Here is a 57,671-nt window from a genome sequence, read left to right as displayed (position 1 = left end):
ATTGACGACAACATCACCAGCCCGAAATTCGACCGCAACAAAATCCTGATCAACACGCATCCTGAACATCGCGATGTCTGGATTTGGCTGATTCCTTTCGGCGACAACCGCTGCTCCATCGGCGTTGTCGGCACGCCCGACAAACTGGTCGGCGAATCAGAAGCCGTGTTGAAAAAATTTGTGTACGAATGCCCGATGCTGGCGGAAATTTTGGATAAAGCCGTTTGGGAAAACGACTTTCCGTTCCGCTCTATCCAAGGCTACTCTGCCAACGTAAAAACCTTATACGGCAAACATTTCGCACTTTTGGGCAACGCCGCCGAATTCCTCGACCCAGTCTTCTCCTCCGGCGTGACCATTGCCCTGCACTCTGCCAAACTGGCTGCCGATTTGTTGGGCAAACAGCTCAAAGGCGAAGCCGTCGATTGGCAAACCGAATTTGCCGACCAACTGATGATCGGCGTGAACGCGTTCCGTACTTATGTAAACGGTTGGTACGATTTCCGCTTCCAAAATGCCATCTACGCGCCTAACCGCAGTCCTGAAATCAGCCGTATGATTTCGTCTATTCTGGCAGGCTACGCTTGGGACACGAACAATCCATTCGTGGAAAAATCCGAGCAACGCTTGTCCACACTTGCCGCATTGGTGGGCGATTTGAAGGTAGAATAAGGACGAATGCCTTTCAGACGACCTAGACTGAAAACAGAACAGGCCGTCTGAAACTTCATCCACACCATTAAATATTTTGACCGATAGATAAAACCTTATGCGATTTATCCCTTTGCTTGCCGCACTGCTGCTTTCCGCATGCGCGACCTCGCTCCCCCATCCGCAAACGCTGCCGCCGCTTTCCAAAGAAGGCCAATGGTTCAAACTTGAGCAGACCAATGCGGCGGGGCAAACCGTTCAAACCAATCTCTTGGCAGTCGAACCTCATTCAGACGGCATTCGCTTTGTCCAAACCGATGCACTGGGGGCACCGGTATCTCGTCAATCGGTCAACACCAAAGGCTGGAAAAATGACGGCTTTGTGATGCCCAATGCCTCTTCGCGCCGACTGTTTGCCGCCTTGTTGCCGCTTTTGGCCGCCGAACACGCCGCCACGCTTTACCCTGAAGCACGCCAACAAAACGCCTCCCATCAAGGCTTCTGCCCTGACGGCAAAGGTGCGGTGTTCAGCTACCGCGAGCGTGATTTGTGGTGTGTCGCCCACCATTCCGAACAATTCCTCATCGGCTTCCCCGACCAAACTTTCTGGACGGTCAGCCCGATTGCAGAAGACTAATTCATGAATACTCCTGTTTATCTCAGCCGTCCGGCACTGACCAGCGCATTGGGCAGCGGCTTGCAAGTTCATGCCGATTCCTTACTCACGCCGTCTGAAAACACACCCCTGACTTTTTCAGACCAATGGGTAAAAGGCAAAACGCATGCTTTTGGTGCAGTCAAAGAAACCCTGATGCCTCTGCCCGATAGCATTCCTGAAGCGCATCGCAGCCGCAACAACCAGCTTATCCTGCACGCGCTTTCGCAAATAGACGGACTGATTCAGACGGCCATTGCCCGTTACGGCAAAGAAAGGGTTGCTGTCGTTACCGGTACGTCCACCAGTGGCGCAGATGAAAATATCCCTTTGTTCCAACACGTTGTCCAAGGTGGTGAGTGGACGGATGTTTCGTTCAAACAGCTGCAACACACCATGGCTTCGCCCTCCGAATTTATTGCCCAAGTTTACGGTCTGGACGGCTTGCGCTATACCGTCTCCACCGCCTGCACTTCCGGCGCACGCGCCCTTATCAGCGCAGCCCGGCTGCTTCGTGCCGGATTGTGTGATGCCGTGATTTGCGGCGGCGCGGATACGCTTTCACCGCTGACGATTAATGGTTTTGCCTCTTTGGAAGTGCTTTCAGACGGCATCGCCAAGCCTTTTTCCGCCAACCGCAACGGCATTAATATCGGTGAAGCGGCCGCATTTTTCGTGATGACGCGTGATGCGGATTTTGACGGCGAAATGCAGTTGCTCGGCTACGGCGCAAGCAGCGATGCTTACCATATGTCTTCGCCCCGCCCCGATGGTTTGGGTGCAGCCCAATCTTTTCAGGCTGCTTTGGATAAAGCCGGCTTGAAAGCGGAAGAGATCGGCTGGATCAATCTGCACGGCACCGGCACGCAGCACAACGACAGCATGGAAAGCCGAGCCGTTGCCGAAGTGTTTGGCAGCCACACCCTTTGCACGTCAACCAAGCCGTCTACCGGTCATACCTTGGGTGCAGCCGGTGCGATTGAAGCCGCATTTGCTTGGTTGATGGTCAACCGCCAATACAATCCGGAAGGCAAACTGCCGCCGCAACAATGGGACAACGTACCCGATTCCGAGCTGCCCAACATCGCTTTGACCGACGAAAACAGCCGCTGGCCGTCTGAAAAACGCATTGCCGCCAGCTCATCATTTGCCTTCGGCGGCAGCAATGCTGTTTTGATTATCGGATAAGTCCTTATATTTAGGCTGTCTTTTCAGACGGCCTTTTTCTTTTCCGCAACTTAAAAAACAATAACATCAAAACAACAACCAAATCCGCCGAAATATGCCATAATAGGCTTAGCACGTTTCTTCTCGCGATGTGCCCGAAAAGAAAAACTTAACCTACATAGAGAATAATCCCATGACTAAATCCACCATTATCTATACCTACACCGACGAAGCTCCTGCATTGGCCACTCAATCCCTGTTGCCAATCGTGCAGGCGTTTACCCGCCATGCCGATATTGATGTCAAAACCAGCGACATCTCTCTCTCCGGCCGTATTTTGGCGGCGTTTCCCGAATACCTGACCGAAGCGCAACGCGTACCTGATGCGCTTGCCGAATTGGGCGAACTGGTGAAACAACCCGATGCAAACGTGATCAAACTGCCGAACATCAGCGCATCCGTACCTCAACTGACGGCCGCGATTAAAGAATTGCAGTCTAAAGGCTTTGCCGTTCCCGACTATCCTGCCGACCCTCAAACCGATGAAGAAAAAGCCGTACGCGAACGCTACGACCGCATCAAAGGCAGCGCGGTAAACCCTGTCCTGCGTGAAGGCAACTCTGACCGCCGCGCGCCTAAAGCAGTGAAAAACTTTGCGAAAAAACATCCGCACAGCATGGGCGCATGGACCAAAGATTCCAAAACCCACGTTGCCACCATGCAAAGCGGCGACTTTTTCCATAACGAACAATCCGTTACCGTACCTGAAGCGACTTCCGTATCCATCGTGTTCACCGACAAACAAGGCAACAAAAAAGAGCTGCGCGAGCCTGTTGCCCTGAAAGCCGGCGAAATCATCGACGCGACCGTAATGAGCAAAAAAGCCCTGCTCGCCTTCCTTGCCGAACAAGTGAAAGACGCAAAAGCTAAAGGCGTATTGTTCTCGCTGCACATGAAAGCCACCATGATGAAAGTGTCCGACCCGATTATCTTCGGACACGCCGTCAAAGTATTCTTCGCGCCTGTTTTTGAAAAATTTGGCGACAAACTGGCTGCCGCAGGCGTCAACGTCAACAACGGCTTCGGCAACCTGCTTGCCAATCTGGACAAACTGGATGCTGACACCCGCGCCGCCGTTGAAGCTGAAATCGCTGCCGTTTACGCTGCCAACCCTGATTTGGCCATGGTTGATTCCGACAAAGGCATTACCAACCTGCACGTTCCTAGCGATGTCATCGTCGATGCTTCTATGCCTGCGATGATTCGTAACTCCGGCCGTATGTGGGACAAAGACGGCAAAGCACAAGACACCAAAGCCGTCATTCCAGACAGCAGCTACGCCGGTGTTTACCAAGCAACCATCGATTTCTGCCGCGAACACGGCGCATTTGACCCGACAACCATGGGTACCGTTCCTAACGTCGGTCTGATGGCGCAAGCAGCCGAAGAATACGGTTCACACAACAAAACCTTCGAAATCGAAGCTGACGGCCAAGTCCAAGTCATCGATGCAGCAGGTAATGTCCTGATGCAACACGACGTTGAAGCCGGCGACATCTGGCGTATGTGCCAAACCAAAGACGCTCCGGTTAAAGACTGGGTACAACTCGCTGTTAACCGCGCCCGTCTGAGCAACACGCCAGCCGTATTCTGGCTCGACGAAAACCGTCCGCACGACAAGAGCCTGCTCGCCAAGGTTAAAGCTTACCTTGCCGAACTGGATACCAACGGCCTCGACATCCGCGTCCTCGCTCCTGAAGAAGCTGCTAAATTCAGCTTGGGTCGTCTGAAAAACGGCGAAGACACCATCTCCGTAACCGGTAACGTCCTGCGCGACTACCTGACCGACTTGTTCCCAATTTTGGAACTGGGTACCAGCGCGAAAATGCTATCTATCGTTCCATTGATGAATGGCGGCGGTATGTTTGAAACCGGCGCGGGCGGTTCTGCACCGAAACATGTTCAACAATTCCTCGAAGAAAACCACTTACGTTGGGACTCTTTAGGCGAATTCCTCGCACTCGCCGTATCGTTTGAACATCTGGCGCAAAAAACCGGCAACGCCAAAGCCCAAGTCCTCGCCGACACTTTGGATGCAGCCACCGAAAAACTGCTGTTGAACGACAAATCGCCTAAACGCAAAGCTGGCGAACTCGACAACCGCGGCAGCCATTTCTACCTCACCCTCTACTGGGCGCAAGAATTGGCAGCGCAAGACAAAGATGCCGAACTGAAAGCCGTATTTGCGCCGTTGGCAGCCGCTTTGACTGCCGACGAAGCCAAAATCGTTGAAGAACTCTCTGCCGTACAAGGCAAAGCGGTCGACATCGGCGGCTACTACGCAGCCAATCCTGAAAAAGCCGCACAAGCGATGCGTCCAAGCGCAACCTTTAATCAGGCCTTGTCAGCCTTATAATTAAAGCAATAAAAGGCCGTCTGAACTTTCAGACGGCCTCAACCTTATGGAAACACAATGAAAAAAACCATTCTTTCTCTTACTCTCCTCATCAGCACTCCGGCTTTGTGGGCATTTTCCCCTGCCGAATTGGCACAAACCCTGCAAAAACCGCAAAACGTGCAAGGCAATTTTGTCCAACAACGCCAGCTCAAATCCCTCAGCAAACCCATGACCACCAGCGGCAGCTTTACCCTTGTCCCACAAAAAGGCCTGCTCTGGAAAATGCAAAAACCATTTGAAACCACCCTGCGCGTGCGTTCAGACGGCATCATGCAATGGAACGGCAGCCAATGGGTCAACCCAAATGCCAGCAAACTCAACGGCCAAAGCCGCCAAATCAAACTCTTCCTCGACCTTTTGGGCGGCAATACCCAAGGTTTGGAAAAACAATTTGATTTGAAATTAAACGGCAACGAGAAAAAATGGACGTTGACCCTGACTCCGAAAACCGCCATTACCCGCCAAATCTTCAACCGTATCGAAATCAACGGCGATACGCTGGTGCGTAAAATCGAATTGGACGAAAAGCAAGGCGACAAAACCATCATGCAGTTCAACCAAATCCAAACCGATAAAGCTCTGGATAGCTTCAGCCGTACCGCCCTCTAAATTGTCTATCCCAACAAAAGGCCGTCTGAAAATAGATTTCAGACGGCCTTTTATATTAATCGGCTGAAGGCTGCTGCCCTTTTCTTTCCGCCTTTCTGGCTTCACGAATGGCTTTGAGTTCGGCCTCTTTCTGTCTGGCTTTTTTCAGCCAAGCCTCCCATTGATTTGGCGTTTCCAACGTGATTCTGCCGATTTTGCCTTCGCGGAAATCAGTCAGGATATTTTCAGCGGCTTTTTGGTAATTGACTCGTCCACCACTCAAAACCGCACCGCGTTTTTTGGCAATCCACTCCAGCCAAGAAGTATCATCCCAATGGCTGCTTGGATCTTTGTCGGCTTGATAGCGCTCTTGCAACAAAGCCAGATAATGGCGGCGGAGGTAATCCAAAAGTTCAAGCGCCACTTCTTCTTCGTCCAGCGCGTTGCGTCCAACTGCACCGCCGGCCGCAAGGTTGTAGCCGCCTTCTTCGACGATAATTTTTGGCCACAACATACCCGGGGTATCGTAAAGCCAGAAATCGTCGGCAAGGAAAAGGCGCTGTTCGGCTTTGGTAATACCGGGTTCGTTACCGGTTTTGGCAGATTTTTTGCCGATCATGCCGTTAATCAAGGTGGATTTGCCGACATTGGGAATGCCGCAAATCAGGACACGCAGCGGCTTCTCGATACCTTGGCGATGCGGAATCATGGCGCGGCAGGCTTGGGTAATTTTGCCATGCGCGCCGGTTTCGGAAGAATCAAGCGCAATGGCGCGGGTATCTTGGCGGCTGTTGTAGTGTTCGAGCCAAACTTTGGTGCGCTCGGGATCGGCAAGGTCTTGCTTGTTTAAGATTTTGAGTTTAGGCTTGCCTTTGGACAACTGGGCAAGCAAAGGGTTTTCGCTGGAAGCAGGCATACGCGCGTCCAACATCTCAATCACCATATCAACGCTTTTAATGCGTTCGGCAATGGCTTTTTTTGCCTTGTTCATGTGGCCGGGAAACCATTGGATAGCCATGTCTTTTTATTCTTTCTATTCGTATCTGAGGCCGTCTGAAAAATCATTGTTTTTCAGACGGCCTCGGTATTGGGATAATCGGTCAATCAGGATTTAGAGGTTGCCATGTTCATAGCTGTAATAACCTGCCTCATCCATACATTGCTCAAACGTCTTGGATGTATTTCCACGTTTTGTTCCATTTTGAACTTGTGATTTGCAGGTATTGATTTGGCGGGAAACTTCAGCTTCGCTCGCGCCGGTGCGGTGCCAACGGTAAGCAGTGACAGGCTCTGTTGCACAGGCGGTTAAGATAAGCAGGGATAATGCGGTCAGACTGATTTTTTTCATGGTTTCTTCCTTTGAGGCCGTCTGAAACGGCAAGTTAGCGTCCTGCCAAGCTTTGTGCCTGACGATGGCGGACAAGGAGTTCGTAACGGCCTTTGAGGCGTTCGGCCAGTTTTTCCACAACATAAACGGAGCGGTGCTGACCGCCGGTACAACCGATGGCAATCGTTACATAACTGCGGCTCTCTTGTTGCAGGCGCGGCAACCAGCGGCTAATAAAATGGTCGATGTCATCAACCATTTCTTGAGCCAACGGCTGCTGGCCCAAATAATCTTGAATAGGCTTATCCATGCCGGTAAAGGGGCGTAATTCCGGATCGTAATACGGATTGGGCAGGCTGCGCATATCAAACATAAAGTCGGCATTGTTGGGGACGCCATATTTGAAACCAAAGGATTCAAGAATGACCAGCAAACCGACACGTTCAATATTGAGCCATTGTTGTACGGCATAACGCAGCTGCTGCGCATTCATTTTGGACGTATCGATGCAATATGCGATGTCTCTAAGTGGGAAGAGCCACTCGCGTTCTTTTTGCAGGCTTTCCAACAAGGTCAGATTATGGCCGGACAAAGGGTGTCCGCGGCGGGTTTCTGAGAAGCGGCGAACCAACACACCCTCTTCCGCTTCAATAAAGAGGACTTCGACTTGATGCCCTTCATGACGCAAATATTGGATTTGCTCTTGCGCTTCCTGAATATTGATACCGGAACGGATGTCAACGCTGACACCGAGTTTGGTTTCATCGGCACGTTCGATATGGAGCGAGACCAACGACGGAAGCATTTCCAAAGGAAGGTTATCGACACAGTAATAGCCCAAATCTTCAAGCTGCTTGAGGGCTACGGATTTTCCTGAGCCGGATAAGCCGCTAATCAGGACGATTTTCATGGTTTTGTTCGTTTTCTTTGAGTTGTGTTTGATGGCGTTCGAGGAATTCTTTGGTGCTGTCTTTACCGCGCAATTGAAGGATGTAATTGCGCACTGCAGCTTCAACCAATACTGCTAAGTTTCGACCGATTGCAACAGGCAGGGTAACGGAACGGATGCTGACGTTGAGGATAGACTCTGTTTCGGTACGGATACTCAATCGATCGAGTTGTTTCATGTATCCGTCGTCGGCCGGAACCAAATTAATAATCAGCTGGAGGATTTTTTTCGGACGGATAGAGGTCTCGCCAAAAATATGGCGGATATTGAGTATGCCCAAGCCACGTACTTCGAGGAAATCACGCAGCATCGGCGGGCAACGGCCTTCCAACATTTCCGGGCCAGTACGGAAGAGCTCGACCGCATCATCGGCAATCAGGCTGTGGCCGCGCGAAATCAGCTCCAATGCCAATTCGCTCTTACCCAAGCCGGATTGTCCGGTAATGAGTACGCCCACTTCAAATACATCCAAAAATACGCCGTGCTTGATGGTGGAAGTTGCCAATGTCCGTTGCAGATAAATCCGCAAAACGTCCATCAGGTGCGGGCTTTCCTGTTTAGAAGTCAGTAAGGGGATACTGTTGGTATGGCAATAATCGCGCAATTTGGGCGAAACCGGCAAGCCGTTGGCGACGATAACCAAAGACATGGGGATGTCGAAAAGCTCTCCGAAATCGTAGTTGAGCTCGCCCGACTCCAAGCGGCGCAAATATTCGGCTTCAGCTACGCCGACAACTTGAATTTGGTTGGGATGGATAAAGTTTAAGTGGCCGACCAAGGCCAAGACGGGTTTATCGGCTTCGACACCGATACGGTTGTCCGCGCCAGAATTGCCGGCAGCCCAAGCAAGTTCGAGTTTGTGCTGATTGTCGGAAAACAGGCGGCGGACGGATATGCTGGGCATGAATTACTCTTCGGTCAGAAGTGTGCGTACTTCTTCGGCAGAAGTTGCGGCCATCAATGCTTCACGGACGGCTTTTTGAGAGAATCTGCCGGCCAGTTTGGACAAGACTTCCAAATGTTCGCCGGTAGCGTTTTCAGGCACAAGCAGGATGAAAATCAGGGAAACGGGTTTACCGTCAGGCGCATCAAAGGCAACCGGCTCTTTGGTGCGGATAAACGCACCGGTGGCTTTTTTCACGCATGCGTGACGACCGTGAGGAATCGCCACCCCCTGCCCCAAACCGGTCGAACCAAGCTTTTCACGGGCAAACAGGCAGTCGAACACGTTGGTATTCGGTAATTCTGCTTCATTCTCCAGCAGCTGTGCAGCCTCTTCAAACAGACGCTTTTTGCTGCTGACTTCCAAATCCAAAACGATATGGGACAAAGGTAAAATTTCGCCGATCAGGCTCATGTGTATCTCTTTTAAATGTCGCAAAACAATGGGATTGTACCGATTGTCGGTGCAAATCTCAATCCTGAAGGCGTAATTTACACTCGCCCTGCTAACATTTTCCATGTTGTTTTTGATATTTTTTAACGAGCTAAAAATAATCCAACTGTTTGCTTATATTGAATTTAAAGTAAAAATCCTATTACCGGGTAAACTATGATTCAAATGAAAAGGGGTATGTCCGGCATACCCCTTTTCCCTTTCTTTTCAGACGGCCTCAACCTAATTTTTTTAAAATAGTTTGGAAACCAAAAACAACCAGAAATAATGGCAGACCAATCCGCAAAACCACGCTAAGCCGATGCGGTTGTTGGCCAAAAACGTTTGGAAGCACAACTGGCGGTCGCGCGTACGGATGGCGGCATACTGCTGATACTGCCAATAAACGGTTATCGGCAATACCAGCCAATAAGGCCAAGTTGCGCCGATTTTAATACCTAATACCGCCATCAATACGGTAAACCAAAAATGGCAAAGCATAGAGGCGGTAATATCGTGATGGCCAAATGTAATTGCCGAAGTTTTGATGCCGATTTTCAAATCGTCTTCTTTATCCGCCATGGCATAAATCGTGTCGTAAGCCAGCGTCCATAAGGCATTGGCGGTAAACATCAGCCACGCTTCGGGAGGCACTCGGCCTTGCACGGCGGCAAAGGCCATGGGAATGCCGAACGAAAATGCCAGTCCCAAATAAAACTGCGGCAACGGGAAAAAGCGTTTGGTAAAGGGATATGTGACGGCCAGGAACAAGGCCGGAAGGCTCATCAGCCAAGTAAATCGGTTGAGCGGCACCAGACACAAGGCCGCCATCAGGCACAGCATGACGGTCAAAAGCAGCGCTTCGGTTTTGGAAACCAAACCTTTGGCAAACGGGCGGTTTTTGGTGCGCTCTACTGCGCCGTCAAAATTGCGGTCGGCAAAGTCATTCACGACGCAACCTGCGCTGCGCATTAAAAACGTGCCTGCGGTAAAAGCAATAAAAATATCCGCATCGGGAACGCCTTTAGACGCAATCCATAATGCCCAATAAGTCGGCCACAGCAAAAGTAGTGTGCCAATGGGTTTGTCGATGCGCATCAGTTTGGCGTATATCACCATCCGTCCGACAGCGTAACGCGGTAAAAATTGTAGGAAAAAGCGCCGTATGTTCATTGGTGTAATGTGTCGTTGTATATGTATTGATGCTGAAGGAAAGGCATTTTAGAGCCTTAGCTCTTATTATAATTTATTGCCGTCTGAAATCAAACGAATCTTAACGATTTAATTTGTTGTATTATAACAGAATTATGACAAATATCAGCAATCGGTTTTCTTTTCAGGCAGCCTTAGCGGTATAAATCCATTAATTTCAATAAGAAATATTCTGTTAATTCCAATATTTCGCCGTTCCAATCGAAATACGAACGGCGCGCGGTAACAGGCCGTCTGAAAGACGGATACTCAGCATCTTCAAAACGAAGAAACTCAAAATCCGAACGTTTCAACGGCAATGTACCGTCAAACAGGCGCTCGCCCAAAGGCTGCGTGCCGCAATCCAATAATTCTGTCCATAGACGGCTATCCGGCCGGCACGCGCTTCTGGCTTGTATCACTGTTTCGCCGTCCAGTTTGAGCAAAACATCGCGCACAAAGATTTCGTCTCCGTTTTCTGCCCCCTTAGTCAAACCCAAATACACCGGCTCGACTGAAAAATCCTTACCTGAAGCGCGCAAAGCGGCAGTTAGCGAAGAAACGGTCAGCAGATGTTCGGCCTTAGACGACAAAAGACTTGAAGCTTCAGCATGTGAACAAAGCGTGCCACGCGGTATATCAAGCTCCATCTGACACCTCTGTTTTGGCCAACTCCTGCCATTTGGCTTCGGGAAACTCATCTTTCAGACGGCCTTTAAGATATTCCAAGGTATCTCCGGCAACGGTTTCATCTTTGCTATCGTGAATATGGTTGAAAATCAGGCTATGCAAGCTGATGCCGTATTGTTTGAGCGCGGCGAAACTGAGTAAAGTGTGGTTGATACTGCCGAGCCGTCCGCTGGTAACGAGGATGACGGGATAAGCCTGTTGCTGAATATAATCAATGGTTAATAGGTTTTCCGTCAGCGGAACCATCAATCCGCCCGCACCTTCGACCAATACGATTTCGTATTGTGCCGCCAATTCTTGCGTGGCGGTGCGGATTTTGTCCAAGTCCAAAGCCCTACCATCCAGACGGGCGGCGAGATGGGGCGAGGCGGGGTAGCTGAAGATTTCGGGCATGGTCAGCCCTTGTTTGTCGGCTTCCTGTATGGGTATGCCCATGATTTTGCGGTGGACGGCGATGTCGTCGGCGATGTTTTGACAACCGGTTTGCACGGGCTTTTGCGTAATCACGCTTTTGCCCTGCTGCAACAATTGTTTTGCCAATACGCCGGTGGCGACGGTTTTGCCGATGTCCGTGTCTATGCCGCTGACGAAGTAAACGCCTTTCATTTGCTGTGTTCCTTCAAGATTTGTACGGTTTTGTCGGCAATTTCGGTCAAGAGGCCGTCTGAAATGATGTAAGGCGGCATGAGGTACACCAGCCTGCCGAATGGGCGCACCCAAATGCCCTGCGCCACGCAGTCCGCTTGAAAACGCGCCATATCCACGCCTTTTTCCAGCTCGATCACGCCAATGGCACCCAAAACACGCACGTCTTTCACGCCGCGAATGTCCCATGCGGTTTTCAGACGGCCTTTTAAGATGCTTTCGATGCGGCGGATATTTGCCTGCCAATCTTGGGACAAAAGCAGTTTGACCGAAGCGCAGGCAACGGCACACGCCAGCGGGTTTGCCATAAACGTCGGCCCGTGCATAAACACGCCCGCTTCGCCGCGAGAAATTATTTCGGTAACTTTTTGCGAAGTGATTGCCGCCGCCAGCGTCATATAGCCGCCGCTCAAGCCTTTGCCGATACACATAATATCCGGCATGACCTCCGCATGTTCGCAGGCAAACATCTTGCCCGTGCGCCCAAATCCTGTGGCGATTTCGTCAAAAATCAACACGATATCAAATTCGTCACACAAATCACGCAATCCGCGAAGATACTGCGGATGATAGAAATACATGCCGCCCGCGCCCTGCACGACCGGCTCTAAAATAAAGGCAGAGATATCCACATGATGTGCTTCAAACAAAGCGCGGACAGGCTGCAAATCCGCCTTATCCCATTCATTGTCGAAACGGCTTTTCGGATTATCGACAAAATAACGCTGCGGCAATGCGCTGCCGAAAATATGGTGCATCCCCGTTTCGGGATCGCAGACGGACATCGCGTTCCAAGTATCGCCGTGATACCCGCGCCGTACTGTCGCAATATTCTGCTTCGCCGTCAAACCCCGCGCCTGCTGGTACTGCACCGCCATCTTCAGCGCGACTTCTACCGAAACCGAACCCGAATCCGCATAAAAAATACGGTCCAGCCCCTGCGGCAAAATCCCGACCAATAACTTGCCCAGTTCTACCGCCGGCTCATGCGTCAAACCGCCGAACATCACATGCGACATTTGCTTAATCTGCGCCTCAACCGCCTGATTCAAAACAGGATGATTGTAGCCGTGTATCGCACACCACCAAGACGACATCCCGTCAATCAACCGTGTGCCGTCCACCAATTCAATATGCACGCCCTCCGCTCGGCGCACCGGATAAACAGGCAACGGATCGGTCATGGATGTATAGGGATGGAGCAGGTGGGCGCGGTCGAAATCGAGCAGGGAGGAATGTTCGGACATGTTTAAAACAATGGTTTGATCAGTTTCATTATTATATAACATATTTCCTATTTCAGACGGCACGTCTTCCGTACTGCATCAACGCCAATCCGCCCACTGCCGCCAAACAGCCGGCAACCAAAGAAACATGCAATGCCTCACCCAAAAACCAAGCGGAACATAAAATGCCGAATACCGGCACCAAAGTAATGTACGCCGCCGCGCTGCCGGCACCCAAAGTCTTTACGCCTTCAAAATACCACGCATAGCTCAAGACCGTTGCGCCGACAGACAGGCCAATCAAAGCAAACCAGCCCCTGCCGTCCATTTCGGCAAGCATACCAAACGGCAGGCCGTCTGAAATCAGCGCAGGCGGCAGCAACATCATTGCACCCAGCCAAGCGGTAGCCACGGTGACCGTCAGCGCATCAATCCCCTGCAACACCGCCCTGCCTATCATCGTATAAGTAACCAAGCAGCAAAGGCTGCAAAACACCAGCACTTCGCCCCACCCTATGCCTCCGCCCGACAAAAATGCCGCAATCTCGCCATGCGTGACCGCCCATACCGAGCCTGCCACTGCCAACAACATACCCGACACAATCTTGCCGTTGAGCTTCTCGCCAAATAGCAAAGCCGCAAAAAACATCGTCAATACAGGATTGAACGTGACCAACACCGTCGCCCTTGAAGCAGGAATCCGCTGCAAACCCAGCATGGACAACACAGTGAAACCAAATACGCCGAATGCCGCCGCCAGCGCCAATCCAAGCCATTGCTTATGCGACAAAACCGCCAAAGTACGCAATCGATACCGTGCAAACAGCCAGCCCAAAAGTAAGATTGCCGCCGTCAAAAAGCGCAGCATACCGCCCGTTAAAGGCGGCAGCGCCTGTCCCAGCATCCGCCCCATCGGCCAAGATGCGCCCCAAAACGCCGCCATGCCCAATAATTTTAGATGAATTGCTAAATGTTTCATGGTGATGGATAACTTGAATAATCGGTTTAGAAAGCGTACAAGATCGGTTTGGAAGGATAAATTTCCTTAGCTGCCGATACTTGATAGAGCTTGCGCGGATAAAATACTACGCTGAATCATTACGGAAACAAAGGCCGTCTGAAAGACTGAAACCCAGCTTTTTCAGACGGCCTTTACTGCTCAATCAATAAGGCTTACAACTCAATGCCTTTAAGTTTCGCCACGGTATTAATGTCTTTATCGCCGCGACCGGACAGGTTGACCAGAATCACTTGGTCTTTGCCCATTTTCGGCGCATTGGCGACTGCCCAAGCAACGGCATGGCTAGATTCCAGCGCAGGAATAATACCCTCGAAACGGCAGAGCAAGTCAAAGGCTTCGAGTGCTTCGTCGTCTTTGGCTACGGTGTATTCTACGCGATTGATGTCGTTCAAATGGCTGTGTTCCGGGCCGATGCCTGGGTAGTCCAAGCCTGCAGAAACGGAGTGCGTACCCAAGACTTGACCGTTTTCGTCCTGCATCAAATAGCTGCGGAAACCGTGCAATACGCCGATAGGGGCTTTGCTGGTAATCGGTGCGGCGTGGTCGGGGGTATCCACGCCCAAACCGCCTGCTTCTACGCCGACCAAACGTACGTTTTCTTCTTCGATATAGGGATGGAACAAACCGATGGCGTTCGAGCCGCCGCCCACGCAGGCAACGGCAACATCAGGTTGGCGGCCGATGGCTTCCAACATTTGTTCTTTGGCTTCATTGCCGATCACGCATTGGAAATCGCGTACCATTTCCGGATACGGCGCAGGGCCTGCGGCAGTGCCGATGATGTAGAACGTATCATCCACACGCGCCACCCATTCGCGCATGGCTTCGTTCATCGCGTCTTTCAGCGTGCGGCTGCCGCTGTCAACGCTGACCACGTTCGCACCCAATAATTTCATGCGAAACACGTTCGGCATTTGACGTTGGATGTCGTCCGCGCCCATGTACACGTCGCAAGTCATGCCGAAGCGTGCGGCAACAGTTGCCGAAGCCACGCCGTGCTGACCCGCGCCGGTTTCGGCAATCACGCGTTTTTTGCCCATGCGGCGGGCGAGCAGAGCCTGACCGATGGTGTTGTTGACTTTGTGTGCGCCGGTGTGGTTCAAATCTTCACGCTTCAGCCAGATTTGTGCGCCACCCAAATGCTCGGATAATCGCGTGGCATGGTAAACAGGGCTGGGACGGCCGACATAGTGTTTCAAATCATGGCGGAACTCTTCCCAAAATGAAGGATCTTCTTTCGCTGCTTTATAGGCTTCTGCCAATTCTTGCAAAGCAGGAATCAGGGTTTCGGAAACGTACAGGCCGCCGTGTTCGCCGAAAAAGCCGTTCTCGTCGGGAGCGTGATAATTTTTCATGGGATTTTTCCTTGTTCGTTTTATGGTTTCAGACGGCCTGATTCAATACAAGGCCGTCTGAAAGTAAAAATTGTCAGCAATTATAGCCGTTTTCCATTCATCTTGTCGGCAACTAATTGAATAATAATATCAGCAGACAAAATAGGAACAACAGCGTACAGCTCGATGTTGCAATCAATGCCGTACCCAACGGCGGCGCGATATATTTTTCTTCGTTTTTGTTTCTCAGGCATAGTTTCAATGTCAACATCCCCAGCCACAGTGCCAGCAACCAACAACCTAGAAAGTTAAGCACAAGCAAAGCAATAATCAACTCATTGGTATTTATAGTGCTTATATTCAAAAATATCCAATTAAGGCCGTTAACAGACATAATGACTGCAGATATTTGTATCACATACAAAAGCGTTCCGCCCAGCAATACCTTTATATGCCATTGTTTGGCCTTCAGCCACACTGAGACGACATTTAAAAGCCACCACAAAGCCATAAACGCCATTAAAGAGATTTCATAACGATCCATCGCCTTACTCCTGAAAAACAGTCAATCCAGCCATTTCAAAAAAAGCCCGATACGCCGCTGCCTTTTTCGCCAAACTCAAAGGATAGGCACGCGAAGTCGAAGGCAGGCGCGTCAGAGTCAAATCACGCCCCGCATAGGGGAACGGTACTGTTTCGCCGGTCTTCGGCATTTTCATACCGCTGCCCTGAATCTCCAACAAAACTTCAGTTGCCTTGCCGCCGGTGGTGCAAAGATGGCGGCACTCGGGCATTTGCGCCAATACTGCCGCCAAATCGACGGTTTCTATCACTTTTAAAAACTTATCCGAAGCATTGCCATGTTCGCGTATTGCCTTTAATACGGTCGGACAGGATGCAATCCCCTTTTCACTCAAAAACGCTTTGATTTTATCGGCATCAAACGCCTTTTCGCCCTGCTTTTGAAAATGTGCCGCATCACCAAAAAATACCAACCCATACACACGCCACATATCGTTTTGAAAATTCGGATAATGAAACTGCATCGCGTGTTTCTCTTCTTTAGGCGGAAACGTCCCCATCATCATGACCGTTGCCTGCGGCGGCAACAAGGCTGCGAAAGGGTGAGACTCGACGATTGGCTCTTGCATATTTGTATTCCGGTTGTTTTTCATTCAAACAAAATTTCCGACGGCCTTTACTGCCTGAATAAACGCCGCCATTTTCTCCCTGCTCTTAATCCCGCCGGAGATTTCCACGCCGCCGGACACGTCCACCGCCGCCGCGCCACTGATTTTTACCGCTTCGGCAACGTTTTCCGCCGTCAATCCGCCGGCAAGTATCCACGGTTTGCCGATATTGCCATGCAACATGGTCCAGTCGAAACTTTGTCCCGTACCGCCGTATTCGGTCGGATGATAAGCATCAAACAGCAAAGCGCGGGCATTCGGGAATTTGGCACAGGCCGTCTGAATATCGGCAGCGGACTGTACGCGCACAGCCTTCAAATACGGGCGGTCAAACCGACGGCAAAAATCATCGTCTTCATCGCCGTGAAACTGAATCACATCTATCGGCACCTGACGCAAAATCTCGCGGATGGTTTGCTCGTTTTCATTCACAAACAAGGCCACCACCGATACAAACGGCGGCAGATTTTTCACAACCGCCTGAGCCTGCTCAATACTCACTGCCCGTTTACTCTTGGCGTAAAACACCAGCCCGATAGCATCCGCGCCCAATTCGGCCGCAGCCAGCGCGTCTTCAGGTCGGGTAATACCACAAATTTTGGTGCGTATGGTGTTCATGGCGATAGCCTTTTTAAACAGTTGGGTCGGATATTATATAAGTTTAAGGCCGTCTGAACATGAAATATCAGGTTCAGACGGCCTTAAACTTTAAAACAACCATCAGCCGATAATATTGGCGGCTGTCAGTTGCGCAGCATCTTCATTATAGAAACGTGCGAACTCTGTGCTGCTTTAGGCTCTGCTTGATATACAGAACATCATACCGATTATTACTAATAACTTTGTAATTATTTTCCTCTTTTCTATTTGCCTATTATTTAATCAAATTTATTTTATCCTTTATTATCAATGAGTAAAATAAACTATCCACAATTGGATTCACACAAAATTTGGATAATGCCCGTCAATAAAAAATATTAAGGCTGTCTGAAAAGTCTTTCAGACGGCCTTTTAGCCTTTTTACTCAAACGGTTTCTTCTGCCAATAAAACTTATCCTTTTTCAGACGGCCTTGAAATATATCGTCCTGTCCCAAAGCAAACACCAACGCGCCAGACAAATCCGTTCTCAATAAAGTAATACCATGCGCGCGGACACGATTTTGTACGGCAACGGTCGGATGTTTGTAGGCATTGGCATAGCCGCTAGATGCCACGGCATATTGTGGCGAAACCGTATGCAAAAAGCTGCCTGACGAAGCCGTGCTGCTGCCGTGATGTCCCAACACCAACACTTGGCTATACAGCGCATTGCCGTATTTCTCAATCAAACCGGCCTCACCTTTCACGCCCAAATCGCCGGTTATCAACAAGGCTTTGCCGTTTGCTACGACACGCAATACGCAGCTTTGGTCGTTATCTTCCTTGCCTGCATTTTCAGACGGCCTGAGTAACTCGAAATCTACGCCGTCCCATTGCCATTTGTCTTCTTGGCAAAACTCTGCATTCGGATAAAACTCAGGTTGTCCGGCAAGCAATTTATCGGTACCGACAGCCGCTACACTTTGAAAACCGCCGTCATGGTCAATATCATGGTGCGACAAAATCAGGCTGTCCAAACGGCGCACGCCCATAGCGTTCAAACTCGGCACAATACCTGTTTGCGCCACTTGCTCCGTTCCCGTATCAAACAAAAGATTGCGGTTACGCGTTTGTATCAACACCGACAAACCTTGCCCTGCATCCATCACGGTAACTCTTGCCACCCCCTCCTCCAACTTGGCAGGACGGTAAAACACAAAACCCAATAAAACCAGACATGCCCAAGGTTTCAAGCCCATACCTTTAGGCAACAATAACAGCAAAGCCGCCATCATCGCCAATACCAGCAAAGGCACGGGCGCCGCTGCGACGGCAAATTCAGGCGATGCCGTAGCCAGCCATACCAAACCGCGTAAAGTATATTCCGCCAAAAATGCCGCTACCAACTGGACAAGTTCAAACGGGAAAACCGAACCCAGCAAAGCCAACGGCGTCAACACCCAAGAAAACCAAGGAATAGCCAGCGCATTAACCAACGGACTGAGCAAAGGTAACGACGCAAACAAATAGCCCAGCAATACCACCGACAATACCGTTGCCGCCCATTGCCCCCGTACAGCCAAACGCCAGCCCGACTCTTTCAGACGGCCTGATGAAGCCCAAATCAAAGCAGCAACCAAGCCGAAAGACAACCAAGTTCCCACGCCCAATACAGCCAACGGGTCCAACAGCAAAACAACGGCCAAAGCCTGCCACCACGCCGTCCAGCCCGAGCCGCCACTGCCGCGCCACCATGTCCACGCAAACGCAGCCAACATCAACACACTGCGTTGCGTCGGTACAGAAAAACCGGCCAAAAGCGCATAAAACAAAGCACCGGCAACACCACCGGCCAATATCCACACACGCGGTTTCGCCGGAATCCACGGCAAATAACGGAAAATTCGCTTAATCAGCCAGGCAAACAATACCGCCACCATCGTCACATGCAAGCCCGAAATACTGACCAAGTGCGTCAGTCCCAAAGGGCGGAATGCCTGCCACAAAGGCGGCCTCAACGCCGATTGCTCGCCAATACTCAAAGCACGCATCAGCCCTATGCCGTCTGAAAACTCAGGATATTTGTCCCCTGTTCTCTGCCAACTCCGGCTTACCGCATCACGCATATTAGCCAAACCGAAACCGCCACCTTGCCGCACGAATTTCCTGTCGCGCCCCAAAGTACCCATGCCATCGATGCCATTGGCCAAAGCCCAGGTTTCACGGTTCAAACCACGCACATTCACTTCACCGATCACCGGCTTTACCCGCGCCGATACAGACCACCGACTGCCCACCGTCCAATCGCGCCGCTGATAATCCGACAACATCAAATCAAAAGCCTGCCCACGCTCATCCCAAGCCCTTGCCGCAAACTGCACGCGCCGACCATCATCACGCGGCATATCCGCCACTTCAACCGTCAAAACTTTAGCCGCCACCTCCCCTACAGGCCATTGACCGGCCAACACCAGCCCGGTCCGCCACACACCAAACGCCATGCCCACGCAAACAGCTAGCACCAACCAAGCCACAGCAAATCTTCGACACAACGCAAGCGCGCCAATGATTACAGACAACCAAACCCACCATGGCGGCACAACCGGCAAAACAAACGAAAGCACTACACCCACCACCCAAGCAGGCAACACAAACCGCCACGCCATGAACGCTTCCCTTAAATTATGATTATTAGATATGTAATAATAAATGCTTTTAGTATATTATGACAAATACCAACCAGCGTTAACTGATAAAAAGAGAGGTTCAAATCATTTCAAAACCAATAGACGCAAAAAAGCGCAATCTGAAACAGATTGCGCTTTTTTATAAACTGGCACGCCCACGGGGAATCGAACCCCGGTTACCGCCGTGAAAGGGCGATGTCCTAACCGCTAGACGATGGGCGCGGAGATTTTCTGTGGCGCACCCGGAGCGATTCGAACGCCCGACCCTCTGGTTCGTAGCCAGATACTCTATCCAACTGAGCTACGGGTGCATCAAGAAAGATTTGAATTATAAAGAGAGGCCTATTTACTGTCAAGCGTTTTATTTGGAAAACTTGCAGACAGCGTGTAAAATGCGCATTTGCTATTGAATTTACAGAGAATAAAATGTCAGATTTCGTACGCTGGCCGCTCTTATCCGAAGCATTTTCCCGTTTGGGGCGGCCTGTGGTCGTGGTGGATTTGGAGACGACCGGTGGAAATTTCTATCAAGACAGGATAACGGAAGTCGCCCTTGTTCGTTTTGAGCAAGGACGCGCCACACATTACGAGCAATTGGTCAATCCTTGCCGCAGCATTCCCGAATTCGTTGCCAGACTGACCGGGATTCATGATGAAACGGTGAAAAACGCGCCTGTCTTTGCCGATATTGCAGGCGATTTGTTGCCGCTGTTGCAAGGTGCAGTGGTTGTTGCCCACAACAGCCGCTTTGACTATACCTTCCTGCGTCACGAGTTTGCCCGTATCCATACTGACTTTGCCGCACCCTCTCTCTGTACGGTTCAACTGTCTCGTCGCCTGTATCCTGAATTTTACAAACACAGTCTCGACAGCATTATCGAACGCACCGGCATTCGGACGGCCAACCGCCACCGTGCCATGACCGATGTTGCCGCATTGTGTGATTATCTCGAATTAAGTCTAGCAGAAAAAAATCATCAACAATGGGACGAACACGTCCGTGTATTGATGAATCCGAAAATGTTGCCCACTTGGCTGCCTGATTCGCTTGCCCAACAGCTCTATGCCCTGCCCGACAGTTACGGTGTATTGGTTTGGTTTGACCATTTCAGCAAAGCCCAATCCATTGAAGCACACGAACGCGCATACAGTGAAACCGCTACCCTGCTGCACAGCAAAAAACTGCCACCGCACATCAAAGCTGCGGCCTCCATCCGTTTTATTCCGGCAGTCGGACAGCTTCATACATTATGGCTCAAAGCACAGACCATGCAGGAATACCAACTGATGCCGTCTGAAAAGTCCACATCGTTTTCTACCGTCCGCTTTATCGCGGACGAACACGGCAGCCTTCAAGCACGCATTGTCTTGTTAAACAGCGGCACCAGAAACTGGCGTCCATACGGTTTGTTTGCCCACAAAAAAGCAGCCAAACGCGCCTTGACACAATGGTCGCAAGAACACAGGCTCTGCCCAGATTCGCTCAACATTTTGCCGACCAGCTACGCAAAGGGAGAACCCTGCCCAGTTGAGGCCGTCGGAAAATGCAATGGCAACTGTCGCCATCCAAACGGCATCAAACATCAAAATCAACGCATTACCGAACTTGCCGCCCTGCTCCCCGTAACCGATTGGGGCAAAGCGCACGAAATTGAAATTACCGAAACCGATCCCCTGACCGGAAACAGCATTACCCTGCTCTGCGCCGGCGGCGCGTTGGCATTGCCTGATGGAAGCTGGTATTTCGACAGCAGCCTGCCTCTCGTGATTAAAAACAAATTCAGGCAAGACAAAGAAAATATCCGTTTGATTGCTTAAAACAAGGCCGTCTGAAAACCAAATCTTCAGACGGCCTATTGTGAATAACTTTCCGCTTTATTCCCAAAATAAAAATCTGCCTAAAATTTAATCAGAACTTATTTTTATAATAGCAATCAAATACTAAACCAATTTATACACAAGCTGTTCACACAATTTTCAATGAAAGCTGTGTATACCCAGCCCAACGAGTGAACCATGAACAACCCTGAAATCATCTTCTTTGACATCGACGACACCCTCTACCGCAAATACACGGATACCTTACGTCCTTCGGTTGCCCAAGCCATGCGCGAATTGAAAGCCAAAGGCATTTTGACTGCCATTGCCACCGGTCGTCCAGAAGCCGCCATTCCCGCCAAAGTCAAAGCCTTGATTCAAGAATGCGGTATCGACATGCTCGTTACCATCAACGGCCAATATATTTCCTTTCGCGGCAAACCCCTGCAAAGCTACCCGTTGGACATTGCCGACATCGAAACCGCCATCAACCTGCTTGAACAACATAAAATAGACTACGCATTCGTCAACAACCAAGAAATTGCCGTTTCCTCACATTCGCCGCGCGTTGTCGAAGGTTTATCGCATATCCTGCCCAACTTCCTGACTGACAAAGAATATTTCCGCAAACAACCTGTTTATCAAATGTTGGTCTTTGTGGATAAGGGAGAAGAAAAAATCCTGCACCCACTGACCCAGCAACACGGCTTCAAATCCGTCCGCTGGCATGAATATGCTGTGGATCTGCTGCGCAAAGAAGGTTCAAAAGCACGAGGCATTGCTCACGCAGTAGAAAAACTGGGGATTGATATGAACAAAGTGATGGCATTCGGCGACAGCTTCAACGACTTGGAAATGCTGTCAACCGTCGGCTTTGGCGTTGCCATGGGCAATGGCGAAGAAGCTGCTAAAGCTGCTGCACAATTCGTCTGCCCAAGTGTCGATGAAGACGGCGTATTGCGCGGCTTGCAAGACTTGGGCGTAATTTAAAACATCAAATCAAAAGGCCGTCTGAACATTTTTTCAGACGGCCTTGTTCTATCAATAAACTTCCTGCCTACTTCGGCAATACCAAAAAGCTAATCAATAATTCTTTAAATACGAATCCAAACACACCCAAGCCCAAAACCAAGAAGAGCATGGCAATGCCGAATTTGCCGGCTTTGGATTCTTTACCCAAGTTCCAAACGATAAAGCCCAAAAAGATAATCAGGCCGGTGAGGAGGATTTTCATTGCCCACGAGGCGAATTCTGCTTCAGACATTATTTTTTCCTTTTATTCTTAAGATGTGTGTTTAATTGCTTTCAGACGGCCTATTAAAATTTAAGGCCGTCTGAAATTTGTTTTTAGATTATTTGTTCAATGCTTGTTGCAAATCATCAATCAAATCGTCGATGTGTTCCAAACCGACAGAGAGGCGGATCAAGCCCGGGCGGATATTGGCGGCGAGTTTTTCTTCAGGCTGCATCCGGCCGTGCGTGGTTGTCCACGGATGGGTGATGGTCGAGCGCACATCGCCGAGGTTGGCAGTACGGGAGAAAAGCTCCACGCCGTCCACGACTTTCCATGCGGCTTCTTGGTCGGCGACTTCAAAGCCGATGACGATGCCGCCACCGTTTTGTTGCTTGCGGATAAGCTCTGCCTGCGGATGGTCGGGCAAACCGGTGTAGTACACGGCTTGGACTTGCGGCTGCTCTTTCAACCATTGTGCGATTTTCAGCGCATTGTCAAACTGTTTTTCCATACGCAGCGACAGGGTTTCCACGCCGCTTAACAACTGCCATGCATTAAACGGAGACATCGCCAGCCCGCAAGAGTTGCAATACATGGCAACTTGCGTCATCAATTCTTCCGAACCGGCCAATACGCCGCCCATCACGCGGCCGTGGCCGTCGATGGCTTTGGTTGCAGAAGAAACGGAAATATCCGCACCGTGTTTCAAAGGCTGCGAACCGACGGGCGACAAGAGGCTGTTGTCCACCACCAAAAGCGCGCCGATGCTGTGCGCCAGTTCAGCCAGCGCTTCCAAATCGGCAACTTCGCCCAATGGGTTGGACGGAGTTTCTAAAAACAGCAATTTGGTATTGTCTTTAACCGCGGCTTTCCACTCATTTACATCGGTTGGCGATACATGGCTGACTTCGATGCCGAACTTGGTAACGATGTTGTTGATGAAACCGACGGTCGTGCCGAACAGGCTGCGGCTGGAAACAACGTGGTCGCCTGCTTGCAAGAAGGTAAAAAACGCCGCCTGAATTGCAGACATACCGGTCGAAGTGGCTACCGCGCGCTCTGCGCCTTCCAATGCGGCAATGCGTTTTTCAAAAGCGGCAGTAGTCGGATTGGCTGTACGGGTATAGGTAAAGCCTTTAATTTTTTTGGAAAACAAATCTGCCGCATGTTGCGCGCTTTCCCACATGAAGCTGCTGGTCAAAAACAGCGCCTGATTGTGTTCGCGATATTCGGTCTGCTCTTTGCCGCCCCGGATGGCCAGCGTTTGCGGATGAAGTTTTTTGTTCATTTATTTTCCAATCTACTGTGTATTCCAATGGACGGAACAATATTTTCCGTCTGTTTAACTTGTTAACATTTTGCGCCGATTTCTACCATCTTTCAAGCCGAAGGCCGTGTTTCGGGCCGTCTGAAAAAACAGGAAAACCGTTTTTACTGATAAAGACGGCCATCGTGTTTCAACCAGCCGTCAGTATGCCGACCTGACGGGTCATGGTGCGTCCAATGGATAACGCCGCCCTGCTCCGACCATTCATATTCGCCGTAAAACGCTACTTTATCACCTTTTTTCAAGCCTTTGATTTTATCGGCCAAATCGATATTGTGTGCCACTAAAAGCGTTTGACCGCTGGAAAGCTTCAAGATAAAGCGTTGGTGGCGCGTGCCTTTGTTGTCATCCGGCAGGGTTTTCCATACCGTGCCCTCGCCCTCAACCTGAATATCGCTTTGTTCGTTTTCAAACGCCTGTTTCAAAACCGCTTCGGCTGATTCCTTGTCCGAACCGATTTGCTGCTGAGCCGTATCGGCATTCTTTTTGCCCGCATTATTTTGTTTTTGAACGGCTTCTATTTTCTGCTGATTCTGCGATTGTACCGACTGCTTGTTTTGCATTTTGTTATAGGCAAATACGGCAACCAAAGCAATCAGCAATACAATGATTTTATTTTTATTCATAACAATCTCAAAAAAAATGCCCGATTCTGCATCGGGCATATCAACTATTTAGAAAGGATATTTATCACGAAAACGTGAGCCGCCATTATACATGCTTCGCAAAATTTTAAGGGAAATTTATGCCAAGGGCCGTCTGAGACTTTTCAGACGGCCCGGATGCTCAGCGGCGGTATTTCATTTCAGTCTTCATATCGTCCAAAATACGTTTGACGTTGTGTTCCAACACATCCTCCACCAAGCCCGGCGCCTGCTCGTTCAGCATTTGCTGCAACTGATAAGTGAACAAGGCCATTTGTTTTTGTACGGCAATCCGAATCATGCCGTTGACCGCATCGGCCACATGGGGGCGCAAACGCTTAATCAGACGCTCGGTCAAATCTTTTTCAGAAACGCAGAATACTTCTCGGCGACCAATCGCTTGCGGGTTCAATACATTGATATGGACATTGATGGCCGGTTCTTGTTCAAGGCCGTCTGAAACTGCCTCTTCAGCCGCTTGCGCATCATCATTTTCCGGTTTTTCAGTTTCTTCCACTTCAGGCGCATCAAAATTTACGGCACCTGATTTCGGATTCAGTCTGACAGTGCGCGTCGATTCGATATGACGCTCTGAAGCCGCAGCCTGCAATGCCGATTGCGCGCTCAACCAGTTATCCTGCAAAACCACCATCGCATCGGTTTCCACTGCTTCTCCCTCGTCTGCGAGGGCAGTATTGTGTTCCAACTGCCAGCGGTACAAATATTCTTCCAATACTTTTTCACGATTGTCCGCATCTAATTTATATTCTTTTTTAGACGCGGTTTTGGGCGCAACATCGACAGCGTCGTCCGATTTTTTGACCAATGGCGCATGAGTCGGCGCGGTATTGAATTGTCGTGCCTGACGCAATCTTTCCAGGCGTTTTTCCCAATTCAGGTCTTCTTCCTCGAGGGCTGTGGGGTCAAGACGGTTGTTTTCCATAATAATCTCGTTTTTTCATTTTTATTGTGAACCGCATTCAAACCTAAAATCACTTGAAATACGGCCGATGGTTGGACATTTCCGGCAAGCCGGCGCAAGCGTCACATTTTAATATTAATTCGCTATATAATCACTATTTTATTTAATACTCAAGGATACATCATGAGCAGCATCGAACAACGCCTCGAATACTTGGAAGAAGCCAACGACGTTTTGCGTATGCAAAACCACGTCCTCGCCACCGCCCTCAAAGGCCTCATCCGTTCCCTGCCCTCCGACATGGCCAACGATGCCGTAGAATCCATCCAGCTTGCCTTTGAAGACGCGTTGGCAGAATTAAGCTACGAAGACAGTCCGCACACCGACCTCTTCCATGACGTAACCTACGCATTTTTCCGAGAAAAAGACCACTGATTTCGGCTAGTTTGTTCACAAAATTATGCTAAACTAAGATTTTATCCGTTAACATTTTATTAAGAAAGCACATATCATGAACATGAAAAAATGGCTGGCCACTGCCCTCGCTTGTTCCGCCCTTGCCCTGACTGCCTGCGGCGGTCAAAGCAACAATGCCTCTGCTCCTGCCGATAAAGTGTACCGTGTCGGCTCTAACGCCGAGTTTGCCCCATTTGAATCTTTGGATTCTGCTGGCAAAGTAGAAGGTTTTGACGTAGATTTGATGAATGCCATGGCAAAAGCCGGCAACTTCAAAGTCGAATTCAAACACCAGCCATGGGAAAGCCTCTTCCCTTCTCTGAACAACGGCGATGTGGACATCGTTATGTCCGGCGTAACCATCACTGACGACCGCAAACAAAGCATGCTCTTCAGCGACCCATACTTTGAAATCACCCAAGTCGTCCTCGTTCCAAAAGGCAAAAAAGTGGCCTCTTCCGAAGACCTGAAAAACATGGCCAAAGTCGGCGTGGTAACCGGCTACACAGGCGACTTCTCCGTTTCCAAACTCTTGGGCAACGACAATCCGAAAATCGCCCGCTTTGAAAGCGTTCCCCTGATTATCAAAGAATTGGAAAACGGCGGTCTGGATTCCGTAGTCAGCGACAGCGCGGTCATTGCCAACTATGTGAAAAACAACCCGACTAAAGGCTTGGATTTCATTTCCCTGCCTGACTTCACCATCGAAAACTACGGTATCGCTGCACGCAAAGGCGACGAAGCAACCATCAAAATGTTGAACGATGCGCTGAAAAAAGTACGCGAAAGTGGCGAATACGACAAAATTTACGCCAAATACTTTGCTAAAGAAGGAGAAAAAACCGAAGCAGCCAAATAATCTGGTTTGACCTCCTAAACTAAAGGCCGTCTGAAAACTTTTCAGACGGCCTTTAATCTGGTTAACGCCATTAAACGCAAGTATCCCCTATAATCAGCTTGTTTTTATCTTTCAAATGAAAGACACGCCATGATCAAACCCATCATCCTCAGCCTCGCTGCCGCAACCGCTTTGGCCGCCTGCTCCGCTTCTGAAAAACCAGAATCTCCTAACGTCGGCGCAGCCAATCCGGCTTCCGAGTTCTGCGTCAAACAAGGCGGCAAATCCGAAATCAAAAAAGATAAAGACGGTAGCGAATACGGCGTGTGCCACTTGCCTGATGGTAAAGTCGTTGAAGAATGGGAATATTTCCGTCAACACAACAAATAATTGCCCAATCATATAAAAGGCCGTCTGAACCCAAGTTTCAGACGGCCTTTTATTTAAACAGCGATTATTTTACTTCCAATTTGGTCACGCCGCCCATATACGGTTGCAACGCAGCAGGAACATTAATGCTGCCGTCGGCATTTTGATGGTTTTCCAAAACCGCCACCAAAGTACGGCCGACTGCCAAGCCTGAGCCGTTCAAAGTATGTACCAAACGGTTTTTACCGTTTTCATCTTTGAAACGCGTCTTCATGCGGCGAGCTTGGAAATCTTCGCAGTTGGAGCAGCTGGAAATCTCACGATAAGTATTTTGCGCCGGAACCCAAACTTCCAAGTCGTAGGTTTTGGTCGCGCCGAAGCCCATATCGCCGGTGCACAAAGTGATCACGCGGTATGGCAGTTCCAACGCTTTCAAAATATTTTCAGCATGACCGACCATTTCTTCCAGCGCTTCGTATGATTTTTCCGGATGAACGATTTGCACCATTTCCACTTTGTCAAATTGGTGTTGGCGAATCAAACCGCGCACATCTTTGCCGTATGCGCCCGCTTCGGAGCGGAAACATGGGGAATGCGCAGTCAATTTCAACGGCAAATCGCTGCCGGCTACGATGCTGTCGGCAACAGTATTGGTCAGCGTCACCTCGGCGGTCGGAATCAGATATTGCTTTTTCTTGCTCTCATCACCGCCGCGGGTAACGTGGAACAAATCTTCTGCAAATTTAGGCAGTTGACCCGTGCCCTGCAAAGTGGTGTCATCCACGATATAAGGCGTGTAATACTCGGTATAGCCGTGTTTCAGTGTGTGCGTGTCCAGCATGAACTGAGCCAAAGCGCGATGCAGACGGGCGATTTGGCCTTTCATCACGGTAAAGCGCGCGCCGGAAAGTTTCGCACCGCCTTCAAAATCCAAGCCCAAAGGCTCGCCCAAATCAACATGGTCTTTGATTTCAAAGTCAAATTCGCGCGGTGTGCCGACTTTGCGGACTTCAACGTTTTCAGTTTCATCTTTACCGACAGGCACGCTTTCGTGCGGCAGGTTCGGAATGCTCAGCAGCCAAGCATCCAATTCTTTCTGAACGGCATCCAAATCAGCGGTAGCCTGCTCCAAATCCGCCTTGATTTGGGCAACCTGATCCATCGCAGCTTGAGCTTCTTCGTGTTTGCCTTGACCTTTCAACGCACCGATTTGTTTGGAAATACTGTTTCGTGAAGCCTGCAACTCTTCTGTTTTCACTTGAACGGCTTTGCGTTGCTCTTCCAAAGCGTTGAAACGCGCGGTATCAAACTCATAACCGCGTGCGGCCAAACGTTCGGCAACTGCGGCGGTATTGCTGCGGAGCAATTGGATGTCTAACATTGTTTTCTCTCGTTAAGATTCAGAATGGCATTATTGTAAACCAATTTAAAGATATTTTCACAGCAACACATGTCAGTGCCCCCTGCAGCTAATCAATTATAGAAAAATCATTTCGCATAGCTCATCCACACTTAATACTTTCAAATAGTTAAACTTGAATTGCATAATCTGCATATGCCATAATTCCTTAATATTCATTAACAACACAGGTACAAAATCCATTCAAGCGATATCGCCCAACAAAACAAGTAAATTGTAAAACCAGTTATAACCTACTATGTTGCCGAAAATCCATTTTCAGCAGACAAATTTGTCTTACTACACAACCTAACTGTTATCACATTAAAATAAAGCAGCAATTCAAAAGGGATATATATGGCTACCTATTTCATTTCACGTCATCAAGGTGCAATTGAATGGATAAAGCAACAGCCGCAATGGCAAATAGATGTCTTTACAACACATCTGGATACAGCGCAAATTCAAGCAGGCGATGTGGTTCTAGGAACCCTACCCTTACACTTAGCGGCAGAAGTATGCAAACGCGGCGCAAAATTTTATTTTTTAATTTTGCCGCAAGATTACGACGAACGCGGTAGCGAACATACTGCTGCGGCCATGTCTGTAGCAGGCGCAACGTTACAACGATTTGAAGTCACAAAAATTACCGAATAAATCCCCAAACCATTCAAAAACATCCACTTGAATACACAAGATATTATTTTAAAATTACCATACTATTACTTGGAGGAGTCTTCCATGTCCAAAACCATCATTGCCCTAAGCACTGCCGAACAACTTGCCTCTACCATTCCCGATTGGCAACAATACAATATTCAATCAGAAAACGTGCCTGATCACTTATCCCGTTTTCAGACGGCCGACTGCATTTTGTGCTTACCGGATACTCCCGCGTCATTCTTAGTAGCTGCATGGAAGCGTTTCCCCAAAAGCCGTCTTTTTATCGCACAAGACCCTCAACAATGGTTGGACGGACAAACACGACAATCTATCGATCTTAAACACGCGTTGTCCTCTTTCGTACAACCCGAAAAAAAACAACAGGACGCAGCCTCTCCCTCTACCAAAAAACAAACCAATCAGCCAAACAATCCGTCTGAAGGTATGAAGGACGGTGCACTGCTATTTGAAATTTTCAAAATTACCTCATGGGGCTTAGACAGCAAAGACAACCAAGAAAAAGTAAAAGAGCTCCTTTACCTCGCTGCGCAACGCAGTAAAGAATTGGCAAGTCGCGCCCAACAATGTAAACAACAGGGAGAACGTGCCCGTCTGCTGGCTCAAGAATTAGAAACCCTGTTCAAAAAAGGCGACCAGACATCCCTAAAGGCTTGGTTTGATGAGCAACAAACTCACCAAAAATTAAGCCAACGCATCAAAGATCACTTATCCTTCACACTGAGCAAACTCAACAAGCGAAAAGACAAGAAAAAAAATTTCGTCCACACACAAGACTGTGCAGTACAAACGCCCCAATTTAGCAAACACCACCCCAACAGCCTGCGCCACCTTCCTGTAAATGCCGACTGGGAAATCGTCATTGACGAAACAGGCAAAGAGTTTGAACATGCAGAAAGTTTATCCATAAACGACCACAGCTTAGGCCGATACGTTGCACTGGTCATTCCGAAAGGAAAAGCCAAACTGGACAAACTGCCAGCAACATTCCACGCAGCGGAAGAAAAACCCGAACTGCTGGATAAAGTCATCAACAACATTCTCTCGCAACCGGTAGGCGTACTGGGTATCACAGCCAAAGATCCGCTTTCCTTCAACCGCCCGCGCTGGTTTAGCGGTGTGTACCGTCTGTTGCAACTTACTTTACGCCTATTACCCCTGCCTAACGAAGGCGACAAAAAAGTGAGTGTATTTATTGAACAACGCGGCGACTTCAACTCCGCGACCGATTTACAGATTTTAAAACATTTACTGCAAAGCGAATTACAAAGCATAGATGAAACACGTTTCAGCCAACTGACTTTATCTCTAGAAATCGTCCCAAAAGGCGAACATCCCTATCTTGCCCATGTAGATGCACTGGCACACTGCTGGGGTGGCTCCTCTGCCAAAAAACGTCTGACCAATGCCAAATTCAAAGGGCATTGTTTCCTTACGCCCGAGAGCGGCGAATTAGAACGCATCTACGCCGCACTGGATGGCAAGACAGCCTTGTCGTCGCAAGAGTGGTTCAAAGCAGTCTGCTGCCTGTCAGACGAACCAGAACACAGCCTATTGCGAGAAGCCATGCAACAACTCGGTTCACGTTGCAAAACGCAGCCTGAAATTTGGCAAAACTATTTACAAACAGTCCGCCTCCGCCTGAACGAAAAAGATTACCGTCCACAAGACCTGGACGAAATCTTAGGTTGGCTGCAAACCTACGCCCCGGCAGAAAACAAACTGCCGCCACTATTACAACTACGTTTTCAAGCAGCCCGGCTTGCGGCCGACAACCACCAAGGCAGGATGCGCATGGAAGCCGTGCAAAACCTGCTTGACCTCGGCAACGCCCTGAAGCAGGAAGCCGCTCCGGAAGTCGCGCAGGTATATAACCGCCTGGCCGTAGCCGCCACCAACATATACGAATTCGACTACGCCAAACAAATTTTAGAACACGCGCTCACCCTGTCTGAAATGGCTGTCGGACGACAACAATACGGCAGGTTGCAATCAGGTATGGGGCAGGTATACGCCTTTTTGGGAGAACACCAAACCGCCGCATCCTTCTTCGACCAAGCGGTCGAAACATTTAAAAAATTATCCGATCCGGCCGCAGCGCAAAAAGACATTTGTCAAACCAGCCTGTACCAACTGCACAATGCATTGGACGCAGGAGAAGAATGGGAAAATATACAGCCGCTTGCCACATCCGTTTTCGGAAACGACTTAGACAAAGCCGCCAAAAAATTCTCAGTCAGCCCGGATGACCGTTTTACCCACCATACATTATTGCGCCTGTTTGCCGCCTATCCGCAGCAAACCGCATCCGCACAAAAAACCTATTTAAACAACGAAGCAAACTGGCAGAGCGACACAGGACACCCATGGCAGCTTATCCAGCTATGGCGCGGCTGGCTGGCACACTTTGCAGGCAACGACTATATCGCCTCAGAAGCCTTTAACCTTGCCCTAAATGAAGAATCAGACGGCCTGACCCTGAAATGGATTGCACTGGTAACAGCCGTTTTGGCAGAAAGGCTCGGCTTAGGCAAATCCTGCCCTTACCCCATTGCCGCCGAAGCCGCCTGCCTGCAAGCACAGCTTCCCCAAGCACCTCATGCAGCCCTGCAAGTCCTGCAACAAAGCGAAGCCGAGACAGAAAAGCTACTTGCCGCATTAAAAGCCTGTTTACCGTTTAACTTCAAATAAAAGAAACATACCGGCGCGGCAAACCTTTTTCAGGCCGTCTGAAACCCTCAAGCAAAGCGAAACCATATGTCACAGATCCAACACTACTTTATCATCCTCTCCGAACACAATATCGCCGAATACCGCGCCTGCCTACACCTGCAGCCCCAAAACGTCCACCTCATCGTCACCGACTGGGTGGCCGGAAAAAACGCGCATATCCGTTTCAAAAACACACTGGAGCAAAGCGAGCAATTTCACGGCAAAATCCATGAACTCGGTTTTCAAAGCGGCGGCAAGCTCTTCGGCGAACGAACCAAAGAAATCCAAAGTTGGCTGCAAACCGTCTTCAAAGCCTACTGCGCCGAACACCGCATTGCCAAAAACGCCATACTCAACATCACAGGCGGCACAAAAATCCTGTCCCAAATGCTTGCCGCCCAGACCGGCATATGGCAGGAGATGCACTACCAAGCCTTCCAACGCAGCAGCAACCAAATCCACATAGACCGCCTCAATCCCGACAACCTGGCATTTCTGGACGAAATCGTCCTACACAACCGATTTTCCCTGCGCGACGGCTTGAAACTCTATGCCGACGAAATCGGCGAACATAGCCCCAACCCCATTATCAAGCATCCCGACAGCCTGCCCCTTGCCCAAATGCGTTTTGCCGCCCAAAACATGAAGCAGCCTGAAAACGGCAATCTGTTCCCCGCCGTTATGCCCGTATTGGAAAACGCATGGACACAAAAATATCCCAAAGACCAAAAAGAAATCCTGCTTGAATGGCAAGCGTTCGGGCTTGCACAACCCGACGAGCTCAAACCCTTTCTTGAAAGGCTGATCAACCTGATTGACCCACAAGACCAAATCCGCCTAGACGAAAAAGGACTGATCCTACCCATCAAATACAAAAAAAACAAAACCCAAACTCACTATTGGAAAAAATGGATAAGCGGCGACTGGTTTGAACAACTCATTTACACATGGTTGAAAGAAAACGGCGTGAAAGACGAAGAACTGGAGACAGGTTTGCAACTGATACAAGGAGAAAGTAAGGGCAACGAAACCGACATTTTGCTGTTCCGTAAAAACCAACTGATTTTTTGCGAGCTCAAATCCGATTTAAGCTCCGAAAGCAAGCTGGCAGACCCACTAAGGCAAGTGATCGACCAAAGCCTCAACATGGGCAAAGTGCGCCGCGTCCTGATTTTGTCGCCCGTCATTAAAAACAATGCAAAGCCGCAGCAATGGACGGCATTCGAGCGCAACTGCGCCGCCAAAAATATCCAAATCATCATCGCCGTCAACAAAGAATCGCTGAAAATCCTGACAAACTGACATCAAAATCCCCTTAACACTTTACTGTCGTCTGAAACAGCTAAAAAGCATTGTCGAATACAGAGTACAAAGCTATAATCTGCATCACAAGTTTTCCGACGGATAACGAAAAGTCTGTCTTTCGGCTGCTCTTTTCAGTTAATATTTCGTTAATTAATGTCTTTGTTTGTTAAGAGAAAATGCTAACATTTCTTAACCGTGCAGAGCTTTGAAAATAATGGGATTTTTTAATTGAGTGCAGTCGGAAGACTTGCCCCACTAATCGGGGATTAAGACCTAGCTCTTTCAGCCAGAACCCACTCTTCTCTTACGTCGGAAGACTTGCCCCACTAATCGGGGATTAAGACTTTGATAGCATTTGCAGATGGTCGTTTGTTGAAGTCGGAAGACTTGCCCCACTAATCGGGGATTAAGACAAAGTCTCTGCTATAGAAGCAGCAGATTTGAACAGGTCGGAAGACTTGCCCCACTAATCGGGGATTAAGACATGGTTTGATGGTTATTTGCCCAATTTCTCGGCGTCGGAAGACTTGCCCCACTAATCGGGGATTAAGACGCCAGTCGGCTGGCTCGCATGGTCTTGCGGATACGTCGGAAGACTTGCCCCACTAATCGGGGATTAAGACTTATGCCTTAATCTACATACTTCTCTAACCAAGGGTCGGAAGACTTGCCCCACTAATCGGGGATTAAGACCGTTTGTCGTCACCATAAAATTTTCCATTCCAAGTCGGAAGACTTGCCCCACTAATCGGGGATTAAGACGTCTTCAAAGCGTTCTTTGTAGCATACTTTACCGCGTCGGAAGACTTGCCCCACTAATCGGGGATTAAGACTTCTTCAAAAACTTGTGTTTCAATATTTGAGTTATGTCGGAAGACTTGCCCCACTAATCGGGGATTAAGACTAACATTTGTTTTTGTTTCTCTAAGAATGATTGCGTCGGAAGACTTGCCCCACTAATCGGGGATTAAGACAGTAGTCTCTTCATTGCTTACTCACCTTCGTATTGTCGGAAGACTTGCCCCACTAATCGGGGATTAAGACTCATTGCTGATAAAGAATGGCTCAAAAACAATGCGTCGGAAGACTTGCCCCACTAATCGGGGATTAAGACTTGTCAGCCGTTTTCTTAACCCACTTCTTCATCAAGTCGGAAGACTTGCCCCATCTAATTTTGATGGCTTTTCAGACGGCCTTACTTTAAGGCCGTCTGAAAATATCCGCTGTCTTACCCTTTTCATTGGGACAAAAATAAAACGGCCTTGACGGTTTGCTCCGTCAAGGCCGTTTTATTGTATCCGGCGTATCTTTACAGTGTCCGAATAATGCGGTACTGCCCGTTGCCGAATACCGTTTCTTTTCCCAAATGCAACCATTGCCCGATATACAGCATTTGTGCGAAAGCGGGGGAAAGGTCGGTCAATTGCCATGTTCCGATGATGCCGCTCAACGGCGTAGTTTGCTTTTGACGGTTGGAAAAGCGGCGGTGTTCGTGCCATAAAAGCTGCGGAGACTGTCCTTGTCCTGCGGCTTGTACGGTCAGCTCGGCCGTGTCGGCGTTGTTTTGCCAATAAAGCCGGGCAAGCGTCAGATAGCGGCGCATAAGTTGGCGCAGAAAAATTGCCTGAGTCATTTCGTTCTCGCGCAAAATCCTGCCTTTTTGCTGGATACGCAAGGGGGTGAGCAGCTGTATACGCGCCTGCGCAGGATAGTATTCGGGTAGCTTGATGCTGTTATGATGTTGCCCGATGAGGCCACCGCGCCCTGCAATCATCAGAAAACTGCCGTCCGCCTGTTGCACGGCGATGCTTGTTAATTCTCCTTTGCCGGTATTGTTTACACCCAGCCCTTTGGCAAAGGCTTGGGCAAATACGGCGCCAATCAAGGGCAGGCTGTGCCGTGCCTGTCCAAACAGTACCAAATCAAACGAATAATCGGCACCGGCGGGAAAATGCGTGGGCGCGAATAACGGCGTTTCGACCACATAAGGCGGCGGCGGATTTTGGCGCACGCTGCTGGGTAAATCGGCACGGGGCGCCGGCTCGAAAATTTGCGCATACGGACAGCCTGAAAGATGCGGCGTTTGGTCTATGGGGCAGGTGCAGGCGGCTGCCAAAAGTGCATGCCCGAATACACCGCGCAGGGTCGAAGCCGCATAAGGGGGAAGCTGTAAATTTTGTGTCAGCGTAAAGGTTAACCGATAGCGGGCTATGGGCAATTCCGAGGGAAGGTCAAGCGGATTCATGACGGATATGTGAATAAAAAATGGCATGATACGGCGTTTCTGCCGGCCTGAAAATACAAAATGCAGCGAATTGAATCCACGTGCGCCTTTTAAATAAGAAAATCCCTGCTTGAATAAGGAAATTTCCTGATACTGATCATCCGCCCCGCCCTGATTGGAAAGACAATCAAATTGCTGTGGCGTATGATGTTTTCATTCTCTCCCGATATTTATCCCCTAAAAAATCCTCATGATTTCAACTTGGCCGCTATGACTTTCAGGCCGTCTGAAACACTCTTCTCCTTTATTAATCCCCGCATTTTTCTCATTTCACAACGCTCAAAAAAATACAAATTTGTAGTGTTCGCTTTTAGTTCTTCATCCGCATAGAATTCATTTTGTGGTTACGGCAGGGAAAAAAATTACGGTTTGAACCCGATTTTCCTCGCCCAATGAAATTGACAAATTCAACCATGAAGTCAGCGCTGCAAATTTGTATATGTGGCACTCAAACAGATAATTTCAGACAATGGCTTCATTCACAAACAACACGGAACAGGAGAAAGAATATGACTTAGCGGCTTTTATCAGATTGTGATTGCGTTTTAGCGTTGATCAGATGTCGAAGGTTTCGGAGACTTTTATCCTCGGCCAAATGGGGATTGCCATGATTTGATCCGGCTCTGCGAACGCATTGTTTTAAATGGTTTATAAGGAGAACAAAATGGGATTTTTTGAGGATATTTTTGACTTGGTAGGCGAAGGCATCGACTGTGTAATGGACGGAGTCATTGCAGTAGGCGAGTTTGCCGAAGAGCATCCGGTTGCCACATCGCTGGCGGTGAACGTAGCCACGAGCGGTATGGCGGCATGGTCGAATGCAGGAACGATTGCCACTGTACTGGGCGGCACAGGCGTACTGGGAAATACGGCCACAACCGGCGTTGCCATCAGCTCGCTGTCCGGTGCTGCGGCAACCAATGCCTCGCTGGCCGCACTGGGTGGCGGCGCACTTTCAGTCGGCGGCGGCGGCATGGCGCTGGGTACAGCCGTTGTTGCAGGAACAGGGGCTGCGGTTGGCAGTGCGGCAGGAGGAATAATCGCCCATACGTTGACTTCACCGCGCGAATAATCCTGAAACCCCAAAAGACAACTCAAGAAAAGGAGAAAACATGAGCATCAAAACACCAAAAGACAACTCAAGAAACGGAGAAAACATGAGCATTAAAATACCAACCTTACCCTTCGGCAAAATGAATAATGTGATCCCCATGAACACGGGCGGCAGATTGCTGGGCTTTGCACAAGCCACCAACTTAATCGGAGCGATTGCCGAGTCCTACAACAGAACGCTGGACTACCGTACCGATATCAAACGGTTGGAAATGGAAGAATTGCGGATTGAAGAGCAAGCCCGACTCGCGCACGATGCCATAGACAAGAATTTCAAGCTGCAAATGGCGCATTTGTCAAACCGCAGGGGAGAAGCAATGGCGTGTTACGAGGCCGTGCACCGCGAGCTCTCATCTATTCACGACCAACGACAGACCGTGATGAAAATGGCAGAGGAAACACAAAAGGCTGCCCTTCGCCCTGAAACGTCACTCGAGGAGAAACGCCTGCAGCATGAGGCGGCATTACAGTACTTGAGTTGTTCAATAGAGTTGGGCCAACATGCAGGCAGACAATTAGAACAAGCCAAACAAAATTTGCCGCTCGTGGACCTTCAAAAAATTGCAATCTAAGGAGAAAAGCATGATTTGGGTATTACCAGTTTTAGCTGCCGTGGGTGTAGGTGCGTGGATTTATAACTCCGTCACCGAAGAAGAACAACAAGCTCAGCGCGATTGGCACAAAAAAAGCAAATCGGTAGAAAAAACCGTATCGAAACGCCGAAAAGAGATTGAGCGACACATCCGACAAGCGCAAAGCAGCTACAATTTTCATTACTTGGTGGAAATGCACTACTCATCAGTGCAAATTGCCAATGCTGCCTACAAGCTTTTGGACGATGCCCGAATCAGCCTGAGGTCCATCAGCACCATGCTCAACAACGTCAAACAGCAAAAATTGAGCCTGGAGCGCGATTTGGCTTTTGCCAAAGGGCAAAAAAACCGTGCAGCCATTATCCGGATCATCGAAGAGCTGAAACAAATCAATGCCTACCGCCGTGCCTTGTTTGAAGAAAAAGACAAACAAAAAGCCGAAAAAGACAATTTATATCAAGAGGTCAAACGGCTAAACCAGCAAACCGGCGAATTAAAGCAACACATTCGCCTACGTTGCGGCAACAAAGGGCAGACTTGGTTTTTGAATTTGGAACAGCGCAAAAAACAACGGAGTGCATAGCCATGACCACCCTCTACCTAGACCGCAAAAACCTTTCCCTGCGTGCAGACAGCAGCGCTTTGGTATGCTATGAAAATGATAAAAGAGTAGCGACCGTCCCGCTGAAAATCTTACAGCGCGTCTGCATCCGCGGGGATTTAACGCTATCGGCCAAGGTTTTAGGCAAACTGGGAGAGACCGGCATCGGCGTACTCATATTGAGCGGACGGCAAAAACGCCCTGCCCTCATGTTGCCCAACTGGAAACTGGACGGACAAAGGCGCATGGCACAATATGCCCTGTCGCAAGATAAAAGCGCAAGCCTTACCGCCGCCAGAAACACAGTCGCCGCCAAACTATCTGCCCAACTGCAACATTTGCAGCAAATGGCATTTTCAGACGGCCTGAACGCAGATTGCTTGAAAGAGCACAGCCAAGCCCTGTCCAATCTTATCGACACCCTTGCAAACATCAGCGACATCCCCGGCTTACGTGGCATAGAAAGAGCGGCCGCGGCACGCTATTTTGGCGCATGGGCGGCAATACTGCCCCAAAACTGGCAATTTTCAGGGCGAAACAAACGTCCGCCGCGCGGCCCGGTCAACGCCACCCTATCCCTCGCCTACACCCTGCTGCACTTCGACATCGTCAAACACCTCTACCTCAGCGGCTTGGATCCCTTTATCGGCTACTACCACCAGCCTGAACACGGCCGCGAATCGCTTGCCTGCGATTTATTGGAACACCTGCGCGGCCAATGCGATGCCTGGGTACTTTCCCTGTTTCATCAACAAACCCTGACACCTGCCGACTTTTCCACCACCGCGCAAGGCTGCATGATGAACAAAAACGCACGGCTCAAATTTTATCCGGCATACGAACAAACAGCGAAACAATGGAGAAAACACATCCACCGGCTCTGCACCGATTATTTAGCCGCCCTCGCCCAATACAGCGGCAAGCCGGAAATCCAATTAAGCGAACTCATTACATTGGAGTAAAAATGCGCCACATTATCGCCTACGACATCTCAGACCCGCGCCGCCTGCAAAAAGCACACCGCTATCTAATCCAGCACGCCATCCCCCTGCAAAATAGCATATTCCTGCACATCGGCAGCCGTGAACAAGCCCGGCAATGCTTTGAAGAACTATGCCGAATGCTCCATCCCAAACAGGATGACTTGCGCTTCTACCCACTGGCCAACAGCAGCATCATCCATACTTTGGGGCAAACCGCCCTGCCCGAAGGCATCATATTGGGCAACTTCGGCACACTGTAAACACCAACCTGCTTATATACCGCCTGCCGACTGATGAAAAACAAAATACAAATAAAGGATGGACAACCCGATATTTTTAAGCCTCAACCCGACAGCAGAGCCTGATTTTCAGACGGCCCCATCCGGCATTCCCAGCCTGCTTTGTACCAAAAACTAAAAACCGATCAAAAAACAAAAATAGCCTTGATGCAATATCAAGGCTATTTTGCTGTTTGCCGCAAGAGGGACAGGATAAACCATCCAACCGTTTCAGACGGCCTTGCTTTTAGGCCGTCTGAAAAACACTCGTCCCCAACGTTAGCAGGGCAAGTCTTCCGACGCATTGCGGCGCACGAATGAGAAACGAAAACGGGTCTTAATCCCCGATTAGTGGGGCAAGTCTTCCGACGCGGACTTGGCGCAGGATATGCGCAACATCGTGGCGTCTTAATCCCCGATTAGTGGGGCAAGTCTTCCGACGGTCGCTTGGACACTAAATTGGAAGTATCCAGTGTGTCTTAATCCCCGATTAGTAGGGCAAGTCTTCCGACTAAAAAAGCATTTTACCAAGCATTCCGTAATCTGTCTTAATCCCCGATTAGTGGGGCAAGTCTTCCGACATTGCGATGGTCATCATTTGCCTGCTCTTCGTAGCGTCTTAATCCCCGATTAGTGGGGCAAGTCTTCCGACGATTAACTCACCTCTGGGCCGCGAAACTGTGGCACGGTCTTAATCCCCGATTAGTGGGGCAAGTCTTCCGACCAAAGTGATTCCTGCAGTAGCACCTAAACCTTGGGTCTTAATCCCCGATTAGTGGGGCAAGTCTTCCGACCATCCAACTGGGTGAAAACTGGTTGCAAGTAGGCTGTCTTAATCCCCGATTAGTGGGGCAAGTCTTCCGACTTATCAATGGTGCACTACAAGGTAGGACATCTTACCGTCTTAATCCCCGATTAGTGGGGCAAGTCTTCCGACCAAATCGACGCGTATTGCTTCGACTGTGTACGTCGTCTTAATCCCCGATTAGTGGGGCAAGTCTTCCGACGCAGCAGCTCAACGCGCCCAAAACTTCCTTCAGGTCTTAATCCCCGATTAGTGGGACAAGTCTTCCGACGGTACAACGTGTGGAGTCTGTAAAGGCTGGTAAGTCTTAATCCCCGATTAGTGGGGCAAGTCTTCCGACAGGAAAATGGTACCTTTATGTAGATGTCTTGCCAGGTCTTAATCCCCGATTAGTGGGGCAAGTCTTCCGACTGTGCTGTTTGCATGACACGTGTAGTCGTCCAACGTCTTAATCCCCGATTAGTGGGGCAAGTCTTCCGACCCGAAGGAGGCAGCTAAAGTTTTAGCTTTCTCGGTCTTAATCCCCGATTAGTGGGGCAAGTCTTCCGACACACTCTCGTCAAGGAAGTAGAACGTCTCGAAGAGTCTTAATCCCCGATTAGTGGGGCAAGTCTTCCGACTTATCCTGATTTTGAATATGACTCTACTGTGGTGTCTTAATCCCCGATTAGTGGGGCAAGTCTTCCGACCTTCGTCGTCAACCAATACGTCTTGCTTGCGGTCTTAATCCCCGATTAGTGGGGCAAGTCTTCCGACACACCTCGTACCGCACCCTGTACCTGACCCAGTAGTCTTAATCCCCGATTAGTGGGGCAAGTCTTCCGACGCGTAGTGACGGGTTTCAGTTTCGTATTCTACGTCTTAATCCCCGATTAGTGGGGCAAGTCTTCCGACTGCACTCAATTAAAAAATTTCATTATTTTCAAAGCTCTGCATAGTTAAGAAATGTTAGCATTTTTCTTAATAAACAAAGACATTAATTAACGAAATATTAACTAAAAAGAGCAGCCGAAAGACAGACTTTTCGCTATCCGTCGGAAAACTTGTATTGCGAATTATAGCCGTGTACTCCGTATTCGACAACGCTTTTTAACTGTTTTACGGCTTTAGGCCGTCTGAAATGTTCGGGCTCAGACAAAGACGAAAATCTATTCGCCGCGCAGCTTCGCTAAGATGGGTTTCAGATCTTTTCCGCGCTTGTCGGTCAGCCATTTCGCGTATTTTGTCATCATCTTTTTGACGGCAAACGCAACGGCGATTTCGGCTTTCTGCTCTGCGCTCAAATCGGGGCTTTCTGCGGCAGTTTGTAGGGCTGCCTTCCATTCTTGATAGAGTTTGTCGTGTGCTTGGTTGCCTATGATCTTGTTTGGTTGCTCCTCCATTCTTTCTTGCCATGTTTGGATAAACTGCTGATGCGCGGGCATGGCGGCAAGCTCGGCGGCTTTTTGTTGCGCGGCCAGGGCTTGGTTTTGTGCTTCTTGAATGTTGCGGATGCTTCGTTGTGCTTCTTCGGCTGCTTCTGTGAAATAGCCGTAGCCGGATGCGGTTTTGCTGCCTGCGCCTTGTGTCCGCAAGGCTTGAATCAGTAGGTTTTGGGCGTATACAGCCCATGCCTGCGCGCCCGGTGCGCTTTCGATGACGAAATAAAAGCTGCCTTGTGTGGCGATTTGCTGGTTGGGAATGGGGGATTCCATTTCGTCGGCTTCAAGTTGTTTGCCGTTGTAGTAGTCTTGGTGGTGGGTGGTAATGATTTCTGCGGCAAAGGGCGGGGTGTTGGCAGGGATGAACCATGCGTCGTGCCAAACGAGTGCGCCTGACTTCAGACTGCCTGAGTCGCTGTCGTCGCCGAACAATACGGTCAGATGGGATTCATCCAATCCGATGCTTTCGGCATGGCTGCGGGCGATACCTTTGACGGACGAGCCTGCAAGGAGCGGCATGCCGTAGGTATGGCTGGTGCTGATGCCTGTTTCCAGTGCGCCTGCGCTGTTGAGGCCTGTATAGAGCCTGCCTGAAATGCTGGCGGCAAGCGTGGCAAAACGGCCGGTATCGGAAGTGGCCTGCACCCAGCGCGTAAAGGCGAGCGCGTACAGGCTGTCTTTTTTGGGCGCGGGAATTTTGACGATTTTTTGAATCAGGTCTGCTTTGGCTTGTTTGTCGTCTTTGTCCCACTCGGTCAGGCCGCGCTGCATGAGCAAACCGGCGTGTGCGTCTTTCAGGTCGTCCGGAATAAGTTTTTTCAGGCTTTCCCGCATGAGTGATATGGTCATGATTATTCCCCTTGTTCGTCTTTGGGTTTGGGCAGCAGGGCTTGGGTGTAGCGCTTGAGGCTGGAAGCTGCTTCCAAGGCTTGGCGGGAAAGAAGTTGATAGTGCGATAAGTCTGCTTCTAAGATTTTTTTGTGCAGGCTGTCTTTGTTTTCGCCCAACAATTCGGCAATGTGTGCCAATAGGAGCAGGTGCTCTTCTTTGCCTTTGGCTTGTAAAAAGCCGATGGCTTGGGCAAGCCCTGATTGCAGGATCATGGTGGGGAAATTCAATACAAGTGTACGGTATTCTTTGACTTGCTTGTTGCTGTCTTTGACTTTTTGAATCAACCCAAATGCGCGTTGTGCATATTTTTGCGAACGGATGTGTTGCATGTTATTCCCCTTTTGTCAGGCCGTCTGAAAGTACGAGACGACAAAGGCCGCGTCCGACTGTATGCTTACCGCCAATCTGGATTTGGGTTTCGCCTGCGGGAATCAAGGCGGAAAGCTCGTCTGCGCTTTTGGCATTGCGGCTGTGGCGCGATTTGTCGATGGCTAAAATGCCGTACAGTACGCTTTCGGCCGGCAGGTTTTCTTCCGACCAGAGTGCGCCCTCTTTGACGATGCGTGTTTCGCGGTCAATCCTGATGCGCATACGGATTTCGGTCGCGGTATCGGCTAAGAAGGAGAATGTGCTGTCGGGCAGGATAATGAAGCGTTGGCAGAGCTGTTCGCGCCATGCTTGATAGTCTGCGGTGTTTTCGGGGTAAACGGCGGCGGCAATGTGTTCTGCCCATTGTTTGGCTTCGGTGCCAGTTTCGCTGCCGATGTCCAAATCTTCCAATGCAATTTGACTGCTTGAAACGCGCAATACGGTGTTTTCCGGCACGGATGCGCTATCTTTTAAAGCGGGTACTTTTGGGATTCCCGACAACATGCCGCGTACATCGCGAGCATAACGTTGCAAGATAAAGGGACAAGTGGCAAAGGCGACTGTTCCTGCAAACGAGCGGATCGGAAGCAGCAATAGATGTGCATCGCCAAAAGCGGCGGCGCTGGCATGAATATTTTCTTTATCGGCTTGGCTGTCTGCGCCAAACAGAGCTTGAATGTCGTCTTGGTTTAAGTGCCATTTTTCTTTGGCTTCATCACGCAATACGCCTTTGAGCGCGCTGCCGGGGACGAGTGGCAGATTGGTGGCGCGGCTGCGGGCAATGGGCAAGTCTACTGCGCCGATGCCTTGACCTGTGCCGACGTGGAGGGCGGATAAGGCATGTAGGTGAAAAATTCGGGTATTCATTTTGTTTTCCTTGTGTTTTAAATATGAAATAGGGAATCAGGCCGTCTGAAAATCAAATGCTCTGCCACGGACCGATCAATCCAATACCGAAGCCGTCGCGCCGGTCTTGTTCGTTGTCGCTAAATGATTGCCATTGGGCTTGGGTAAGCTCCGCCGGGTTGCCATTTTGTATTTCAAACCAATACACTGCGCCAGCCGAAACGGCTTTTCGCATGGCTTTCGGGGCATGCTGCTGTAAATCCCAACCTGAAACGGGCAGCCAACGGTCTATGGCGGCTGAACGGAGCTTAACTTGCAGGTTGGTATGCGGGAGTGTGCCTGTTAAGGTTTGGCTGTCCAACCAGCCAGGCAGCCAGCCTTTTTCAAACAAGGCAGGCGTCAGCAAGGTGAGCGTCAATCCGTTTGTATAGGCGTATTCGGGCTGTTTGAACACGTCGTCTGAAATTTTATTCAGTCGCGACAGTCTTCCTTCTCCGCCAAAACGCACTACGCTGTTATCTTGTAAATCGGCTACGGTACGGATCATAAAACCATAGCGGTAGCTTTCCCAACCCTGATGATGCTTCTGAGCCGATTCGGCAAAGTCGTAAGCGGCTGTTTGAAACAAACGTCCGTCTTCGGCTGCAAGCGTTTTTCGGTCTATGCCGACATGGGTACGCGTTTCAATCGGCAGAGATTGTGCGCCGCGTTTGTTTACATCGTCAAAGCCCAACTTTTCTCCCTTATGCCAAGCCAGTATGTCTGCCAAATCCCAATATGTTGCCCCACTTTGAGGTTTGCCTTTAATCGGCGATTGGATTTGTACGGACAATAAATCGGCATTAGGGAAATCCGCCGCTGTATCGCTGCCAAAGGCTTGCGGCGCAAGGCGGACAAGTTCGATTTTATCTGTCTCTTTGTTTTTCAAATACAAGGCGTCGGCAGGTTTTGGCAATAGGATTTTCAGGCCGTCTGAAATGTCCTGTTTTGCTAAAAAGGCGCCCTGTACGGCAATTTGACGTAATTCATCGACTTGTGCGTCTGATAACTTAGCCCGATTGCCTTGTGCTTTGCCGTCCCAATCGCAACCGTTTTGCCGCATGATTTGCGTGCGTACCAAACCTGCTGCTGCGGAGGGTAATGGAAATTGAATATCATCGGTATCCGACTGCGCTCCAAACGGTTTGCCGCTGCGGAATACCAACGGCGCAAGTGCGTCTAAAAAATAGCTGTTCATGATTGCGCCTCCTGTCCTAAATCGTTTTGTGTTTTAGCTGCAAGCCAGCGGGCAATAATTAACTCGGTGGCGAAGATATTGAGTGCGCCGGCGTGTTCGCTGCCAAGTTGTCGTTGCAACTCATCCAGTCGGGCTTTCAACTCTTTCTTTACATCGTCTTTCAATTCACCACCCGACATATTCCGCGCCCTATCCAGCATTCGGGTAAACTCGGCTTGGCGGATATTTTGGTGCAGTTCGGAGGTTAAATCAGCGGATTTCGGAAAATCCGTACGCATAAAGATATCGCGACTGTCGTAGGCAATACGGCTGCTGATTTCTTTCTTCTGATACCGGTTTTGCCATTTTTTAAATGTTGCCAAACCTGCTTCATCACTCCATTGCACACGCCAATCGCTGTCCGAACCTGAACGCACGGACAGGGTAATGCCCAGCGCATTACGCTGCCGATTGGCAGGATAATTGTCGCCTTTTGCCACTTTTTCTGCGTGTTTTGCCAAACGGCGTACATTGCCAAGGGGGGTACTGATGTGACAAATGGCCAGTCCAACGGACAAGGTTGGCGTTTTTTCTGCTTTCAAAACATCTGACACTTTTTTCAGGCTGTCTGAAAATGCTTGCCGTAATGCATCCGCGCAATCAACCGCCTTATCCAGCGCAACAAAGCCCAATACATCGTCGCCGCCTGCATATACGCATTGCGCCTGAAAGTCACGCATTTTTGCAGGTACACTTTCAGCAAATGAAGACAACGCCTCGGTAATCATTTGATGTTCTTCAATTGTCTTTGCCCTATCCAGCAACTCGCCCATGCGGTCGCCGTCTGCCAGCAACATCGCCCAGTAGCTGCATGGTTCACCATATTTGTGCCAAATCGGTTTTAGGACATTTTTCAAATCTGATAATTTTTTCGATGCATCCGCGCTGTTTTTATTGTCCGACAAAATCGCATCCAAACGGTTTCGGTACAGCAGTTGTGCGTCAAACGGAAAATCTGCATAAACACCTTGATTGCCTTTTACGCGTGTTGCTAAATTCAGCGCAATCAACGGCTCATATGTATCACGAAGTTGGCTTAACTCATTTTCAGGCAAATCTTGCAGCCAAGCATCTGCTGCCACGCGTGTAACAGGCGTAAACTGCTCGCTATTTCCTCCCAAACGCTTCATAATCCCTACACAATCCAACTGCTCGGATAGGCTCAAGCCAAGCTTGCGTCTTGCCACATCAGACAAGTCGGCATCGCCGTTTACTTTTTCCAGCAATACGGTTTCACGTGCGCCATCCAGTGAGGATTTAGGCAACATAAACCGCTTATCCCAAGCATCAGCCGCATGCACAGGCGTAAAATCGCGTGTTGCTTTTCTCGCTGCCAAAGCTGATGCTGTATGTTGGCTTGCATCCGAATAACCTTTTTCGGTTATCTTTGCCCATGCAGCCTGGATTTCCAAATAATCCTTAATTTGCATCTGCCAAATTTCATCGCGTAAAGCTGCGTTCAAATCTTGTCGCGCCTGACGCGCGATGGTTTCAAACCGTGACTGCGCCGCTGCTTTTGCCTGTACAACCAAACCGCGTACTGCGGCATCATCAACTGCATCAACTTGCACTTGAATTTTGTTGCCGACTGAAAAATTATCATCCATCCTGTCACAAGGTTCTAAACGGTCTTTGGTCGCCTCGTCCACAAACGGAAACACCATCTGCGCTCCGGCTTCAAACAAACTCTTTGCAGTTGCCTTTGCTATTTCTGACAGCAACCAAGAACCGCTCCATAAATCCCGACTCCGTCGAGCCGAAGCAATGAATCCCTGCACAGGACCGATGGATAGGGTTAAAACATATTGAGTCATTTCAGTTTTCCTCTTTTTTTTATTTCGCAAAATAATTCAAAAACGCATCAATTGGATTACCACCACCATTTTCACTTAACGGCCTAATCTGCCGCGCCTTACTTTCTGACCACAATGTTACTGAATGTCCACTTCCCTTTTTTTGTTTTTTTTCTAATAACTCAACAGAAACATTTAAAACCTTATCCAAAGGGAGACTCAATGCGGCAGCCTGAAAACCTCCCTTGCCATCCCCAACAGGGCGAATAATTAAAGGGCTGGCCATACGTTCCTTATATTTAGGCTGTAACGTTGTATCTGCTGGCTCATCACTGCCAACAAAATGAAAAATAATCGGCATACCGAATACGCCACGCGCAAATAAATCTCCGGCAGGATGTTCCGGCCTGTGCCGGTCAGAATGTGTTCGCGTTATACGACGGATTTCATCAGGTTCCGCCCAACGGCTGCGACCGGCAGGTTTCGTCGTATCAGATGAAGGATGATTCCGCCCAACACCTACACCTTGCCGAAAATCACGCAATCGTTGAACTGCGTCTTTCCAAGCTACTAAAGCATGATTAGTACTTGAGCGTAATACCAGCTTGCAACCCGCCTGCATTACCTCATCAATACTCAAAGGCTGCTTGAAAACAGGATTAGAACTGTCCTTAACCATAAATGCACCGCATCCGCGTCGGGTACGTGCACCAATCCCTCCAAAATTTACCCACCAGCGTAAGGTTTCCAAAACCTGTTGCCTATCTATTTCGTTTGCCTTTTCGCTCAAACGCCATTGCAAGGTCCAAGTCAAACCCTCTTTAATCAATAACGTTTTTTCACGTTTTTCCTCACTATCCATTGGAAACAAAACATAAGCATAAGGTTTTAAATCATCACTCTTACTCTTCGAACGTACTTTTTTATCTGAAGGTAGAGACGAATCCAAGCTGCCTTTAAAATAAGAAATCTGTTTAACATTTAATACATCAAGCACACGCAAAAACACCAAACTCGCAGCAGCTTCTTCACCGATACCTCCCCACAAACGAAACTCCGCCTCACGCAAATTTTTTTCTTTCAAATTCCATTTTTGCCGTGCCAATAACCTCCACCAAAAGCGTAACTGACCACGAATCGCTGTGGCACGAATGGGCATCAAAACATCAGGCACAGTAGCCTGAATACCACCGCCATAAATAGGCGTAATAAGCTCACAGTGAATTTCCTGCCATTTTTCCTTGCTTTCAGGCAATTTTTCCGTTGGTGCGAAATCGGGGATTAGCAAAGCCATTTTCTTATCCTTTGTTATTCAATCAGCAAGTTACTTTTATATCAGAAATAATTAAACTTTGCATCATGCACAAATTTGTAAATATAAATTACCTATCCAAATACTAAAAACTTTTATCTAATAATTGAATAGATTGCCTATTTTCTTTAGACAAAAAAATTCTCGAACTACCCAATACTTATTTTAAAAACCGAAGTGATCTTTGATAAAAAAGAAATAATAGTAAAGCCACCAAGAAACCGGTGAACTACTGACACTTGATTTTATCTACTCTTGCTAAGACTTTACTTGAGTATGCAGCTGAATAGTTTAATTACAAAGAAACTTTTTAATCACTCAATATGGTTAAATCATAAAATTTTAGAATTAAATAGCAAATGGCAATCAAATAAATCAACTTGATAGAAATAGATTATTTAGATATATTTTATTGAAATAAATGACTAGAAATAGATAAATCTCTTGATTCAACAGACAAAATAAAAATCCCTTACTGTACATAGTACACAGTAAGGGATTTTTAGAATTTTGGCACGCCCACGGGGATTCGAACCCCGGTTGCCGCCGTGAAAGGGCAGTGTCCTAGGCCTCTAGACGATGGGCGCGTAACCGAAGCGCGAACTATACAGAAAGCCTTTTCTTCTGTCAACGCCTTTACTGCATTTTTAAAGATGCTGCCGATTTCCGTATGTTATTTTCCCTGTATAATGCTGGTTTTAATAAAAAGGAAAACTCGCCATGTGGTTTAAGCAAATCAGTTTTTATCCGCTCAACAAAGACAATTTGCCCGAATTGGAAGTCCTTGCCGACAAATTGGCGCAATCCGAATTTGCCCATTGTCAGGGTTTGGACTGGTTTAGCGAAGGCTTTGCCACTCCGGTTTCCTTTTCGCCCGAGCTGGTTTTCCCTGCCGATTACACTTGGCGCGTTGCTCTGAAAAAAGAAGAAAAAGTCCTGCCTGCCGGCGTTATCCGCGATATTTTGGATGAAAAGGTTTTGGAAATCCAAAACAACGAAGCGCGCAATGTCGGCCGTAAGGAAAAACAAGAGCTGAAAGAACAGATTACTGACGACCTGCTGCCCCGTGCCTTTACGCGCAGCAGCCGCACACAGGCGATTTTCGACGTGCGCCATGGTTATCTTTTGGTCAACAATGCCGCATCTGCCAAAGCGGAAAATATCCTGACCAAACTGCGCGAAGCCTTGGGCGGTTTGGAAGCAGCCCTGCCCAACACCAAACAATCGCCCTCCTCCCTGATGACCAGCTGGCTGCTGCAAGGCCATTGCGAAGGCGGTTTTGAATTAGACAGCGACTGCGAACTCAAAGGCGTAGGCGATGTTGTCCCGGTCGTCAAAGTTTCCAAACAAGACCTGACCGCCGATGAAGTGGTACAACACGTCAAAAATGGCAAAACCGTTACCCAACTTGGCTTGGTATGGCGCGAACAAATCGCGTTCATCCTCACCCAAGACTTTACGCTCAAACGCATCCAGTATCTGGACGTGTTGCAAGAAGAAGCCGAAAGCAACGGCGACGATGCTGCCAGCCTCGCCTTTGCCTCGCAAATCCTGATGACTGAAGCCATCAGCACCATGTTAGAAGAACTGGTTTCTTATTTGGGCGGCTGGCAAGAGTAATTTTTCAGACGGCCTTTCGATTGGGAATATCAAAGGCCGTCTGAAATATAAATAGAAGTATCAGAAAGGATGTCATGATGTTGGGCGCAGTCATCGGCGATATTGCCGGATCACGATTCGAGTTTGACAACTACCGTCATACCGATTTTGACATTTTCAGCCCCGACAGCAACTTTACAGATGACACGATTTGCACTGCTGCCATTGCCGATTGGGTTTTACAAGGCTGCAACGATAATTTAGCCTCTATTTTACAAGGCTGGTGTAGGGCATATCCCTGTCCAAAAGGCGCATATGGCGGCCGCTTCTCACAATGGATAGAATGGAAAGATCCAGAACCTTATAATAGCTGGGGCAACGGCTCGGCCATGCGTGTTTCTGCCGTTGGTTGGGCATTTGCAACATTGGAAGAAACCCTGCATTTTTCCGAACAATCCGCCATCGTAACGCATAACCACCCGGAAGGCATTAAAGGTGCACAAGCTGTAGCTGCTGCCATATTTTGGGCGCGTACCGGTATAGGCAAAGCGCAAATCAAAGAAAACATTACACGGCAATTCGGCTACGACTTGAGCCAAAGTTGCGACCAAATCCGCCCGCATTATCATTTCAACGAAAGCTGCCAGGAAACCGTACCTCAAGCGATTACTGCCTTTCTTGAAAGCGATGATTTTGAACACGCCATCCGACTGGCGGTTTCCCTGGGCGGAGACAGCGATACCTTGGCAGCCATTACCGGCAGTATTGCCGAAGCCTACCATGGTATCCCTGCATCCATGCGCGAACACGCTTTAGCCATATTGTCACGCCGTATTGCTGAAACCTTGCTGACTTTTGAATCCCAATATCAGGCCGTCTGAAACTGCCTGCAAAAAGGAACAATAATGATGAAATACCTCGCCCTACTTCCCGTCGCCTTCATGCTGGGTACGCCTGCCATTGCCGAAACCATCAATCCTTATCAGGAAAAAGGTTGCGTTTACGATGGCGATGTCGGCAAAGACGGCAAACCATCCGGCAAAGGCACATGGAAATGCCAAGACGGCCGCAGCTATGTCGGAGCCTTTAAAGACGGCAAATTTGACGGCAAAGGCGTATATACCGTTTCCAGCAACAGCGAAACCTTTATCGAACCTTTCTCCTCCAACAGCGCCAAATTACGCAATATGACGCTGGAGGGCGTGTTCAAAAAAGGCAGGGCGCACGGAAACTTTACCGCCTCCCAAAACGGCACACCCGTCTTCATCATGAAATGCGAAGACGGTATGATTAAAGAAGTCAAACTGGCTAAGAAATCTGCGTCCAAAACCAAATAAACAGCCTTTCAGACGACCTTATCCGGCTTTTAGGCCGTCTGAAACATCAATTGACAAGCCTGTCTAAAGGCTGTTGTGTTGATTTCAAAAAATTTCCAAACAACCCTTACCCCAGGACAACCACCATGAGCATTAAATCCGACAAATGGATACGCCGCATGGCCGAAGAACACGGCATGATTGAGCCGTTCGAGCCCAACCAAATCAAAGAGGCCAACGGCCAACGCATCATTTCCTACGGCACATCCAGCTACGGCTACGATATCCGTTGTGCTAATGAATTTAAAATCTTCACCAACATCAACAGCACCATCGTCGACCCGAAAAACTTCGATCCGAAAAACTTCGTTACAGTCGAAGACGACTGCTGTATCATTCCACCCAACTCCTTTGCACTGGCGCGCACAGTCGAATATTTCCGCATCCCGCGCAACGTCCTGACTGTCTGCTTAGGTAAATCCACTTACGCACGCTGCGGCATCATCGTCAACGTTACCCCGTTTGAGCCAGAGTGGGAAGGCTACGTTACGCTTGAGTTTTCCAACACCACCCCCCTGCCTGCCAAAATCTATGCCGGCGAAGGCGTGGCTCAAGTCTTGTTCTTTGAAAGCGATGAAGTCTGCGAAACTTCATACAAAGACCGCAACGGCAAATACATGGGACAAACCGGTGTTACCCTGCCTAAGACTTAATACACAAAATAAAAAAAGGCCGTCTGAAATTTCAGACGGCCTTTTATCATTTCATTTAGAAACGGCGTTTCAACTTGCAAGCCTGCAAGATATGAACGGCAAGTTCTTCCACTGATTTATCGGTTGTATTGGTAAACGGTACACCGTGGCGTTTGAACATATTTTGCGCATCAGCAATCTCGCTGCGGCAAGTATCGATTTTGGCATAGGTCGAATTAGGACGGCGTTCCTGACGGATAGCCTGCAGACGCTCAGGCTGAATGGTCAAACCGAACAGCTTGTCTTTATAAGGTTTGACCATACGCGGCAAATCGGTCGATTCCAAATCATCGGGAATCAATGGATAGTTTGCGGCGCGGATACCGTATTGCAGGGCCAGATAGAGACAGGTCGGCGTTTTACCCGAACGGGACACGCCCATCAAAATCACATCCGCTTCCTGCAGGTTTTTATCGCTGACGCCGTCATCATGATTCAGTGAAAAATTGACCGCCTCCATACGCGCATCATAGCGTTGAGTATTGCCGATACTGTGGTGCCCCTGCCGGGCAGCAACTGCCTCCGTATTGAGTTCCTTTTCCAAAAGACCGAGAAAGGTTTCAAAGAAATTAATATGGAACGCATTGGCTTTCTTGATGATTTCACGGATTTCGTCATTGACCACACTGACAAAAGCAATCGGGCGCACACCGAATTTTTCAGCTGACTGGTTGACTTTGTCTACAACAGCACGCGCTTTTTCAGGCGTATCGATAAACGGATAGGTATGGCGTTTGAACTCAACATTGCCAAATTGGTTCAGCAAGGCTTCACCGATATTTTCAGCGGTCAGGCCGGTTCGGTCGGAAATATAGAAGACTTGGCGTGGATCAGTCATAATGAATCCTCTTGAGGGTAACGTTTCAGACGGCAATCATAGCAGTTACAGCCTTTGCAATAAAGCGATTCCCGACAGATTACACAGGATTACAACAAATTTGAACAATTTTTAAATTGGCATAAAATTTTATTTTTTTCCATTTTGTAGAATTTTATTCTAATATTACAAAATAAATCTTGTTTATTAAATTTATTAACTTATTTTGTTTTCCATATTTAACAAGAAGATAACACGTAAAAACAAGAATCTGATATTCACATTTCAGAAGGCTACACGCCTGAAAAGCACAATATCACAGACGAATTTGTGATTTTTAAAAAGATAAAACACATGACAGCCATCAAACGAATGGCTACAATAAGCAGGCGGATTTGTTTCTTTTTTAACATTTTTTGGATTGGATTGGACACACAAATGGCCGAAAACTACGTTATTTGGTTTGAAAACCTGCGTATGACTGACGTTGAGCGAGTGGGCGGTAAAAATGCCTCTTTGGGCGAAATGATCAGCCAACTGACTGAAAAAGGCGTGCGCGTTCCCGGCGGTTTTGCAACCACAGCCGAAGCTTATCGTGCTTTCCTGGCTCACAATGGTCTGAGCGAGCGTATTTCCGAAGCCCTGAAACAACTGGATGTTGAAGACGTTGCCGAGTTGGCGCGCGTGGGTAAAGAAATCCGTCAATGGATTTTGAATACTCCGTTCCCTGACCAGCTGGATGCTGAAATCGAAACAGCTTGGAACAAAATGGTTGCCGATGCCGGCGGTGCGGACATTTCCGTTGCCGTACGTTCTTCCGCAACAGCAGAAGACTTGCCGGATGCTTCTTTTGCCGGTCAGCAAGAAACCTTCTTGAACATCAACGGCTTGGAAAACGTTAAAGAAGCCATGCACCATGTATTCGCTTCCCTGTACAACGACCGTGCCATTTCTTACCGTGTCCACAAAGGCTTCGAACACGACATCGTTGCCCTTTCTGCCGGCGTACAACGCATGGTGCGCTCTGACAGCGGTGCCTCCGGTGTGATGTTCACCATCGATACCGAATCCGGTTACGACCAAGTCGTTTTCGTTACCTCTTCTTACGGCCTGGGCGAAAACGTCGTACAAGGCGCGGTAAACCCTGACGAATTCTATGTATTCAAACCTACTTTGAAAGCAGGCAAACCGGCTATCCTGCGCAAAACCATGGGTTCAAAACAAATCAAAATGATCTTTACCGACAAAGCCGAAGCCGGTAAATCTGTAACCAACGTCGATGTACCTGAAGAAGACCGTCAACGCTTCTCCATTACCGACGCCGAAGTTACCGAGTTGGCTCATTACGCGCTGACCATCGAAAAACACTACGGCCGCCCAATGGACATCGAATGGGGCCGCGACGGTTTGGACGGCAAACTCTACATCCTGCAAGCCCGTCCTGAGACCGTGAAATCCCAAGAAGACAGCAGCCGCAACCTGCGCCGCTTCTCCATCAACGGCGAAAAAGTTGTCTTGTGCGAAGGCCGTGCCATCGGTCAAAAAGTTGGCCAAGGCAAAGTACGCCTGGTGAAAGATGCTTCCGAGATGGATTCCGTTGAAGCAGGCGACGTACTCGTTACCGACATGACCGACCCGGATTGGGAACCGGTGATGAAACGTGCTTCCGCCATCGTGACCAACCGCGGCGGCCGTACCTGCCACGCAGCGATTATCGCGCGTGAATTGGGTATTCCGGCTGTTGTAGGTTGTGGCGACGCTACCGATCTGCTGTCTGAAGGCCAAGAAGTTACTGTATCTTGTGCCGAAGGCGATACCGGCTTCATCTACTCCGGCCTGCTGGACGTACAAATTACCGATGTTGCTTTGGACAACATGCCTAAAGCCCCTGTCAAAGTGATGATGAACGTTGGTAACCCTGAATTGGCATTCAGCTTCGCCAACCTGCCTAGCGAAGGCATCGGCTTGGCACGTATGGAATTCATCATCAACCGTCAAATCGGTATCCATCCTAAAGCCTTGTTGGAATTTGACAAACAAGACGACGAATTGAAAGCGGAAATTACCCGCCGCATCGCTGGCTACGCTTCTCCTGTCGACTTCTATGTCGATAAAATCGCAGAAGGTGTGGCAACTTTGGCTGCTTCGGTTTATCCACGCAAAACCATCGTCCGTATGTCTGACTTCAAATCCAACGAGTACGCTAACTTGGTAGGTGGCAGCATCTACGAACCGCACGAAGAAAACCCAATGTTGGGCTTCCGTGGTGCAGCGCGTTATGTTGCTGACAGCTTCAAAGACTGCTTCGCACTCGAGTGCAAAGCCTTGAAACGCGTCCGTGACGAAATGGGTTTGACCAACGTCGAAATCATGATTCCATTCGTCCGCACTTTGGGTGAAGCCGAAGCTGTTGTCAAAGCCCTGAAAGAAAACGGTTTGGAACGCGGCAAAAACGGCCTGCGCCTGATCATGATGTGCGAGTTGCCAAGCAACGCTGTATTGGCAGAACAATTCCTGCAATACTTCGACGGTTTCTCCATCGGCTCTAACGACATGACCCAGCTGACCCTCGGCCTCGACCGTGACAGCGGTTTGGTATCTGATTCCTTCGACGAGCGCAATCCTGCCGTTAAAGTGATGTTGCACTTGGCAATCTCTGCCTGCCGCAAACAAAACAAATACGTCGGTATTTGCGGTCAAGGCCCGTCAGACCATCCGGACTTTGCCAAATGGCTGGTTCAAGAAGGTATCGAAAGCGTATCGCTCAACCCTGATACCGTGATTGAAACTTGGCTGTATTTGGCTAACGAATTGAACAAATAAGTTTGATGAGACCAAAATCCCCTGCCCGTTTATCTCGGCAGGGGATTTTTATTGCCTTATTCAATGCCGTCTGAAAGAACTTTCACGTTCTTTTACCTTTTCAAAAAAGTCCCCTTGCATCAAAAAGATATAGAAATATTCAGCCTTATCTACAAATTCTCAATGGTACTATATTGCCTTTCCGCATTTTATCCCATGCCTTTTGAGTGAACCTTTTTCCACTCTTCCTATCTATCATATACAGTATAACGATACATTTAGAAACAACCCATGAATACAACCTTTATTTCCACCTTTCAGACGGCCTTAAAACGTCTGGCCCTCATCAGCACCATTGCCGTCTTAGCAGCCTGCGCCGGCAACAATACCTCTTCCAACCGCGCCGTACCCGACGGCTACTACAAAGTCCGCCCCGGCGATACCCTGACCCAAATCGCCAAACGCTACGGACAAAACGTCAATACACTGGTTGCATGGAACAATCTTCCCAACGCCTCACAAATCGAAGTCGGTCAAGTATTGCGCGTCCGCCGTCATGTTGCCTCCCGCAATACTGCTACGCAGCAACGCCAAGCGACCGCCGTTACCCCGATCAACCGGTTAAGTTTGCAATGGCCGACCGATAACGCCTCATCTTCCATTATCCAACGCTACAACGGCACAACCAGCAAAGGCATAGATATTGCAGGCACACAAGGCCAACAAATCCGTTCTGCCGCAGCCGGTACCGTCATCTACGTTGGCGAAGAAGTCCGCGGCTACGGCAAGCTGATTTTAATCAGCCACAACGACTACACCATTACCGCCTATGCCCACAACGACACGCTTTTAGTACAAAAAGATCAAAAAGTCCAAGCCGGCCAAGTTATCGCCACCATGGGCAGCAGCGATTCAGACAGCGTCAAGCTACATTTTGAAGTTCGTCTAAACGGCAAAGCAGTCGATCCCCTGCCTTATTTGACCAGAACAAATTAATGTCCCAATCAAAAGGCCGTCTGAAATACTATTATTTCAGACGGCCTTTTGATTATCTTGCTATAACAGCTATTTCAACAAAATCTTTTCCTATTTAACTTATGTTGATTGAGTGTAAACGCCGTTATACAATAACAACTCTTTTTAACATTCCATTTCAGGTGTCCTAACCGTATCCTTGCAACCGCATTCTTGTTTGCATCTGCATTTGCCAGCGCGGATGTCCATATTGATGAAAGCATTCCTTACCGCGATAAAGAAGAAATCGATACCCGTATTGTTTCCGAGTGTTTAGAAGTGGGCAGCATCATGTCCAAATCTTTGCAAGAAACTGCAGCCAAAAGCGATGTAACGGTTGTCCGTGACGGTAAAAAACAAGGTACATACGCAGATATCGCCATTACTTCCGCCATGAGTGCAGGCAATGCCTTTATCGGCCACGCCAAAGGGATGGCTGTTTCTGCTACTTTGTATGTTGACGGTAAACAAGTCGGCAAAAAAACCTTTACCCGCAACTCTTCCGGCGGCATGTTTGGCGCTTATAAAAGCTCTTGCGCCGTCTTGAACCGCACTTCTAAAGTATTGGGTTCAGATATTGCCCAATGGGTGGTCCGCGAACAAAAAAATGCTCAAGACAAATAAAACCCCAATTTGATATAAAGGCCGTCTGAAAAACCGTATTTCAGACGGCCTTTATATTTTCTATTTCTCTAGAAACAAAGAAATAAATTATCCATTAATCATTGTCAGAAATAGAGAATTTTATTTCCAACGCCCTTGATTTTAGAATATCCACCCTCAATTATTAAAACTATAAGAATTTTGTATATGAGCAGTCAAAGGAATAACATGGCAGAAAAAAACTATTATGAAATACTGGGCGTTGCCAAAGATGCGGATGAGGCCGAAATCAAAAAAGCCTACCGAAAACTGGTGCGCAAATACCACCCCGATGTCAGCAAAGAACCTGACGCAGCCGAACGTACGGTAGAAATCAACCGTGCCTACGAAACGCTTTCCGACAAAGAAAAGCGGGCCGAATACGATGAAATGTTGGTTAATCCTTACGGACGCAGCGCCGGAGGCAATCCGTTCGGTCAAGGCGGCAATCCGTTTGGCAATGGATTTAACGGTGGCGGCTTCCACTATGAACGTCATGAAGGCGAACCGTTCGGAGCGGGAGACTTCAATTTTGAAGATCTGTTTTCATCATTCCGCCAATCCCACACTCGTTCCGAGCAACCCCGCGGCCCAATAAAAGGCGAAGATCAACATGCTGAATTGAGTATTGATATTTACGCAGCGTATGTTGGCGCAGAACGTAGCATGACTTTGAATGTGCCGACTCTAGACGAATACGGACGTGCGGTTTATCAAAATAAAAC

General features: G+C 48.9%; 54 protein-coding genes, 3 tRNA genes and 2 CRISPR repeat arrays (2 of these 59 cut by a window edge). Of the genes, 26 read left to right on the top strand and 31 right to left on the bottom strand.

Going from position 1 to position 57,671, the window contains the following annotated elements; genetic code table 11:
* From CYJ98_RS01815 to CYJ98_RS01795, 5 genes are all read left to right on the top strand, one after another.
* Window positions 1-672, top strand: partial view of an NAD(P)/FAD-dependent oxidoreductase gene (locus CYJ98_RS01815; RefSeq protein ID WP_070461618.1) — the 3' portion only. It extends 567 nt beyond the left edge of the window; the window shows 672 of its 1,239 coding nt (coding positions 568-1,239); its start codon lies beyond the left edge, outside the window; its stop codon occupies window positions 670-672.
* A gap of 97 nt (window positions 673-769) precedes the next feature.
* Window positions 770-1,288 (top strand): hypothetical protein, encoded by a 519-nt coding sequence (locus tag CYJ98_RS01810; RefSeq protein WP_101755052.1) that lies wholly within the window; start codon window positions 770-772, stop codon window positions 1,286-1,288.
* A gap of 3 nt (window positions 1,289-1,291) precedes the next feature.
* A complete protein-coding gene (locus CYJ98_RS01805) occupies window positions 1,292-2,494 on the top strand; it encodes a beta-ketoacyl-ACP synthase (protein WP_101755051.1) in 1,203 nt (400 codons plus the stop codon).
* A gap of 172 nt (window positions 2,495-2,666) precedes the next feature.
* Window positions 2,667-4,889: an NADP-dependent isocitrate dehydrogenase gene (locus tag CYJ98_RS01800; protein ID WP_101755050.1), complete on the top strand. Its 2,223-nt coding sequence runs from the start codon at window positions 2,667-2,669 to the stop codon at window positions 4,887-4,889.
* Window positions 4,890-4,946: 57 nt separating this feature from the next.
* Window positions 4,947-5,540, top strand: coding sequence for a LolA family protein (locus CYJ98_RS01795; RefSeq protein WP_101755049.1), 594 nt, complete (start codon window positions 4,947-4,949; stop codon window positions 5,538-5,540).
* A 55-nt stretch (window positions 5,541-5,595) separates the two neighbouring features.
* Here the strand turns inward: CYJ98_RS01795 and ylqF are convergent, their stop codons facing one another.
* The 17 genes from ylqF to CYJ98_RS01710 all read right to left on the bottom strand — a co-directional run bounded on the left by ylqF (window position 5,596) and on the right by CYJ98_RS01710 (window position 20,045).
* Window positions 5,596-6,537, bottom strand: a complete 942-nt coding sequence (gene ylqF / locus CYJ98_RS01790; protein ID WP_070461623.1) for a ribosome biogenesis GTPase YlqF — start codon at window positions 6,535-6,537, stop codon at window positions 5,596-5,598.
* A gap of 93 nt (window positions 6,538-6,630) precedes the next feature.
* Window positions 6,631-6,867 carry a lipoprotein gene (locus CYJ98_RS01785; protein ID WP_003684875.1) on the bottom strand — a complete coding sequence of 79 codons (237 nt, stop codon included), beginning with the start codon at window positions 6,865-6,867 and terminating at the stop codon, window positions 6,631-6,633.
* Between the two features lie 34 nt (window positions 6,868-6,901).
* Window positions 6,902-7,756: an RNase adapter RapZ gene (gene rapZ, locus CYJ98_RS01780; RefSeq protein ID WP_101755048.1), complete on the bottom strand. Its 855-nt coding sequence runs from the start codon at window positions 7,754-7,756 to the stop codon at window positions 6,902-6,904.
* Window positions 7,737-8,699 (bottom strand): HPr(Ser) kinase/phosphatase, encoded by a 963-nt coding sequence (gene hprK, locus CYJ98_RS01775; RefSeq protein ID WP_004520066.1) that lies wholly within the window; start codon window positions 8,697-8,699, stop codon window positions 7,737-7,739. Before hprK ends, rapZ begins: the two co-directional genes overlap by 20 nt.
* 3 nt (window positions 8,700-8,702) lie before the next feature.
* Window positions 8,703-9,152 (bottom strand): PTS IIA-like nitrogen regulatory protein PtsN, encoded by a 450-nt coding sequence (gene ptsN, locus CYJ98_RS01770; RefSeq protein WP_049344012.1) that lies wholly within the window; start codon window positions 9,150-9,152, stop codon window positions 8,703-8,705.
* Window positions 9,153-9,422: 270 nt separating this feature from the next.
* Window positions 9,423-10,289, bottom strand: coding sequence for a 4-hydroxybenzoate octaprenyltransferase (gene ubiA, locus CYJ98_RS01765; RefSeq protein ID WP_419150077.1), 867 nt, complete (start codon window positions 10,287-10,289; stop codon window positions 9,423-9,425).
* A gap of 227 nt (window positions 10,290-10,516) precedes the next feature.
* Window positions 10,517-11,011, bottom strand: coding sequence for a chorismate--pyruvate lyase family protein (locus tag CYJ98_RS01760; RefSeq protein ID WP_049344016.1), 495 nt, complete (start codon window positions 11,009-11,011; stop codon window positions 10,517-10,519).
* Window positions 11,001-11,657: a dethiobiotin synthase gene (gene bioD / locus CYJ98_RS01755; protein ID WP_049344018.1), complete on the bottom strand. Its 657-nt coding sequence runs from the start codon at window positions 11,655-11,657 to the stop codon at window positions 11,001-11,003. Before bioD ends, CYJ98_RS01760 begins: the two co-directional genes overlap by 11 nt.
* Window positions 11,654-12,943: an adenosylmethionine--8-amino-7-oxononanoate transaminase gene (bioA, locus tag CYJ98_RS01750; protein WP_049344030.1), complete on the bottom strand. Its 1,290-nt coding sequence runs from the start codon at window positions 12,941-12,943 to the stop codon at window positions 11,654-11,656. The genes bioD and bioA overlap by 4 nt, the downstream gene beginning before the upstream one ends.
* Before the next feature lie 52 nt (window positions 12,944-12,995).
* Window positions 12,996-13,901 carry a DMT family transporter gene (locus CYJ98_RS01745; protein WP_049344019.1) on the bottom strand — a complete coding sequence of 302 codons (906 nt, stop codon included), beginning with the start codon at window positions 13,899-13,901 and terminating at the stop codon, window positions 12,996-12,998.
* A gap of 194 nt (window positions 13,902-14,095) precedes the next feature.
* Complete coding sequence (gene trpB, locus CYJ98_RS01740) at window positions 14,096-15,298, bottom strand: tryptophan synthase subunit beta (protein WP_101755047.1); 1,203 nt, start codon at window positions 15,296-15,298, stop codon at window positions 14,096-14,098.
* Between the two features lie 112 nt (window positions 15,299-15,410).
* Window positions 15,411-15,821, bottom strand: a complete 411-nt coding sequence (locus CYJ98_RS01735; protein WP_070625514.1) for a hypothetical protein — start codon at window positions 15,819-15,821, stop codon at window positions 15,411-15,413.
* Window positions 15,822-15,825: 4 nt separating this feature from the next.
* Window positions 15,826-16,428, bottom strand: coding sequence for a DNA glycosylase (locus CYJ98_RS01730; protein ID WP_070625528.1), 603 nt, complete (start codon window positions 16,426-16,428; stop codon window positions 15,826-15,828).
* A 24-nt stretch (window positions 16,429-16,452) separates the two neighbouring features.
* Entirely contained in the window at window positions 16,453-17,085 is a 633-nt protein-coding gene (locus tag CYJ98_RS01725) for a phosphoribosylanthranilate isomerase (protein WP_070625516.1), read from the bottom strand.
* Between the two features lie 402 nt (window positions 17,086-17,487).
* Window positions 17,488-19,713 carry a DNA internalization-related competence protein ComEC/Rec2 gene (locus CYJ98_RS01720; protein WP_101755046.1) on the bottom strand — a complete coding sequence of 742 codons (2,226 nt, stop codon included), beginning with the start codon at window positions 19,711-19,713 and terminating at the stop codon, window positions 17,488-17,490.
* A 168-nt stretch (window positions 19,714-19,881) separates the two neighbouring features.
* Window positions 19,882-19,956 (bottom strand) — tRNA-Glu (locus tag CYJ98_RS01715).
* Between the two features lie 12 nt (window positions 19,957-19,968).
* Window positions 19,969-20,045, bottom strand: a tRNA-Arg gene (locus tag CYJ98_RS01710).
* Window positions 20,046-20,160: 115 nt separating this feature from the next.
* On the opposite strand from CYJ98_RS01710, the gene CYJ98_RS01705 reads away from it, so the two are divergent.
* Window positions 20,161-21,552, top strand: a complete 1,392-nt coding sequence (locus CYJ98_RS01705; protein ID WP_101755045.1) for a 3'-5' exonuclease family protein — start codon at window positions 20,161-20,163, stop codon at window positions 21,550-21,552.
* Window positions 21,553-21,750: 198 nt separating this feature from the next.
* Window positions 21,751-22,542, top strand: coding sequence for a Cof-type HAD-IIB family hydrolase (locus tag CYJ98_RS01700; protein ID WP_101755044.1), 792 nt, complete (start codon window positions 21,751-21,753; stop codon window positions 22,540-22,542).
* Between the two features lie 67 nt (window positions 22,543-22,609).
* On the opposite strand, the gene CYJ98_RS01695 is transcribed toward CYJ98_RS01700, so the two are convergent.
* The 4 genes from CYJ98_RS01695 to CYJ98_RS01680 form a co-directional block, all read right to left on the bottom strand.
* A complete protein-coding gene (locus CYJ98_RS01695) occupies window positions 22,610-22,816 on the bottom strand; it encodes a DUF2788 domain-containing protein (protein ID WP_003747401.1) in 207 nt (68 codons plus the stop codon).
* Between the two features lie 88 nt (window positions 22,817-22,904).
* Window positions 22,905-24,074: an O-succinylhomoserine sulfhydrylase gene (metZ, locus tag CYJ98_RS01690; RefSeq protein WP_101755043.1), complete on the bottom strand. Its 1,170-nt coding sequence runs from the start codon at window positions 24,072-24,074 to the stop codon at window positions 22,905-22,907.
* Between the two features lie 143 nt (window positions 24,075-24,217).
* Window positions 24,218-24,778 carry a DUF3465 domain-containing protein gene (locus tag CYJ98_RS01685; protein WP_101755042.1) on the bottom strand — a complete coding sequence of 187 codons (561 nt, stop codon included), beginning with the start codon at window positions 24,776-24,778 and terminating at the stop codon, window positions 24,218-24,220.
* Window positions 24,779-24,899: 121 nt separating this feature from the next.
* Window positions 24,900-25,700, bottom strand: a complete 801-nt coding sequence (locus tag CYJ98_RS01680) for a hypothetical protein (protein WP_101755041.1) — start codon at window positions 25,698-25,700, stop codon at window positions 24,900-24,902.
* Between the two features lie 162 nt (window positions 25,701-25,862).
* Here CYJ98_RS01680 and CYJ98_RS01675 point away from each other — a divergent pair, with 162 nt between their 5' ends.
* The 3 genes from CYJ98_RS01675 (at window position 25,863) to CYJ98_RS01665 (ending at window position 27,363) form a co-directional block, all read left to right on the top strand.
* Window positions 25,863-26,114 (top strand): NGO1151 family protein, encoded by a 252-nt coding sequence (locus CYJ98_RS01675; protein WP_070588139.1) that lies wholly within the window; start codon window positions 25,863-25,865, stop codon window positions 26,112-26,114.
* 76 nt (window positions 26,115-26,190) lie between these two features.
* Window positions 26,191-26,994, top strand: coding sequence for a basic amino acid ABC transporter substrate-binding protein (locus tag CYJ98_RS01670; RefSeq protein WP_049347925.1), 804 nt, complete (start codon window positions 26,191-26,193; stop codon window positions 26,992-26,994).
* A 129-nt stretch (window positions 26,995-27,123) separates the two neighbouring features.
* On the top strand, window positions 27,124-27,363 hold the full coding sequence (locus tag CYJ98_RS01665) for a DUF333 domain-containing protein (RefSeq protein WP_101755040.1): 240 nt from the start codon (window positions 27,124-27,126) through the stop codon (window positions 27,361-27,363).
* A gap of 64 nt (window positions 27,364-27,427) precedes the next feature.
* Here CYJ98_RS01665 and serS read toward each other — a convergent pair whose 3' ends face one another.
* Window positions 27,428-28,723: a serine--tRNA ligase gene (gene serS, locus CYJ98_RS01660; protein ID WP_101755039.1), complete on the bottom strand. Its 1,296-nt coding sequence runs from the start codon at window positions 28,721-28,723 to the stop codon at window positions 27,428-27,430.
* Window positions 28,724-29,098: 375 nt separating this feature from the next.
* Between serS and csx16 the strand changes: the two genes are divergently transcribed.
* From csx16 to CYJ98_RS01645, 3 genes are all read left to right on the top strand, one after another.
* A complete protein-coding gene (csx16, locus tag CYJ98_RS01655) occupies window positions 29,099-29,398 on the top strand; it encodes a CRISPR-associated protein Csx16 (RefSeq protein WP_101755038.1) in 300 nt (99 codons plus the stop codon).
* A gap of 84 nt (window positions 29,399-29,482) precedes the next feature.
* Window positions 29,483-32,113: a tetratricopeptide repeat protein gene (locus tag CYJ98_RS01650; RefSeq protein WP_101755037.1), complete on the top strand. Its 2,631-nt coding sequence runs from the start codon at window positions 29,483-29,485 to the stop codon at window positions 32,111-32,113.
* 66 nt (window positions 32,114-32,179) lie between these two features.
* A complete protein-coding gene (locus CYJ98_RS01645; protein WP_101755036.1) occupies window positions 32,180-33,436 on the top strand; it encodes a hypothetical protein in 1,257 nt (418 codons plus the stop codon).
* 240 nt (window positions 33,437-33,676) lie between these two features.
* Window positions 33,677-34,553: direct repeats of the CRISPR family, unit length 36 nt; unit sequence GTCGGAAGACTTGCCCCACTAATCGGGGATTAAGAC.
* Window positions 34,554-34,748: 195 nt separating this feature from the next.
* Here CYJ98_RS01645 and cas6 read toward each other — a convergent pair.
* A complete protein-coding gene (gene cas6 / locus CYJ98_RS01640) occupies window positions 34,749-35,684 on the bottom strand; it encodes a CRISPR system precrRNA processing endoribonuclease RAMP protein Cas6 (protein WP_101755242.1) in 936 nt (311 codons plus the stop codon).
* Between the two features lie 703 nt (window positions 35,685-36,387).
* On the opposite strand from cas6, the gene CYJ98_RS01635 reads away from it, so the two are divergent.
* The 5 genes from CYJ98_RS01635 to cas2 are packed head-to-tail and all read left to right on the top strand — an operon-like array spanning window position 36,388 to window position 39,273.
* A complete protein-coding gene (locus tag CYJ98_RS01635; protein WP_101755035.1) occupies window positions 36,388-36,795 on the top strand; it encodes a hypothetical protein in 408 nt (135 codons plus the stop codon).
* A gap of 40 nt (window positions 36,796-36,835) precedes the next feature.
* Window positions 36,836-37,408 carry a hypothetical protein gene (locus CYJ98_RS01630; RefSeq protein WP_101755034.1) on the top strand — a complete coding sequence of 191 codons (573 nt, stop codon included), beginning with the start codon at window positions 36,836-36,838 and terminating at the stop codon, window positions 37,406-37,408.
* A gap of 10 nt (window positions 37,409-37,418) precedes the next feature.
* Window positions 37,419-38,012, top strand: coding sequence for a hypothetical protein (locus CYJ98_RS01625; protein WP_101755033.1), 594 nt, complete (start codon window positions 37,419-37,421; stop codon window positions 38,010-38,012).
* A gap of 2 nt (window positions 38,013-38,014) precedes the next feature.
* Window positions 38,015-38,992 (top strand): CRISPR-associated endonuclease Cas1, encoded by a 978-nt coding sequence (gene cas1, locus CYJ98_RS01620; RefSeq protein ID WP_101755032.1) that lies wholly within the window; start codon window positions 38,015-38,017, stop codon window positions 38,990-38,992.
* Window positions 38,993-38,994: 2 nt separating this feature from the next.
* Window positions 38,995-39,273, top strand: a complete 279-nt coding sequence (gene cas2 / locus CYJ98_RS01615; RefSeq protein WP_070591185.1) for a CRISPR-associated endonuclease Cas2 — start codon at window positions 38,995-38,997, stop codon at window positions 39,271-39,273.
* A 352-nt stretch (window positions 39,274-39,625) separates the two neighbouring features.
* Window positions 39,626-40,990: a CRISPR direct-repeat array (repeat unit 36 nt; unit sequence GTCTTAATCCCCGATTAGTGGGGCAAGTCTTCCGAC).
* Window positions 40,991-41,244: 254 nt separating this feature from the next.
* On the opposite strand, the gene CYJ98_RS01610 is transcribed toward cas2, so the two are convergent.
* From CYJ98_RS01610 to CYJ98_RS01580, 7 genes are all read right to left on the bottom strand, one after another.
* The gene (locus tag CYJ98_RS01610; protein ID WP_101755031.1) at window positions 41,245-42,366 is read right to left on the bottom strand and encodes a type III-B CRISPR module RAMP protein Cmr6; all 1,122 of its coding nucleotides are present in this window, start codon (window positions 42,364-42,366) and stop codon (window positions 41,245-41,247) included.
* Window positions 42,367-42,368: 2 nt separating this feature from the next.
* Window positions 42,369-42,737 carry a type III-B CRISPR module-associated protein Cmr5 gene (gene cmr5 / locus CYJ98_RS01605; protein ID WP_101755030.1) on the bottom strand — a complete coding sequence of 123 codons (369 nt, stop codon included), beginning with the start codon at window positions 42,735-42,737 and terminating at the stop codon, window positions 42,369-42,371.
* A 1-nt stretch (window position 42,738) separates the two neighbouring features.
* Window positions 42,739-43,644, bottom strand: coding sequence for a type III-B CRISPR module RAMP protein Cmr4 (gene cmr4 / locus CYJ98_RS01600; RefSeq protein WP_101755029.1), 906 nt, complete (start codon window positions 43,642-43,644; stop codon window positions 42,739-42,741).
* 52 nt (window positions 43,645-43,696) lie between these two features.
* Window positions 43,697-44,860 carry a type III-B CRISPR module-associated protein Cmr3 gene (cmr3, locus tag CYJ98_RS01595; protein WP_101755028.1) on the bottom strand — a complete coding sequence of 388 codons (1,164 nt, stop codon included), beginning with the start codon at window positions 44,858-44,860 and terminating at the stop codon, window positions 43,697-43,699.
* Window positions 44,857-46,713 carry a type III-B CRISPR-associated protein Cas10/Cmr2 gene (cas10, locus tag CYJ98_RS01590; RefSeq protein WP_101755027.1) on the bottom strand — a complete coding sequence of 619 codons (1,857 nt, stop codon included), beginning with the start codon at window positions 46,711-46,713 and terminating at the stop codon, window positions 44,857-44,859. The genes cmr3 and cas10 overlap by 4 nt, the downstream gene beginning before the upstream one ends.
* A 19-nt stretch (window positions 46,714-46,732) precedes the next feature.
* Complete coding sequence (cmr1, locus tag CYJ98_RS01585) at window positions 46,733-47,986, bottom strand: type III-B CRISPR module RAMP protein Cmr1 (RefSeq protein ID WP_101755026.1); 1,254 nt, start codon at window positions 47,984-47,986, stop codon at window positions 46,733-46,735.
* A gap of 529 nt (window positions 47,987-48,515) precedes the next feature.
* A tRNA-Glu gene (locus CYJ98_RS01580) sits at window positions 48,516-48,591 on the bottom strand.
* Window positions 48,592-48,724: 133 nt separating this feature from the next.
* Here CYJ98_RS01580 and CYJ98_RS01575 point away from each other — a divergent pair.
* From CYJ98_RS01575 to dcd, 4 genes are all read left to right on the top strand, one after another.
* On the top strand, window positions 48,725-49,624 hold the full coding sequence (locus CYJ98_RS01575; RefSeq protein ID WP_101755025.1) for a recombination-associated protein RdgC: 900 nt from the start codon (window positions 48,725-48,727) through the stop codon (window positions 49,622-49,624).
* A 77-nt stretch (window positions 49,625-49,701) separates the two neighbouring features.
* Window positions 49,702-50,484 carry an ADP-ribosylglycohydrolase family protein gene (locus CYJ98_RS01570; protein ID WP_101755024.1) on the top strand — a complete coding sequence of 261 codons (783 nt, stop codon included), beginning with the start codon at window positions 49,702-49,704 and terminating at the stop codon, window positions 50,482-50,484.
* Between the two features lie 24 nt (window positions 50,485-50,508).
* A complete protein-coding gene (locus tag CYJ98_RS01565) occupies window positions 50,509-50,940 on the top strand; it encodes a hypothetical protein (protein WP_063068879.1) in 432 nt (143 codons plus the stop codon).
* 125 nt (window positions 50,941-51,065) lie between these two features.
* On the top strand, window positions 51,066-51,632 hold the full coding sequence (gene dcd, locus CYJ98_RS01560) for a dCTP deaminase (RefSeq protein ID WP_003680541.1): 567 nt from the start codon (window positions 51,066-51,068) through the stop codon (window positions 51,630-51,632).
* 55 nt (window positions 51,633-51,687) lie between these two features.
* On the opposite strand, the gene CYJ98_RS01555 is transcribed toward dcd, so the two are convergent.
* Window positions 51,688-52,509: a pyruvate, water dikinase regulatory protein gene (locus CYJ98_RS01555; RefSeq protein WP_036491303.1), complete on the bottom strand. Its 822-nt coding sequence runs from the start codon at window positions 52,507-52,509 to the stop codon at window positions 51,688-51,690.
* A gap of 417 nt (window positions 52,510-52,926) precedes the next feature.
* Between CYJ98_RS01555 and ppsA the strand changes: the two genes are divergently transcribed.
* From ppsA to CYJ98_RS01535, 4 genes are all read left to right on the top strand, one after another.
* Window positions 52,927-55,311: a phosphoenolpyruvate synthase gene (gene ppsA / locus CYJ98_RS01550; RefSeq protein WP_101755023.1), complete on the top strand. Its 2,385-nt coding sequence runs from the start codon at window positions 52,927-52,929 to the stop codon at window positions 55,309-55,311.
* 270 nt (window positions 55,312-55,581) lie between these two features.
* Window positions 55,582-56,286 (top strand): peptidoglycan DD-metalloendopeptidase family protein, encoded by a 705-nt coding sequence (locus tag CYJ98_RS01545; protein WP_070837453.1) that lies wholly within the window; start codon window positions 55,582-55,584, stop codon window positions 56,284-56,286.
* 192 nt (window positions 56,287-56,478) lie between these two features.
* Window positions 56,479-56,928: a hypothetical protein gene (locus tag CYJ98_RS01540; protein ID WP_244169015.1), complete on the top strand. Its 450-nt coding sequence runs from the start codon at window positions 56,479-56,481 to the stop codon at window positions 56,926-56,928.
* Between the two features lie 207 nt (window positions 56,929-57,135).
* Window positions 57,136-57,671, top strand: partial view of a DnaJ C-terminal domain-containing protein gene (locus tag CYJ98_RS01535; protein WP_101755021.1) — the 5' portion only. It continues 424 nt past the right edge of the window; 536 of the gene's 960 nt are visible here — the first part of the coding sequence; the start codon lies at window positions 57,136-57,138; its stop codon lies beyond the right edge, outside the window.

This window comes from Neisseria perflava (assembly GCF_002863305.2).
Taxonomy (GTDB): Bacteria; Pseudomonadota; Gammaproteobacteria; order Burkholderiales; family Neisseriaceae; genus Neisseria; species Neisseria perflava_A.
The sequence above is the reverse complement of the archived record's forward strand: the minus strand, read 5'-3'. Positions and strand labels throughout refer to the sequence as shown.

Bases quoted from the DNA above. Each gene is read 5' to 3' on its own strand.
- CYJ98_RS01810 (WP_101755052.1), top strand. From the start codon at position 770: ATGCGATTTATCCCTTTGCTTGCCGCACTGCTGCTTTCCGCATGCGCG.
- CYJ98_RS01805 (WP_101755051.1), top strand. From the start codon at position 1,292: ATGAATACTCCTGTTTATCTCAGCCGTCCGGCACTGACCAGCGCATTG.
- CYJ98_RS01800 (WP_101755050.1), top strand. From the start codon at position 2,667: ATGACTAAATCCACCATTATCTATACCTACACCGACGAAGCTCCTGCA.
- CYJ98_RS01795 (WP_101755049.1), top strand. From the start codon at position 4,947: ATGAAAAAAACCATTCTTTCTCTTACTCTCCTCATCAGCACTCCGGCT.
- ylqF (WP_070461623.1), bottom strand. From the start codon at position 6,537: ATGGCTATCCAATGGTTTCCCGGCCACATGAACAAGGCAAAAAAAGCC.
- CYJ98_RS01785 (WP_003684875.1), bottom strand. From the start codon at position 6,867: ATGAAAAAAATCAGTCTGACCGCATTATCCCTGCTTATCTTAACCGCC.
- rapZ (WP_101755048.1), bottom strand. From the start codon at position 7,756: ATGAAAATCGTCCTGATTAGCGGCTTATCCGGCTCAGGAAAATCCGTA.
- hprK (WP_004520066.1), bottom strand. From the start codon at position 8,699: ATGCCCAGCATATCCGTCCGCCGCCTGTTTTCCGACAATCAGCACAAA.
- ptsN (WP_049344012.1), bottom strand. From the start codon at position 9,152: ATGAGCCTGATCGGCGAAATTTTACCTTTGTCCCATATCGTTTTGGAT.
- ubiA (WP_419150077.1), bottom strand. From the start codon at position 10,289: ATGGTGATATACGCCAAACTGATGCGCATCGACAAACCCATTGGCACA.
- CYJ98_RS01760 (WP_049344016.1), bottom strand. From the start codon at position 11,011: ATGGAGCTTGATATACCGCGTGGCACGCTTTGTTCACATGCTGAAGCT.
- bioD (WP_049344018.1), bottom strand. From the start codon at position 11,657: ATGAAAGGCGTTTACTTCGTCAGCGGCATAGACACGGACATCGGCAAA.
- bioA (WP_049344030.1), bottom strand. From the start codon at position 12,943: ATGTCCGAACATTCCTCCCTGCTCGATTTCGACCGCGCCCACCTGCTC.
- CYJ98_RS01745 (WP_049344019.1), bottom strand. From the start codon at position 13,901: ATGAAACATTTAGCAATTCATCTAAAATTATTGGGCATGGCGGCGTTT.
- trpB (WP_101755047.1), bottom strand. From the start codon at position 15,298: ATGAAAAATTATCACGCTCCCGACGAGAACGGCTTTTTCGGCGAACAC.
- CYJ98_RS01735 (WP_070625514.1), bottom strand. From the start codon at position 15,821: ATGGATCGTTATGAAATCTCTTTAATGGCGTTTATGGCTTTGTGGTGG.
- CYJ98_RS01730 (WP_070625528.1), bottom strand. From the start codon at position 16,428: ATGCAAGAGCCAATCGTCGAGTCTCACCCTTTCGCAGCCTTGTTGCCG.
- CYJ98_RS01725 (WP_070625516.1), bottom strand. From the start codon at position 17,085: ATGAACACCATACGCACCAAAATTTGTGGTATTACCCGACCTGAAGAC.
- CYJ98_RS01720 (WP_101755046.1), bottom strand. From the start codon at position 19,713: ATGGCGTGGCGGTTTGTGTTGCCTGCTTGGGTGGTGGGTGTAGTGCTT.
- CYJ98_RS01705 (WP_101755045.1), top strand. From the start codon at position 20,161: ATGTCAGATTTCGTACGCTGGCCGCTCTTATCCGAAGCATTTTCCCGT.
- CYJ98_RS01700 (WP_101755044.1), top strand. From the start codon at position 21,751: ATGAACAACCCTGAAATCATCTTCTTTGACATCGACGACACCCTCTAC.
- CYJ98_RS01695 (WP_003747401.1), bottom strand. From the start codon at position 22,816: ATGTCTGAAGCAGAATTCGCCTCGTGGGCAATGAAAATCCTCCTCACC.
- metZ (WP_101755043.1), bottom strand. From the start codon at position 24,074: ATGAACAAAAAACTTCATCCGCAAACGCTGGCCATCCGGGGCGGCAAA.
- CYJ98_RS01685 (WP_101755042.1), bottom strand. From the start codon at position 24,778: ATGCCCGATGCAGAATCGGGCATTTTTTTTGAGATTGTTATGAATAAA.
- CYJ98_RS01680 (WP_101755041.1), bottom strand. From the start codon at position 25,700: ATGGAAAACAACCGTCTTGACCCCACAGCCCTCGAGGAAGAAGACCTG.
- CYJ98_RS01675 (WP_070588139.1), top strand. From the start codon at position 25,863: ATGAGCAGCATCGAACAACGCCTCGAATACTTGGAAGAAGCCAACGAC.
- CYJ98_RS01670 (WP_049347925.1), top strand. From the start codon at position 26,191: ATGAACATGAAAAAATGGCTGGCCACTGCCCTCGCTTGTTCCGCCCTT.
- CYJ98_RS01665 (WP_101755040.1), top strand. From the start codon at position 27,124: ATGATCAAACCCATCATCCTCAGCCTCGCTGCCGCAACCGCTTTGGCC.
- serS (WP_101755039.1), bottom strand. From the start codon at position 28,723: ATGTTAGACATCCAATTGCTCCGCAGCAATACCGCCGCAGTTGCCGAA.
- csx16 (WP_101755038.1), top strand. From the start codon at position 29,099: ATGGCTACCTATTTCATTTCACGTCATCAAGGTGCAATTGAATGGATA.
- CYJ98_RS01650 (WP_101755037.1), top strand. From the start codon at position 29,483: ATGTCCAAAACCATCATTGCCCTAAGCACTGCCGAACAACTTGCCTCT.
- CYJ98_RS01645 (WP_101755036.1), top strand. From the start codon at position 32,180: ATGTCACAGATCCAACACTACTTTATCATCCTCTCCGAACACAATATC.
- cas6 (WP_101755242.1), bottom strand. From the start codon at position 35,684: ATGAATCCGCTTGACCTTCCCTCGGAATTGCCCATAGCCCGCTATCGG.
- CYJ98_RS01635 (WP_101755035.1), top strand. From the start codon at position 36,388: ATGGGATTTTTTGAGGATATTTTTGACTTGGTAGGCGAAGGCATCGAC.
- CYJ98_RS01630 (WP_101755034.1), top strand. From the start codon at position 36,836: ATGAGCATCAAAACACCAAAAGACAACTCAAGAAACGGAGAAAACATG.
- CYJ98_RS01625 (WP_101755033.1), top strand. From the start codon at position 37,419: ATGATTTGGGTATTACCAGTTTTAGCTGCCGTGGGTGTAGGTGCGTGG.
- cas1 (WP_101755032.1), top strand. From the start codon at position 38,015: ATGACCACCCTCTACCTAGACCGCAAAAACCTTTCCCTGCGTGCAGAC.
- cas2 (WP_070591185.1), top strand. From the start codon at position 38,995: ATGCGCCACATTATCGCCTACGACATCTCAGACCCGCGCCGCCTGCAA.
- CYJ98_RS01610 (WP_101755031.1), bottom strand. From the start codon at position 42,366: ATGACCATATCACTCATGCGGGAAAGCCTGAAAAAACTTATTCCGGAC.
- cmr5 (WP_101755030.1), bottom strand. From the start codon at position 42,737: ATGCAACACATCCGTTCGCAAAAATATGCACAACGCGCATTTGGGTTG.
- cmr4 (WP_101755029.1), bottom strand. From the start codon at position 43,644: ATGAATACCCGAATTTTTCACCTACATGCCTTATCCGCCCTCCACGTC.
- cmr3 (WP_101755028.1), bottom strand. From the start codon at position 44,860: ATGAACAGCTATTTTTTAGACGCACTTGCGCCGTTGGTATTCCGCAGC.
- cas10 (WP_101755027.1), bottom strand. From the start codon at position 46,713: ATGACTCAATATGTTTTAACCCTATCCATCGGTCCTGTGCAGGGATTC.
- cmr1 (WP_101755026.1), bottom strand. From the start codon at position 47,986: ATGGCTTTGCTAATCCCCGATTTCGCACCAACGGAAAAATTGCCTGAA.
- CYJ98_RS01575 (WP_101755025.1), top strand. From the start codon at position 48,725: ATGTGGTTTAAGCAAATCAGTTTTTATCCGCTCAACAAAGACAATTTG.
- CYJ98_RS01570 (WP_101755024.1), top strand. From the start codon at position 49,702: ATGTTGGGCGCAGTCATCGGCGATATTGCCGGATCACGATTCGAGTTT.
- CYJ98_RS01565 (WP_063068879.1), top strand. From the start codon at position 50,509: ATGATGAAATACCTCGCCCTACTTCCCGTCGCCTTCATGCTGGGTACG.
- dcd (WP_003680541.1), top strand. From the start codon at position 51,066: ATGAGCATTAAATCCGACAAATGGATACGCCGCATGGCCGAAGAACAC.
- CYJ98_RS01555 (WP_036491303.1), bottom strand. From the start codon at position 52,509: ATGACTGATCCACGCCAAGTCTTCTATATTTCCGACCGAACCGGCCTG.
- ppsA (WP_101755023.1), top strand. From the start codon at position 52,927: ATGGCCGAAAACTACGTTATTTGGTTTGAAAACCTGCGTATGACTGAC.
- CYJ98_RS01545 (WP_070837453.1), top strand. From the start codon at position 55,582: ATGAATACAACCTTTATTTCCACCTTTCAGACGGCCTTAAAACGTCTG.